The 57671-nt window shown below is 42.1% G+C and carries 58 protein-coding genes (2 of these 58 only partly in view); 45 read left to right on the top strand and 13 right to left on the bottom strand.

The genetic code is table 11. The annotated features are described in order from the left end of the window. The 6 genes from opp4C to BRLA_RS18495 all read left to right on the top strand — a co-directional run. Positions 1-593: the 3' portion of an oligopeptide ABC transporter permease gene (gene opp4C, locus BRLA_RS18520; protein WP_003338691.1), read on the top strand. The gene continues 319 nt to the left of window position 1, outside the view; 593 of the gene's 912 nt are visible here — the last part of the coding sequence; its start codon lies off the left edge, out of view; it ends in the stop codon at positions 591-593. Positions 594-714: 121 nt separating this feature from the next. After that, on the top strand, positions 715-1608 hold the full coding sequence (locus BRLA_RS18515; RefSeq protein WP_003338692.1) for an RluA family pseudouridine synthase: 894 nt from the start codon (positions 715-717) through the stop codon (positions 1606-1608). 54 nt (positions 1609-1662) lie between these two features. Then, positions 1663-2010, top strand: coding sequence for a DUF3870 domain-containing protein (locus BRLA_RS18510; protein ID WP_022586467.1), 348 nt, complete (start codon positions 1663-1665; stop codon positions 2008-2010). A gap of 210 nt (positions 2011-2220) precedes the next feature. Continuing rightward, the gene (locus BRLA_RS18505) at positions 2221-3171 is read left to right on the top strand and encodes a fumarylacetoacetate hydrolase family protein (protein ID WP_003338694.1); all 951 of its coding nucleotides are present in this window, start codon (positions 2221-2223) and stop codon (positions 3169-3171) included. Positions 3172-3185: 14 nt separating this feature from the next. Continuing rightward, positions 3186-4349 carry a homogentisate 1,2-dioxygenase gene (locus BRLA_RS18500; protein WP_003338695.1) on the top strand — a complete coding sequence of 388 codons (1164 nt, stop codon included), beginning with the start codon at positions 3186-3188 and terminating at the stop codon, positions 4347-4349. Between the two features lie 21 nt (positions 4350-4370). After that, positions 4371-4991, top strand: a complete 621-nt coding sequence (locus BRLA_RS18495) for a flavin reductase family protein (RefSeq protein ID WP_003338697.1) — start codon at positions 4371-4373, stop codon at positions 4989-4991. 45 nt (positions 4992-5036) lie between these two features. Here the strand turns inward: BRLA_RS18495 and BRLA_RS25055 are convergent, their stop codons facing one another. Both BRLA_RS25055 and BRLA_RS18485 read right to left on the bottom strand, forming a co-directional pair. After that, positions 5037-6770, bottom strand: a complete 1734-nt coding sequence (locus tag BRLA_RS25055; RefSeq protein WP_003338698.1) for an ABC transporter permease/substrate binding protein — start codon at positions 6768-6770, stop codon at positions 5037-5039. Then, the gene (locus BRLA_RS18485) at positions 6770-7966 is read right to left on the bottom strand and encodes a quaternary amine ABC transporter ATP-binding protein (RefSeq protein WP_003338699.1); all 1197 of its coding nucleotides are present in this window, start codon (positions 7964-7966) and stop codon (positions 6770-6772) included. Before BRLA_RS18485 ends, BRLA_RS25055 begins: the two co-directional genes overlap by 1 nt. A 289-nt stretch (positions 7967-8255) precedes the next feature. Here BRLA_RS18485 and BRLA_RS18480 point away from each other — a divergent pair, with 289 nt between their 5' ends. Further along, entirely contained in the window at positions 8256-8816 is a 561-nt protein-coding gene (locus BRLA_RS18480) for a GbsR/MarR family transcriptional regulator (protein WP_003338700.1), read from the top strand. A gap of 130 nt (positions 8817-8946) precedes the next feature. On the opposite strand, the gene BRLA_RS18475 is transcribed toward BRLA_RS18480, so the two are convergent. Next, positions 8947-9273 carry a hypothetical protein gene (locus BRLA_RS18475; protein WP_233882577.1) on the bottom strand — a complete coding sequence of 109 codons (327 nt, stop codon included), beginning with the start codon at positions 9271-9273 and terminating at the stop codon, positions 8947-8949. A 169-nt stretch (positions 9274-9442) separates the two neighbouring features. Here BRLA_RS18475 and BRLA_RS18470 point away from each other — a divergent pair, with 169 nt between their 5' ends. The 6 genes from BRLA_RS18470 to BRLA_RS18450 all read left to right on the top strand — a co-directional run bounded on the left by BRLA_RS18470 (position 9443) and on the right by BRLA_RS18450 (position 12711). Continuing rightward, positions 9443-9808, top strand: coding sequence for a PspC domain-containing protein (locus tag BRLA_RS18470; RefSeq protein ID WP_003338702.1), 366 nt, complete (start codon positions 9443-9445; stop codon positions 9806-9808). 84 nt (positions 9809-9892) lie between these two features. Continuing rightward, positions 9893-10063 carry a hypothetical protein gene (locus BRLA_RS24380; protein ID WP_003338703.1) on the top strand — a complete coding sequence of 57 codons (171 nt, stop codon included), beginning with the start codon at positions 9893-9895 and terminating at the stop codon, positions 10061-10063. Positions 10064-10228: 165 nt separating this feature from the next. Beyond that, positions 10229-10468 carry a hypothetical protein gene (locus BRLA_RS18465; protein WP_003338704.1) on the top strand — a complete coding sequence of 80 codons (240 nt, stop codon included), beginning with the start codon at positions 10229-10231 and terminating at the stop codon, positions 10466-10468. Positions 10469-10662: 194 nt separating this feature from the next. Continuing rightward, a complete protein-coding gene (locus BRLA_RS18460; protein ID WP_003338705.1) occupies positions 10663-11289 on the top strand; it encodes a DedA family protein in 627 nt (208 codons plus the stop codon). Then, complete coding sequence (locus tag BRLA_RS18455; protein ID WP_003338706.1) at positions 11282-11761, top strand: YkvA family protein; 480 nt, start codon at positions 11282-11284, stop codon at positions 11759-11761. Before BRLA_RS18460 ends, BRLA_RS18455 begins: the two co-directional genes overlap by 8 nt. Positions 11762-11763: 2 nt before the next feature. After that, positions 11764-12711 carry a 3'-5' exoribonuclease YhaM family protein gene (locus tag BRLA_RS18450; RefSeq protein WP_003338707.1) on the top strand — a complete coding sequence of 316 codons (948 nt, stop codon included), beginning with the start codon at positions 11764-11766 and terminating at the stop codon, positions 12709-12711. A gap of 60 nt (positions 12712-12771) precedes the next feature. Here BRLA_RS18450 and BRLA_RS18445 read toward each other — a convergent pair whose 3' ends face one another. Genes BRLA_RS18445 through modA form a run of 3 tightly spaced genes read right to left on the bottom strand, consistent with a single transcriptional unit; the run spans position 12772 to position 15055 of the window. After that, positions 12772-13449: an ATP-binding cassette domain-containing protein gene (locus tag BRLA_RS18445; RefSeq protein WP_003338708.1), complete on the bottom strand. Its 678-nt coding sequence runs from the start codon at positions 13447-13449 to the stop codon at positions 12772-12774. Between the two features lie 31 nt (positions 13450-13480). Next, positions 13481-14170, bottom strand: coding sequence for a molybdate ABC transporter permease subunit (gene modB / locus BRLA_RS18440; protein WP_003338709.1), 690 nt, complete (start codon positions 14168-14170; stop codon positions 13481-13483). Positions 14171-14224: 54 nt separating this feature from the next. After that, positions 14225-15055, bottom strand: coding sequence for a molybdate ABC transporter substrate-binding protein (gene modA / locus BRLA_RS18435; protein WP_003338711.1), 831 nt, complete (start codon positions 15053-15055; stop codon positions 14225-14227). 139 nt (positions 15056-15194) lie between these two features. Here modA and BRLA_RS18430 point away from each other — a divergent pair, with 139 nt between their 5' ends. From BRLA_RS18430 to BRLA_RS18410, 5 genes are all read left to right on the top strand, one after another. Further along, on the top strand, positions 15195-16163 hold the full coding sequence (locus BRLA_RS18430; RefSeq protein ID WP_003338712.1) for a substrate-binding domain-containing protein: 969 nt from the start codon (positions 15195-15197) through the stop codon (positions 16161-16163). Positions 16164-16333: 170 nt separating this feature from the next. Continuing rightward, positions 16334-17620, top strand: a complete 1287-nt coding sequence (locus tag BRLA_RS18425) for an ArsB/NhaD family transporter (protein WP_003338713.1) — start codon at positions 16334-16336, stop codon at positions 17618-17620. Positions 17621-17751: 131 nt separating this feature from the next. Further along, a complete protein-coding gene (locus BRLA_RS18420; RefSeq protein WP_003338714.1) occupies positions 17752-18909 on the top strand; it encodes a sugar diacid recognition domain-containing protein in 1158 nt (385 codons plus the stop codon). A gap of 186 nt (positions 18910-19095) precedes the next feature. After that, complete coding sequence (locus BRLA_RS18415) at positions 19096-20364, top strand: GntP family permease (RefSeq protein ID WP_003338715.1); 1269 nt, start codon at positions 19096-19098, stop codon at positions 20362-20364. Between the two features lie 36 nt (positions 20365-20400). Continuing rightward, positions 20401-21552: a glycerate kinase gene (locus tag BRLA_RS18410; protein WP_003338716.1), complete on the top strand. Its 1152-nt coding sequence runs from the start codon at positions 20401-20403 to the stop codon at positions 21550-21552. 73 nt (positions 21553-21625) lie between these two features. Here BRLA_RS18410 and BRLA_RS18405 read toward each other — a convergent pair whose 3' ends face one another. Further along, entirely contained in the window at positions 21626-22240 is a 615-nt protein-coding gene (locus tag BRLA_RS18405) for an undecaprenyl-diphosphatase (protein WP_003338717.1), read from the bottom strand. A gap of 377 nt (positions 22241-22617) precedes the next feature. Here BRLA_RS18405 and BRLA_RS18400 point away from each other — a divergent pair, with 377 nt between their 5' ends. From BRLA_RS18400 to BRLA_RS18375, 7 genes are all read left to right on the top strand, one after another. Beyond that, on the top strand, positions 22618-23589 hold the full coding sequence (locus tag BRLA_RS18400) for a hypothetical protein (RefSeq protein WP_003338718.1): 972 nt from the start codon (positions 22618-22620) through the stop codon (positions 23587-23589). A 23-nt stretch (positions 23590-23612) separates the two neighbouring features. Next, a complete protein-coding gene (locus BRLA_RS18395) occupies positions 23613-23831 on the top strand; it encodes a hypothetical protein (RefSeq protein WP_003340098.1) in 219 nt (72 codons plus the stop codon). Between the two features lie 110 nt (positions 23832-23941). After that, a complete protein-coding gene (locus BRLA_RS18390) occupies positions 23942-25978 on the top strand; it encodes an SEC-C metal-binding domain-containing protein (protein ID WP_003338720.1) in 2037 nt (678 codons plus the stop codon). A 121-nt stretch (positions 25979-26099) separates the two neighbouring features. Then, on the top strand, positions 26100-26243 hold the full coding sequence (locus BRLA_RS24375; RefSeq protein WP_003340095.1) for a hypothetical protein: 144 nt from the start codon (positions 26100-26102) through the stop codon (positions 26241-26243). A 331-nt stretch (positions 26244-26574) separates the two neighbouring features. After that, positions 26575-28074 (top strand): LCP family protein, encoded by a 1500-nt coding sequence (locus BRLA_RS18385; RefSeq protein ID WP_003338722.1) that lies wholly within the window; start codon positions 26575-26577, stop codon positions 28072-28074. Positions 28075-28461: 387 nt separating this feature from the next. Beyond that, positions 28462-28764, top strand: coding sequence for a hypothetical protein (locus tag BRLA_RS18380; protein WP_003338723.1), 303 nt, complete (start codon positions 28462-28464; stop codon positions 28762-28764). A 106-nt stretch (positions 28765-28870) separates the two neighbouring features. Then, positions 28871-29335 carry a hypothetical protein gene (locus BRLA_RS18375; protein WP_003338724.1) on the top strand — a complete coding sequence of 155 codons (465 nt, stop codon included), beginning with the start codon at positions 28871-28873 and terminating at the stop codon, positions 29333-29335. A gap of 19 nt (positions 29336-29354) precedes the next feature. Here BRLA_RS18375 and BRLA_RS18370 read toward each other — a convergent pair whose 3' ends face one another. Beyond that, the gene (locus BRLA_RS18370) at positions 29355-30281 is read right to left on the bottom strand and encodes an NAD(P)-dependent oxidoreductase (protein WP_003338725.1); all 927 of its coding nucleotides are present in this window, start codon (positions 30279-30281) and stop codon (positions 29355-29357) included. A gap of 114 nt (positions 30282-30395) precedes the next feature. Between BRLA_RS18370 and BRLA_RS18365 the strand changes: the two genes are divergently transcribed. Continuing rightward, a complete protein-coding gene (locus BRLA_RS18365) occupies positions 30396-32396 on the top strand; it encodes an oxidoreductase (RefSeq protein WP_022586448.1) in 2001 nt (666 codons plus the stop codon). 152 nt (positions 32397-32548) lie between these two features. Here the strand turns inward: BRLA_RS18365 and BRLA_RS18360 are convergent, their stop codons facing one another. Together BRLA_RS18360 and BRLA_RS18355 are read right to left on the bottom strand one after the other, a co-directional pair. Continuing rightward, positions 32549-34366 carry a sensor histidine kinase gene (locus tag BRLA_RS18360; RefSeq protein WP_003338728.1) on the bottom strand — a complete coding sequence of 606 codons (1818 nt, stop codon included), beginning with the start codon at positions 34364-34366 and terminating at the stop codon, positions 32549-32551. Continuing rightward, positions 34363-35088, bottom strand: coding sequence for a response regulator transcription factor (locus tag BRLA_RS18355; RefSeq protein WP_003338730.1), 726 nt, complete (start codon positions 35086-35088; stop codon positions 34363-34365). The genes BRLA_RS18360 and BRLA_RS18355 overlap by 4 nt, the downstream gene beginning before the upstream one ends. 227 nt (positions 35089-35315) lie before the next feature. Here BRLA_RS18355 and BRLA_RS18350 point away from each other — a divergent pair, with 227 nt between their 5' ends. After that, positions 35316-36317: a M23 family metallopeptidase gene (locus BRLA_RS18350; RefSeq protein WP_003338731.1), complete on the top strand. Its 1002-nt coding sequence runs from the start codon at positions 35316-35318 to the stop codon at positions 36315-36317. A gap of 105 nt (positions 36318-36422) precedes the next feature. Here BRLA_RS18350 and BRLA_RS18345 read toward each other — a convergent pair whose 3' ends face one another. Further along, complete coding sequence (locus BRLA_RS18345) at positions 36423-37805, bottom strand: hypothetical protein (protein ID WP_003338732.1); 1383 nt, start codon at positions 37803-37805, stop codon at positions 36423-36425. Between the two features lie 237 nt (positions 37806-38042). Between BRLA_RS18345 and BRLA_RS18340 the strand changes: the two genes are divergently transcribed. The 15 genes from BRLA_RS18340 to BRLA_RS18270 all read left to right on the top strand — a co-directional run bounded on the left by BRLA_RS18340 (position 38043) and on the right by BRLA_RS18270 (position 53058). Then, entirely contained in the window at positions 38043-38894 is an 852-nt protein-coding gene (locus tag BRLA_RS18340; RefSeq protein WP_003338733.1) for a MurR/RpiR family transcriptional regulator, read from the top strand. A 174-nt stretch (positions 38895-39068) separates the two neighbouring features. Continuing rightward, entirely contained in the window at positions 39069-39968 is a 900-nt protein-coding gene (murQ, locus tag BRLA_RS18335; RefSeq protein WP_003338736.1) for an N-acetylmuramic acid 6-phosphate etherase, read from the top strand. A gap of 229 nt (positions 39969-40197) precedes the next feature. Next, positions 40198-40503 (top strand): PTS sugar transporter subunit IIB, encoded by a 306-nt coding sequence (locus tag BRLA_RS18330; RefSeq protein WP_003338738.1) that lies wholly within the window; start codon positions 40198-40200, stop codon positions 40501-40503. Between the two features lie 64 nt (positions 40504-40567). Next, a complete protein-coding gene (locus BRLA_RS18325) occupies positions 40568-41845 on the top strand; it encodes a PTS sugar transporter subunit IIC (protein WP_003338739.1) in 1278 nt (425 codons plus the stop codon). A 170-nt stretch (positions 41846-42015) separates the two neighbouring features. Then, complete coding sequence (locus BRLA_RS18320) at positions 42016-42303, top strand: hypothetical protein (protein WP_051876128.1); 288 nt, start codon at positions 42016-42018, stop codon at positions 42301-42303. A 77-nt stretch (positions 42304-42380) separates the two neighbouring features. Beyond that, entirely contained in the window at positions 42381-43712 is a 1332-nt protein-coding gene (locus BRLA_RS18315; protein ID WP_003338741.1) for a 6-phospho-beta-glucosidase, read from the top strand. Positions 43713-43714: 2 nt separating this feature from the next. Next, the gene (gene anmK / locus BRLA_RS18310; RefSeq protein WP_003338742.1) at positions 43715-44869 is read left to right on the top strand and encodes an anhydro-N-acetylmuramic acid kinase AnmK; all 1155 of its coding nucleotides are present in this window, start codon (positions 43715-43717) and stop codon (positions 44867-44869) included. 37 nt (positions 44870-44906) lie between these two features. Then, on the top strand, positions 44907-45254 hold the full coding sequence (locus tag BRLA_RS18305; protein ID WP_003338743.1) for a PTS lactose/cellobiose transporter subunit IIA: 348 nt from the start codon (positions 44907-44909) through the stop codon (positions 45252-45254). A gap of 17 nt (positions 45255-45271) precedes the next feature. Further along, the gene (locus BRLA_RS18300) at positions 45272-46360 is read left to right on the top strand and encodes a DUF871 domain-containing protein (RefSeq protein ID WP_003338744.1); all 1089 of its coding nucleotides are present in this window, start codon (positions 45272-45274) and stop codon (positions 46358-46360) included. Positions 46361-46379: 19 nt separating this feature from the next. Further along, complete coding sequence (locus tag BRLA_RS18295) at positions 46380-47291, top strand: BadF/BadG/BcrA/BcrD ATPase family protein (RefSeq protein WP_003338745.1); 912 nt, start codon at positions 46380-46382, stop codon at positions 47289-47291. 679 nt (positions 47292-47970) lie between these two features. After that, positions 47971-49482, top strand: a complete 1512-nt coding sequence (locus tag BRLA_RS18290) for a hypothetical protein (protein WP_003338746.1) — start codon at positions 47971-47973, stop codon at positions 49480-49482. 121 nt (positions 49483-49603) lie between these two features. Then, the gene (locus tag BRLA_RS18285; RefSeq protein WP_003338747.1) at positions 49604-50272 is read left to right on the top strand and encodes an MgtC/SapB family protein; all 669 of its coding nucleotides are present in this window, start codon (positions 49604-49606) and stop codon (positions 50270-50272) included. 627 nt (positions 50273-50899) lie between these two features. After that, a complete protein-coding gene (locus BRLA_RS18280) occupies positions 50900-51196 on the top strand; it encodes a hypothetical protein (RefSeq protein WP_003340054.1) in 297 nt (98 codons plus the stop codon). A 252-nt stretch (positions 51197-51448) separates the two neighbouring features. Then, positions 51449-52300 (top strand): YtnP family quorum-quenching lactonase, encoded by an 852-nt coding sequence (locus BRLA_RS18275; RefSeq protein ID WP_003338750.1) that lies wholly within the window; start codon positions 51449-51451, stop codon positions 52298-52300. Between the two features lie 62 nt (positions 52301-52362). Then, complete coding sequence (locus tag BRLA_RS18270) at positions 52363-53058, top strand: SdpI family protein (protein ID WP_003338751.1); 696 nt, start codon at positions 52363-52365, stop codon at positions 53056-53058. Between the two features lie 43 nt (positions 53059-53101). On the opposite strand, the gene BRLA_RS18265 is transcribed toward BRLA_RS18270, so the two are convergent. Next, the gene (locus BRLA_RS18265) at positions 53102-54157 is read right to left on the bottom strand and encodes a ketoacyl-ACP synthase III (RefSeq protein ID WP_051876127.1); all 1056 of its coding nucleotides are present in this window, start codon (positions 54155-54157) and stop codon (positions 53102-53104) included. A gap of 218 nt (positions 54158-54375) precedes the next feature. Between BRLA_RS18265 and BRLA_RS18260 the strand changes: the two genes are divergently transcribed. Continuing rightward, positions 54376-55599 carry an MDR family MFS transporter gene (locus BRLA_RS18260; RefSeq protein WP_003338753.1) on the top strand — a complete coding sequence of 408 codons (1224 nt, stop codon included), beginning with the start codon at positions 54376-54378 and terminating at the stop codon, positions 55597-55599. An 84-nt stretch (positions 55600-55683) separates the two neighbouring features. On the opposite strand, the gene BRLA_RS18255 is transcribed toward BRLA_RS18260, so the two are convergent. Then, the gene (locus BRLA_RS18255; RefSeq protein ID WP_003338754.1) at positions 55684-56496 is read right to left on the bottom strand and encodes a GDSL-type esterase/lipase family protein; all 813 of its coding nucleotides are present in this window, start codon (positions 56494-56496) and stop codon (positions 55684-55686) included. A gap of 175 nt (positions 56497-56671) precedes the next feature. On the opposite strand from BRLA_RS18255, the gene BRLA_RS18250 reads away from it, so the two are divergent. Both BRLA_RS18250 and BRLA_RS18245 read left to right on the top strand, forming a co-directional pair. Beyond that, the gene (locus tag BRLA_RS18250) at positions 56672-57619 is read left to right on the top strand and encodes an ABC transporter ATP-binding protein (protein WP_003338755.1); all 948 of its coding nucleotides are present in this window, start codon (positions 56672-56674) and stop codon (positions 57617-57619) included. Then, positions 57612-57671: the start of an ABC transporter permease gene (locus BRLA_RS18245; protein ID WP_003338756.1), read on the top strand. The gene runs 921 nt beyond the window's last position; 60 of the gene's 981 nt are visible here — the first part of the coding sequence; the start codon lies at positions 57612-57614; the stop codon falls past the right edge of the window. The genes BRLA_RS18250 and BRLA_RS18245 overlap by 8 nt, the downstream gene beginning before the upstream one ends.

The raw sequence follows: 57671 nt of genomic DNA, 5'->3' as shown, positions 1-57671 counted from the left end.
CCATTACGTTATTTGTCGTTATCTTCGGTACTCTGATAGGGTCTGTGGCTGGTTATTTTGGCGGATTGGTAGATAATTTATTGATGCGTTTTACGGATTTTATTATTACATTTCCGTTTCTCATTTTTGTTATTGTATTGAACTCAGTCTTTACGGCCTCGGGTGTACTAACACTTATTACAGTAGTTAGTGTACTTAGCTGGGGCTCTACTGCGAGGATGGTACGGGGTAAGATTTTGGCGGAAAAAGAGAATGAATATGTGCATAGCGCTATCTCAATTGGGTGTACGCCTGCACAGGTTATTATCAAGCATATTTTACCTAATGTGATCTCCACTATCATTGTACAGGGGGTTTATTTGTTGGCTTCCATGATCGTAGTAGAGACAGGACTTAGCTTTTTAGGCTTTGGTGTTCCTTCTAACGTACCGTCTTGGGGGAATATCATGTCAGATGCAGTCTCTCCGGAAGTCATTGAACAACAATGGTGGATTTGGCTGCCAGCAGGTGCTTGTATTACATTGACGATTTTAGCGATTAACTTCGTAGGAGAAGGCTTGAAGGACGCTTTTAATCCAAAATCTCTGCGTTAGCCTAAAATAAAAAATTCTTCGGTGAAGCCTTTCTCACTTTGTTTCTCTTTAGAGGACGCAGAGTGAGAAGGGCTTTTGTGCTATACTAACGGTAATCATTTCTCAGAGCGAGGATACAAATATGAAAGAGCTGTTATTACGTTTTCATGCAAGCGAGCAACAAGCAGGGCGCAGTTTACGAGAGGTCCTACAAAAAGACTATGAGATATCTCGCAAGCTGTTGATCCGGGCTAAATTCAGCGGTGAGATACAGATAAATGGAGAACTTGCTTTTGTAACACGAATTGTAGAAGCAGGAGATATTATTACAATCTGGATGGATGAGGAAGAATCTGAAAACCTTGAGCCTGAGGCAATGGATTTACAGATCCGATATGAGGACGAGGATGTTTTGGTACTAGCAAAGCCTCCTGGAATAGTAGTCCATCCAACTGGCATGCATGTGACAGGAACCTTGGCAAATGGTGTCATCCATTACTGGCAACAAAAGGGAGAACGTCGTAAATTTCGTCCAGTGAGCCGATTGGATAAGGATACGACTGGGCTAATTATTATTGCTAAAAATCAGTGGGCCCATGATCGGTTCTCACGTATGCAAAAAAATCGAAGCCTAAAAAGACGTTACCAAGCCCTCGTTCATGGACGTGTAACCCCGCAAAGTGGAGTAATCGACGCACCTATTGGCCGCAAAGAGGAATCCATAATAGAGCGTGAGGTTCGCCCTGATGGACAGCAGGCGGTGACACATTATCAGGTGTTGAAAAGCACAGATGATCTAAGTCATATTCAGCTACAATTAGAAACTGGACGAACCCATCAGATACGTGTCCATATGAGTTATTTAGGTTATCCATTGCTTGGAGATGATCTATACGGGGGAAGGCGTGAGCTTATTGGCAGACAAGCATTACATGCCTTTGAGCTACGCTTTCAACATCCGCGTACTGGTGAGGAAATATGTCTAACAGAGCCACTTCCAGAAGATATGCAGAAAATCGTAGAATGTTCAGAATAGTTCTGGTCAAAATGATTCGTTTGCTTTATTATGGAAGAAGGAGGGGAAGGGATCATGACAAATGTGCCCCTGCCTCGTTATACAGACGATGCTTACATTTTAGCCACAGGATTTGCCCAACTGCCTAAGGGAACACCTTTGACAGATAGCCAAAAGATGTTTGCCTGTTCTTTAGTGATGGATAGTCGAACAGACCTTGTGGTTGATGCATCATTTACTTTTTTAATGGGGTTAAATGAAGAATTTATTCGGGGCTTGGTGATCGGTGCATACCTGCCAGCAGAATGGGAGAAGCTGCAGGCAACCATTCGTAAGCGTGCTTTGGTACCGACACAAGGAACAGTGCTTCAAGCTCTCCGCTCTGCATTGGATCGATATTTGGAAGGTAAACAGCAGGTCTAAGTTATCTTAGTAGTTAAAAAGATAGCAGAGTGACACTGGGTGTTTATGGGGGATAATCTTAAAAAGATTTTTCTCGGTCAAGTAAACATAAGCCAGTTGTTCATACTGCCATACAATAAGTGACTTGAAAGGAGTATTCCTTTTGGTTTTTTTGTGTGGCTTTATGTGCAACTGGTTTTTTTGTTTATGAAAAAAATGGGAGGTGAAGTCGTGAAGCTAGTTAGCTATCAACGAAAAAAAGAGATCACAACGGTAGAAAATCAGGTCGAATGGCGGGCTGGCTTGTATGTGGGGAAGAAAGTTATGGACATAGCTGATACAGTGGAAGGGGCTCCATCAACCATGCAGGGCTTATTAAATGAATGGGACAAATGGTACCCATGTTTACTTGAACAACAGCTAACCGAGCATAAAGATATGATTCCTTTGGAAGAGATACAGTTAGGTGCTCCTATTCCACGCCCCCCCAGCTTTCGAGACTTTTATGCATTTGAGCAGCATGTAAAGATGTGTCGAAAGCGTAGAGGTCTTGAAATGGTTCCAGAGTGGTATCAGTTACCTGTCTTTTATTTTTCAAATCCGGCCGCATTTATCGGAACAGAAGCCAATATCACTAAGCCTAAGCAAACAAAGTCTCTTGACTACGAATTAGAGATTGCCTGTGTCATTAGTAAAAAAGGGATAGATATCCCCATAGAAAGGGCAGATGAGTATATTGCCGGCTTTATGATTCTAAATGACTGGAGTGCGCGTGACATTCAACGTGAGGAAGTGAAAGTGGGACTTGGACCTGCTAAGGCTAAGGATTTTGCAACCTCTACAGGCCCCTGGTTGGTTACTGCTGATGAGCTAGGCGGTCGTATGATTCCCTCCTCAAATGGAAATCGTTATGATTTGCAAATGACAGCAAGGATAAATGGCAAGCAATACTCGCGCGGAAATTTTGTAGATATCTATTATACATTTGCTCAAATGATTGCGCGTGCTTCCGAAGCTTGTTTTTTGTACCCTGGAGATGTTATTGGCTCCGGTACAGTAGGCAGCGGATGCTTATTAGAATTAGGTGGTGGAGAACAATACAATTGGCTACAGCCAGGAGATGTTGTTGAATTGGAGATCGATCATCTAGGTACTCTGCGAAATACTATTATAGGAGCATAAGGGAGGAATGTTTCATGCCATTTTACGTAAAAATGGGCGAGGTTCCGCAAAAACGCCATACCACATTTTTTAAGCCAAATGGTGAGCTGTACCGTGAGCAACTGATGGGCACAAAAGGTTTTTCTGGGATTCAATCCATTTTGTATCATCACAACCCTCCAACACAAGTGACGGAAGTAAAGAAAATAGCTACAATTGATATGCAATATGTGGAACGCGAGGAGTTACGTCACCAGCACTTTCTGAGCTTCGATGCTCCACAAGGGGGAGACCCTATAGTAGGCCGTCGTTACTTATTGGGAAATGATGATGTGGTAATGGGTGTCTGTTCGCCAACTGAGGGAATGGATTATTATTATCGTAACTCGGAAGGAGACGAGGTCGTTTTCGTTCATAAGGGCGAGGGAGAGCTTCAAACCATCTTTGGAACCATTACGTATCGACCGGGCGATTATTTAGTTATCCCGATTGGTACGACTTATCGAATTGTACCCTCAACGGAGGATACGCGTTTTCTTGTGATTGAATCTCAAAATGAAATTGTTCCGCCTAAGCGTTATCGAAACGAGCATGGACAATTGTTGGAACATTCTCCATTTTGCGAGCGGGATATACGATTACCGGAACGATTGGAAACACATGTGGAGGAAGGGAGCTTTGAAGTTCGAGTCAAACAAAATCACACATTATATAGCTATACATTTGATTTTCATCCGTTTGATGTGGTTGGATGGGATGGCTATTTATTCCCCTATGCGCTGAGTATTCATGATTTTGAACCGATAACGGGTCGCGTGCATCAGCCACCTCCAGTTCATCAGACATTCGCTGGTCAGAATTTTGTGATTTGTTCCTTTGTCCCCCGTTTATATGACTATCATCCAGAGGCTATTCCAGCACCATATTACCACAGTAATGTTGAGAGCGATGAAGTCCTGTATTATGTGGATGGCAACTTTATGAGTCGCAAAGGTGTGGTAGAAGGCTCCATAACTCTGCATCCCATGGGTATTCCACATGGACCGCATCCAGGTAAGATTGAGGCAAGCATTGGTAAAAAAGAGACGAAGGAATTAGCGGTCATGCTAGATACTTTCCGTCCGTTAAAAGCAACAAGGCAGGCGCTCGCACTAGAAGATACAGCTTATATGTATAGCTGGCTACCTGTAAAGAAATAGGGGAAAAAGGAGGCATGGCGTGTGGAGCTACGAATAAGCGAGTTAGAGAGACAGGAAAAATATAAATTACTGATAGGTGGCATCATTCCGCGTCCGATTGCCTGGGTTACATCGCATAATCCAGCAGGTGTGGTAAATGCAGCCCCATTTAGTTATTTTAATGTTGCTTGCATTGACCCGATGATGATTTCCATAGCGGTTTCTCGAAAACCAGGGCAGGTAATGAAGGATACAGCTCGGAATATCTCGGAAACAAAGGAATTTGTCGTGAACACAGTAGATGTGCATAATGTTGCGTTGGTAAATGAAACCTCAGCCGACTTTCCAGCGGATCAAAGCGAGGTAGAGGCGCTAGGACTTGATCTGACTCCTTCTCAGGCAATCAAAGTACCGAGGTTAGCGTTATCTCGCATTCATTTTGAATGCAAGCTACATCAGATTGTTACATTAGGTGAGCCTGCCGCTTCCGATTTAATCATTGGCGAGGTTGTACATGTGCATATAGATGATTCTATGTACTTTAACGGAAAAATTGATGCTGAAAAATTTGCTCCTGTTAGCCGTTTAGCTGGGCATACGTACGCCACGTTAGGCGAATTGTTTGATCATCCTCGACCTGTATACGATCCTAAAAAATATTGATAAATAGGAAAAAGGCACCCTCTGATTGTGAGGATGCCTTTTGTATTATTTGAGTTCAATGCCTGCTAGCCATTTTTCTACTATTTCTGGGTGAGCGTCAACCCATTCCTTGGCAGCATCATCGGGCTCGACGCCTTCCTGAATACGAACCATTACTTGCGCCATATCTTCTGGAGTCCATTTAAACTGGCGCAGGAATTGATAAGCATCTGGTAAGTCCTCTTGCAATCCTAAGCGGACGATCGTGTGGATTTGTTCGTCTTCTCCAAATGATTTTTGAGGATCGTCAAGATACTTTAATTTCATTTTGGCGAACATCCAATGTGGTGTCCAGCCTGTAACAACAATTGGCTTTTGCTGGCTGTAGGCTTTTTGTAGCTCAGTAGCCATTGCCGCGGATGAAGCCTCCATCAAAGTCCAGTCTGTTAGGTGATAATCCTGTAGCATTTTAGTAGCTGCTGACATCAGACCAGCTCCAGGCTCAATCCCAATAATTGTTGCTTTCGTAGCATCTTTTATATCAGAACGTCTTAAGTCATCAATAGACGTGATATTCATATATTCTGGAACAACCAAACCAAGTCGTGTACCTTCTAAATTTGCCCCTAGGTCTTCTACTTGATCTTTGTTTTTAGCGTAGAAGCTAGCATGCGTTTTCGGTAGCCAAGCAGCAACAAGGGCATCAGCGCTCTTGGTCGCAACGCCTGTCCACATTGGACCTGCTTCGACCTGTAACATATTAACCTGATAACCTAACCTTTGTTCTAACACTTGTTTTACTACATGCGTACTAGCAATTTCAGAATCCCATGCTACATAGGAAAGGGTAATGTTTTTGGCAGTGCCACCATTACCAGCAACACCATTTACGATACTAGAAATAATTAAAATGGCGATTGAGGCTAAAATGAAAGGTCTACGATATTTTATCGCAGGCTTTGCAGATTTCTTCTCTTGTCCTTTAATGAGCGTTTGGGTAAATCGATCCAAAATAATCGCTAGAATAACAACAGCAATCCCGGCTTCAAAGCCTACGCCGGTTTTTGTTTGCGTAACGGCACGGTAAACATCTGAACCTAAGCCTTGTGCCCCGATCATGGATGAAATAACAACCATCGACAGCGATAGCATAATCGTCTGGTTAATCCCAGCCATTATGGAAGGGATGGCTAATGGCAATTGGAGCTTGATTAATTTTTGCATCGGTGTAGAACCAAATGCATCTGCTGCCTCTACTAAATCCTCAGGTACTTGTCGAATCCCTAAATTTGTTAGTCGAATAGTTGGAGGAATCGCAAAGATAACAGAAGCAATAACACCTGGTACCACGCCGAGTGAGAAGAACGTAACCGCTGGCAGCAGATATACGAATGCTGGCATGGTCTGCATGAAATCTAAAATGGGTGTGACAATGCTTTGAGCCGTATTTTTTTTTGCGCACCAAATCCCAATCGGCACCCCAAGAAGAATGGAAATCATGGCCGCCGTTAGGACCTGGGCTAACGTCATCATTGTTTGTGGCCAATAGCCAAGGTTGTATATGAGGAGTAAGCCCAATAAAGAAAAGAGAGCCATTCTCCAGCGTGCTACAAAATAAATGATCAGGGAGAACAACACGATAAAGAGCAGAGCAGGAATATTCATAAATAGCCACTCAAAACCGCTAACCAACCCGCCGATAATAGCACTAATTACTGCAAATAAAGGACCAAAGGAAGCATCAAACCACGCTTCTAATGATTCAATCCATGAACCTAAAGGAATTTTAAACATATTCATTATACTGTTTCACCGCCTTCTGTGTTGCCGGAGAGTGCGGCTAGTACGGCTCCGCGGATGATAATTCCCTGCAAGCGATTTCCCCCATCTACTACTGCTACAGGAACTCGGGTAGAGCTTACGATATCAAATAGTTCATTGAGCACTGTATCGGGGGAGACAGTAGGAACCTCTTCCTTTATTAGAATATCTGCCAGCTTTTTCCCCTCTTTAACTGCCTGAACGGCATCATCAGCAGTAATGGCCCCAAGTAAACGTTTGTGGGTGTCGACTACATATAAAGTCGATACCCCGCGTTCTTGCATAAATTGCAAAGCAACACGTGGTCCGCGTTCCAAGGTAATCGTTTCGGGGCGTTTCATAACTTGAGTAGCTGTAAGTACCTTGGACAGGTCTACGTCCTCTACAAAGCGTTCTACATATTTATTAGCCGGGTTGGTCAAAATTTCTTCCGGTGTTCCAACCTGGACGACATTTCCATCCTTCATTAAGGCAATACGGTCACCAATTCGTAATGCTTCATCCAAATCATGCGTGATAAAAATAATGGTTTTTTTCATTTTTGTTTGTAATTCTAAGAGCTCATCTTGCATCTCTTTGCGTATCAAAGGATCAAGAGCACTAAACGCTTCGTCCATCAACAAAACATCAGGATCATTGGCTAAACCGCGAGCAAGACCGACACGTTGCTGCATACCGCCGCTAAGCTGATCAGGTAAGGAGTTTTCCCAGCCTTTTAAACCAACCAATTCAAGCGATTTCATTGCTTTTTCTTGTCTTTTTGCTTTAGGTATTCCCGATACTTCTAAACCATACTCTACATTTTCTAAAACTGTACGATGTGGAAAGAGAGCAAATTTTTGGAAAACCATTGTAATATTTTTACGTCGAACTTCGCGAAGATCTTCTTGATTTAAGGATACGATGTCCTTTCCATTAATAAACACATGGCCATCTGTTGGCTCAATTAGACGATTCAATAGTCGCACTAATGTGGATTTACCGCTACCCGACAGCCCCATTATAACGAATATTTCTCCGGCCTCTATCGAAAAAGAAGCTTGATTTACCCCAACCGTCATTTTTGTCTCTTTGAAGATTTTTTCTTTTGTCCAGCCCTCTTTGAGCAGGGGGATGGCTTTTTTTGGATCACGGCCAAATACTTTTGTTAAATTTTTGACTTCAATAATTGGCATGAAGACACTCCCTTCTTCTGGTAAATTCTTTCTTTTGCTCCCAGAGAAAACGTTCAATTTTGTAACGAAACGCTCCGGTAAGTGTATGAAAAATGTATGAACAAGAGCAAACAGGAAATAACTTGATCAAGTACGTACAGAAAAAACTTTACGCACTTTATGTACAGTATACTCCATTTTTCGTAAAATTTCACCTATACCCAGTCCTTTACTAGGGTATGGTTGCCTCCTACAATAAAATCGATATAATGAAAGATGAAGTTTGACCTGTCCTAGGAGGTAAGCAACAATGGATGAATTTGAAGGACTTCCTGAAGAGCTTCAGGTTGCCGTTCAAAAAACGCGCCATCGTATGATTGAAACGGTTGGTAAAAACATGGATTTATTTGGAGTGACCCAATCTGTTGGTCATTTGTATGGCATGATGTACTTTTCGCAAGGGCCAGTTACTCTTGACGAAATGGGCAAGCAAATGGGGATGAGCAAAACCAGTATGAGCACTGGAATGCGCACCCTGATTGATCTGAAAATGGTCAACAAAGTTTGGAGCAAAGGTTCTCGTAAAGATCTTTATGAAACGGAACCAGATTGGCATCAAAATCTGGGTGATTACTTTTCGATACGTTGGCGCAAATCAATGGAAAGCAATGTGCATCATTTGCACAAGTCCCTCAGAGAACTACAAGTTCTGTTAGATAAGTACGGAGATAATCCTCAAGCCTACAATTTAATTAAGGGTGACATGCTTAAAATGCAGCATGCGCTGTCTTATTATAAGTGGTTAGAAAAATTGATCCGTTCCTTTGAAACAGGTGAGATATTTACTTTCATACCTAAAGAGGAAGAATAATACGCCAAAACAAGTGTAGCGCTGAGGGAGTCCTTAGCGTTTTTTGTTTGAACAAAAAATACTAATTTATTTGTACCCATATATGGCTTTTTAAAACACCCTTACGCACCGTTTTTTCTAAAGCCTGCTGTTATTTTTGATAGGGTGAATTTGAATTATTCGTCAAAATGATTTGTTTTGTCCCAAACAGACCTCCGTAATCGGACACGGATTCAGGTCTGACAATCAGATCATAATCTGTGCCACTCCCTGAATTAACCGGCATTCCATACGGTGTAAAGTTATTTTGATTTGTTGCTGTTTGGGGATGGCTTTGTAAAAAATAGACATGCGGATTAGATTTAATGCTAGTCGGTACACCTTGAATTTGACTTGTATGGCTCCTATTACAACCGGCTATAGACAACAATCCTAACGTACTGATAAGCAATACGGTTATCGCTTTTCTCTTACTCACATGGATCACCTCTTCAATAGCGTGAGCAACCTGATTCTTTTTATGCAAGCCTGTCTCCGCCTGTAGACGGAGGAAAAATCCCACTCCAGCCAGTTTTGAACAAAAGCTGATTTCGATATCCTAGTATTATCAAGAACAGGTATATATATTGAGAGGGGATGCGCCTATTATGAATCGTATCTATCGGTCCCAATCTGATAAAAAAATCTTTGGGGTTTGTGGCGGTTTCGCTGCTTATCTAGGAATTGATGCGACATTGCTTCGTTTGGTAACCGCTGTTGTCACCTTTTTTACAGGGGTACCACTATTGCTGTACTTCTTGCTCGCTTTCATCATGCCCAAGGAGCCCATGTGGGAGCAGGCACGCTATCAGCGTCCACAGCCTGAATTTGCATCAGGATTTCACCAAGAACCTTTCTATGAAAAAGCAAACTATGATAAAGGTTTAGATCAGGAAATGGAACGATTGGAAAAAGCCGCAATGCGTCAAGAAATAAAACGGCTGCGTGCAGAATTAGAAAAATATCAGTCCTGATGGCAAAGAAAATGGAAACAATATGCTGTCGTTGCATATGATGTAAGGTGGTTCGTTGGATCTTACATAGGGAGGGAAACGATAGTGTATATCGGTGTTTTTGATATGCAAGAGCGCCTAGATCAAACACGAAAAATGCTTCGGGATAAAAAGCATTTGCTTAAAATGCTAGAGGAAGATATTCGTGGTTTAGAAAATGATGTTCAGGTGTTAGAAGAGATGCTGACAACATGTCCATCGGATACAACCAAATAATGACATGCAAAAGAGGCACAAGAAATTATGTGGCCTCTTTTGGGTTTAAAGAGAAGTATATATATCCTTTAAAGCTGGCAATACATAAGGTTATGGACAGAAGGTTGATTCCTTGGGCAGTTTGGGAGATAATAGTTTCTATACTGTAGGATGAGGTGGAAGGTAATGTCAACGACTGAACTATTGTTAAAGACGCATTTTGAAGGGCGTGTATTGCGAACGTTGCAATCCTATTTCCGTCGCAATAACGACGTACTTTTAAAAGAAAGTCTAATCGCGACCGGTTTAGAAAAAGAAGACGTTGAACATGTCATGGCGATGATTTATGACAAACATACGGTTAGCGAAATTATGGTAGTTCTCCGTGAACGCAATGCATTTGCTCGCAACCAACAAGCGGAATAAACTCAGAAAAGGAACCAGCGCATCATGGAGCGTGGTTCCTTTCTTTTTTATGAGAGCCCAATAAGAACAAGGCAGGTTGAGCATTAATATGCAACCAATAGTGGTCAAGGACGTCATATTGGGTAGAAAAGATAACTTGAACTTACTTGCTAAGATTTGGCACGATATATAGAGAAAGGAAAGGGAAGACCTGAATGAATGAATTTATTAATCATTTTGGTGGATATATCTCACAATATGGATACTTTGCTCTCTATGGACTATTCTTTTTTGGCTTGATTGGCTTGCCTGTTCCTGAGGAGACGCTTTTGGTGTTTTCGGGGTTTTTGGTATCTAGGGGAGATCTGCATTTCCTACCAACCTTTTTAGTCTGCTATCTAGGCTCCATAAGTGCGATGACAGCAGCTTATTGGATTGGATTTAAATTGGGGCATCCTTTTATAGATAAATACTTGAAGCGTTTCGAAAAAGGGTATCGAATGTATAAAAAAACGGAAGAATGGTTTCAACGTTTTGGGAAGTGGGCCATTCCCATTGGCTATTTTTTGCCAGGGATTCGTCAATATACCGCTTATTTTGCGGGTATCACAGAGCTGCGTTTTCGTACTTTTGCTATTTTAGCCTATGCAGGAGGGGCTTTTTGGACTGCTTTGTTTGTTAGCTTGGGCTTCATCTTAGGTGAGAGCTGGGAGAGAGTCTTTCAATTGGCTATTAAAAAAGTGACCATTTGGATTCTTCTTATCTTTATCGCAGTGGTTCTTGGGGCATATGTGTATCAACGCGTTCGGAAAAAAAGAGCAGGAGGAAAACCAAATGAATGAGGAGCAAATTATACTGATACCAAAAAATCATCAACGATTTTATGATAAGCTAAGAGAAAAAGTGGAGAAGTTCATTCGTAGCAAAGGTATGCCGGAGGGTTCTACTCCATATCTTTTACTTGCTCCTGATCTATTTGTGCTTTTGGCCAGATTGCTGGTGGACAAGCGAGTGGCTACGGGAGCGAAGGCTATAGCAGCGCTTGCCGTTGCTTACTTTATTTCGCCTGTAGACTTAATTCCTGAGGCTTTGATAGGCCCTATTGGTTATTTAGATGATATAGTGCTAGCGGTATATGCCTTACACAAGATTCTTAGCAGCACGGAGCAGGTCATCGTCCAGGAGCATTGGAACGGGAAAGAAAACCTGCTACAGGTGATTACGGATGTTATTTCGAAAGCGGATGAATTAGTAGGGACTCATATCTTGAAGAGGATTGATGCCCTCCTATTCCACAAAACAAAGGGGAATTAGGTATGAAATTTTTGGCTGATTATGTGGAGGGAGAACGCGTAATCGCCTTTTGTCTCGTTAAAAGTAGAGAGATTGGCGTTGCTAGTAACCAGAGCGAATATATGAATCTAGAGATTGGTGACAGATCTGGCAGCTTGCCTGCAAAGATTTGGGATGTTACCGATGAGCTTAAAGAAAATCTTCAAGTAAAATCGATTATTAAAATTGATGCACAGGTACAAATGTATCGCGGTAAAAAGCAATTAGTCATTCAACGTGTACGTCACGCTACTCCTGCGGACGAGGTTGTAATGGAATCGCTAGTCCCTACCTCCAAATATGCTGTAGATGAATTATGGGGACGGCTGGAGAGTCATATATCAGATATTCAAAGCCCTACATTGAGAGCGATTATCTCACATCTGATCGGGAAGGAAGACGTGTATGAACGGATGCGCTCTTTTCCTGCGGGTGTTCGAATGCATCATCATTATTATTCAGGCTTATTAGAACATGTAGTCTCTTTATTAGATTTGGGCAAACGCTTGCTGCCGCTATATCCACAGGTAGACCGTGATGTGCTGCTGACCACCTGCATCTTGCACGATATTGGCAAGCTGTATGAGTTATCTGATCCGGTAGCCCCAGAATATACCACTCCAGGACAGTTGATTGGTCATTTGGTCATGGGAGTAGAAATGGTGACGAAAGCATGTACAGACTTAGCTATTCCATTAGATGATAGTGAAGTATTGCATCTGAAGCATTGCATTTTAAGTCATCATGGCGATTTGGAAATGGGATGGGGAAGCGCTGTGTCAGGTAAGACACCTACTGCTGTTATTTTCCACTATCTTGACCAAATTGACAGTAAAATGAACGCGCTAGGCAATACCCTACAGGAGATGTCAGAAGAGGAAGAATGGCATTATGCACCTGTGTTAAAACGGAAGGTGTGGAGAGGCTTTTAAGCAATTCTCCAATTAAATGTGTCTGTTTATTAAAAAAGCTGATGTAGGCGGGCTCCTACCTCAGCTTTTTTGACGAGTAGCGGATACGGGAGGTTGAAGCAATACCTCCTCTTCTATCCTTCCTGAACGTAAGCGTAAGATTCTATTTCCCAGCTTGTACGCTTCTGCCTCATCATGTGTGACTAATAAGACGGGAATATTCCAGAGCTGATGCAGGCGAAGCAATTCGTCCTGACACTCTGCTCTTGTTGCAGGATCTAGGGCTGAGAGAGGCTCATCTAAAAGCAATAAAGCTGGTTTGACTGCTAGAGCGCGGGCCAATGCTACCCGTTGCTTTTCTCCGCCTGAGATATGAGTAGGAAAGCTTTTCCACAGATGACGAATCCCGAGCGTTTCGCAGATTTGCTCTAGGAAGGCTTTGTCTACAGCCTGTTTTTTTGAATCAATCCCGTATAAAATATTTTTTTCAACAGTCATGTGAGGAAACAAGGCATAGTCCTGAAAGACATAGCCGATATTTCGTTTCTGGGGAGGAACGCTACTTACCGGAGTGCATAGTTCTTGTCCATGTAATGAAATTAGAGCCGCATCCGGTGTGAGCAATCCAGCGATACATTCCAGAATGCTGGTTTTACCTGAACCAGATGGGCCAAACAGGACAACAATTTCGTTATGAACAGTAAATGATACTTCTAATGCGAAATGCGTACGTTGTTTCATGATCTGAACCTGTAGCATGGAAATACCTCATCTACGTAAAGTGACTTTTTTAATCTTTAAACTGCGTATGACGATTTAATGTATGTTTACTCCACCAGTTAAGCCAGAGTATGGTACTAAAGCCTATGGCAACGATAATAGCGACCCAAAAGGCCGCGATCTCCATACGTCCACCCTCCACGGCAAAATAGATGGCGATCGGAAGTGTTTCTGTTTTCCCAGGAATATTACCAGCTAGCATGAGTGTTGCTCCGAATTCACCAAGCGCTCTGGCAAAGGAAAGAACAAGTCCAGCCAAAAGCCCGGGCCAGCATAACGGAAACGTGACAGTCCAAAAGACCCTCCAAGTAGAAGCACCAAGCATAATAGCGGCTTGCTCATAGCGCCGATTCATATTTTGAAAGGCGGCATGGGCGGCCTGATACATCAGGGGAAACGAGACAACAGCAGAAGCGATCACCGCTCCTACCCAAGTAAATACAATTTGAAATTGAAAAGCCTCCAATAAAAATTTTCCGATTAACCCGTTTTTACCAAACAGTAGAAGCAGACCAAAGCCTACGACAGTGGGAGGAAGCACGAGAGGCAATAGAAACAATGCTTCGAGAATGCTTTTGCCAAAAAATTGACGACGCGAGAACCAATAGGCGATAAATAATCCGCTGATAAATACAACAATAGTCGAAATCCCCGCTACCTTCAATGACAGGTAGAGCGGGGAATAAGAGATGTCAGGCATAAAAAAGTACCCTCACTTTAATTTGCTTTGCCCATATGTAAGCTTGAAAATCGCTTATTTTACAGGATGAAAACCGTATTTCTCAAAGGCAGCCTTCGAAAAATCAGTGGTTAGGAATGTTAAAAATTCTTGAGCTTCCTTTTGATGCTGTGTAGCTTTTACCAAGGAGGCCGGGTAGACAATAGGACTATGCCAATCTTGCTTGGCAGTTGCTAGGATTTTGATCTTATCAGATGTAAGTGCATCGCTTTTATATACGACACCCAACTCCGCATTACCTGACTCAACGTAGGTTAGAACTTGACGAACATCTTTTGCATACACCATGTTCGGCTTCATTTTTTCCCACAGACCTAATTTTGTCAAGGCTTCCTCTGTGTAACGACCGACTGGGACAGAGCTTGGTTCACCAATCGCAAACTGCTTACCTGTTTCGGGTGTTATTTTCTCAAATGAATCAATGGAGATGGTACTTTCTTTAGGAGCAATTAATACCATTTCATTCGTAACTAATTCAGTTTGGGAATCCTCGATGATCAGGCTTTTATCCTTTAACGTCTTCATATCCTTGGAACTAGCGGAGATGAAGAGATCGCTTGGGGCTCCCTGTTCAATTTGCTTGGCAAGTTTACCTGAACCACCGAAGTTATAAGTCAATGTAATTTCAGGATGCTTAGTTTCATACTCTTTTTTTACATCTTGTAGCACATCGGTCATGCTTGCTGCAGCAGACACAAAGATTTCTGTTTTGGTTTGCGGGGATTTCGAATCACCAGTAGGTTGAGTGGCTGATGGAGCCGGAGTAGAACAGCCTACAGTAGCAAGTAATAAGGAGAAGCTGACCAAACTGCTCAGGAAGCGTTTTTTCTTGCGTGATGTTAACATGAAAGACTCTCCTTCGATATAAGTAGTTATAATTAGTTATATTTAGATATAACTAATTAAGAACATTATAGCTTGGATTCCTAGTTATGATAAGATATTTTTACTAGTAAAGATTTAATACTTGAAAAGGAGGCTATCAATGACGCAAAACATCTCCTATACGACTGAAGAGGTTGCTAATATTTTGCGAGTATCCAAGCTGACAGTATATGACCTCATAAAAAAGGGAGAGCTGTCTGCTTATCGTGTTGGTAGACAGATGCGAGTAGATGCAAGCGATCTGGAATCCTACAAGCTAAAAACAAAATCGAAAAAAGCTGCTAACACCCCCTCCTTTTCACAAGTAGGAAAACCTATCGCAGCAGATAAACCATCGTCTGGTGGGATTCAATCCATTATTATTAGTGGACAGGACATGGCACTAGATTTGTTAGCCTCTCAGCTAGAAAAGGAGACAGGCAGTATAAGAGCGCTTCGTTCCTACCAAGGAAGCTTAAATAGCTTGGTCTCTCTTTATCGAGGAGAAGCGCAGATTGTGAGTACACATCTTTTTGACGGTGACAGCGGGACCTACAATTTGCCTTATGTACAGCGCGTATTAACAGGTCGACCATATCTGATTGTTCATATGATGGCTCGCCAAGCAGGTCTATATGTAGCAAAGGGGAATCCCTTACAGCTACGGGCGTGGTCTGATTTACAAAAGTCAGGAGTCAGAATAGTCAATCGAGAGGTTGGTTCTGGAACAAGGGTTTTATTAGATGAGCAACTGCGTCTTCATCAGATTGATCCAGCCAGACTATCTGGGTATTTTAATCATGTAGAGCATAGTCATTTAGCAGTCGCAACGGCAGTCGCGAGAGGAGCCGCTGATGTAGGGATTGGCATTGAAAAAGCTGCAAGAATTGTAGACGTGGAGTTTATTCCTTTAATTCAAGAGCACTATGATCTAGTTATGCTGGTCACGGAACAAAGTCATTATTGGATAAACAGTCTCCTGAAATTGCTACAAAGTGAAGCTTTTAAACAAGAACTACAGGCTATCGGGGGCTATGATGTAACGCTCACGGGTCAGATCAAGCTGAAGGGGCCTATTCATTCTTGGTGATAAATTACTTTACAAATGATCAAAATGCCGTTATTCTATAGGATATAACTTGATACGAATGTGTTATGGAGGAGCCTGTCATTTGATGGGCTCTTTTTGTCGTTTTTTACATCCAGCTTTTGGATAATATAACAAAATAAACTTCAGGGGAAAGAAAGAGAGGTTATCAAGTGGATAATCAAGCATTATTAGCAATTGCGATTTTTCTCATTACCTACGCTTTTATTATCAGCGAAAAACTGCACCGTACAATTGTTGCGATGGCAGGGGGATTGCTCATGATCCTCACGGGTATCGTTACCCAGGAGGAAGGAATTCATCATATTGATTTTAATACATTAGGCTTATTAATCGGAATGATGATCATCGTGAGCATAACAGCACAAACTGGTGTGTTCACCTTCGTAGCCATTAAAGCCGCTAAAGCGGTAAAGGGCGATCCGGTTAAAATCCTGATTGCATTAAGTTTAATTACGGCTCTGGCATCAGCTTTGCTGGATAACGTAACAACCGTTCTACTCATGGTGCCTATCACATTTAGTATTGCACGTCAGTTGAATGTAAACCCGATTCCTTATCTGATTAGTGAGATCATTTGCTCAAATGTAGGGGGAGCCGCAACACTGATTGGTGATCCGCCAAATATCATGATTGGGAGCGCTGTACCGGAATTGACCTTTATGGCTTTCCTCATACACATGGCTCCAGTCATCGCTATTATTTTAGTCGTTGTCATTATTTATTTGTTACTTGTTTATCGAAAAGGATTACAAACAACTCCAGAATTACAGCAAAAACTGATGCAACTAGATGAAAAGCAGGAGCTAACGAATCCTACTTTATTAAAAAAATCATTAACAGTGCTTGCCTTAACGATTATTGGCTTTGGTTTGCATGGTGTATTTCATCTAGAATCAGCTACGATTGCATTAGTGGGCGCGTTCTTATTACTCCTTTTAACAGGAGAGCATTATCTAGAGGAAGCTTTGCTGAAAGTAGAATGGAACACAATCTTCTTCTTTGCCGGATTGTTCATATTGGTATCTGGTCTGGTAAACACAGGTGTTATAGCTTCCCTAGCTGAAAAAGCAATCGAATTTACACAGGGCGATACATTGAAAACATCTATTATCATACTGTGGATGAGTGGAATTGCATCTGCCTTTGTTGATAACATTCCATTCGTAGCGACAATGATCCCTATGATTAAAGAGATGGGAAGCCTTGGAATTACAAATTTGGAGCCGCTATGGTGGAGTCTGGCCCTTGGCGCTTGCTTAGGGGGGAACGGTACGATCATCGGAGCTAGTGCAAACGTCATTGTTGTAGGAATGGCTTCGAAAGAGAAATACCCAATTAGCTTTGGGATGTTTTTCAAGGTTGCTTTCCCGATCACGATTATTACGTTGATCATATCTCACATATATGTGTATCTACGTTATTTCTTCTTTGCTTAATATTATGTAGATATGTTTAAAAAACCATCGAAAGAGGCGAGAGCCTTAGCCGGTGGTTTTTTGCTACTAGTCTTCTTTTATAAGATAATAATGGAGCAAAAAAACATCGATCAGGTAAGGAAGTGGCCAGAGTGTTGCAAGTCACACAAGAACTCGCGCAGGATATTGTTACTCGGATGATGAAGGTCATTGGTTATAACGTAAATGTAATGGATGAGCGAGGTTACATTATTGCCTCTGGAGATAAAAATAGATTACATCAAAAACATGAAGGCGCGGTTATTGCTATAGAGCGCCGAGGCCGCTTTGAGGTGTATCCGGAAGATGTAAGGCGTCTGGTTGGTGTTCAGGCTGGAACCAATTTAGTTATCCAATTCCAAAATGAAATAGTGGGCGTAATTGGTATTACCGGTGATCCACGTGAGGTGACGAAGTATGGAGAGCTTGTCAAAATGACAGCAGAGATGTTTCTGGAGCAATCCTACTTACTAGAGCAGGCCAAGCTGGATAAACGATTACGGGAAGATTTTTTGTTGTCCATCATACATTCAGACCATCAGGATTGTTTTTTATGGAAGGAACAGGCAAGGCGGCTGCAAATCGATTTATCCATTAAGAGAGTGGCGGTTGTCATTGAATTAGTGGATATCGGGATTTCTGACGATAGTGCCTACACGACCTTACGTCAAATGGTTGGCTTATTGGAGCTGCGTGATACCATTGAAATGATGGCCATTAAGAATTCAAAACAAATTGTTTTAGTAAAGGAATCACGCCATTATCGGGATAAGGAAGCGATTTGTGAAGGTGTTGAGCAAATATTACAATTGCTAAAAAATCAGCTCATTACGCCTATTAAAATATCAGTTGGAAAAGCTTTTTCAGGTGTAGAGGGGCTACGCTATTGCTATGAGTCTGCTCGGGATACATTAGTAGCTGGTAAAGCGATGGCTCCAGAATTAACCGTTTATTACTATGATGATTTTTTAAATGAAACGCTGATGGTCTCCGTACAGGAATCTTGGAAATCAGAAGAGTTGATCAAGGTGTATAAAAATCTCATAACACAGGATAAAAGTGGAGAGCTTCAGCAAACTCTTCACGTTTATATGGAGGAAGAGGGAGAACTGCATCGGATTGCAAAGCGGCTTGTCATTCACCGTAATACGCTTAGATACCGACTGCAACGCATTTATGACATCACAGGGAAGGATCCCAAAAGAATCAGTGACTTCCTATCATTACAATTTGCTATGTGGCTCTATAAGCTTAAAAATAAACAAACATAAAAAAGGAACAAATTCCAATTCTACCAATCGAAAGGAGCCTATTGTGCAAATGAACAAAAACTCCCTGTCCGTCAGGCGGGAGTTTTGTTTTTGTGGCTGATGAATCCGCTTACATGAAAGCGCTATGATATAGACGAGAGATAGAAAGCATACAAATAGAGCTGAAGTCAGAAGGAGGAGTCACTCATGGATGTAACCGTAAGCGTTTTTGGGGCATTAGCGGCGTTGATTGTAGCCATCGTTCTTATTTTGCGTAAAGTGCCGCCTGCTTATGGAATGATTGCTGGTGCCTTGATTGGTGGTGTCATCGGCGGAGTTAATTTACCGGATACCGTTACCCTTATGATTGAGGGAACCAAGGGTGTTATACCGGCTGTCTTACGTATCCTCGCAGCAGGTGTTTTGGCTGGGGTACTAATTGAATCGGGAGCAGCATCCACAATCGCTGAGACTATTGTAAAAAAAGTAGGCGAAACAAGAGCGTTGCTAGCCCTTGCCATTGCAACGATGATTCTGACTGCGGTGGGTGTCTTTATTGACGTAGCAGTAATTACCGTAGCTCCGATTGCTTTGGCGATCGCGCAGCGAGCTGATATATCGAAGATGGGTATTTTGCTTGCGATGATTGGAGGAGGAAAAGCTGGTAATATCATGTCACCTAACCCCAATACTATCGCGGCGGCCGACACATTCCACGTACCATTGACTTCTGTGATGGCAGCAGGAATTATTCCTGCTCTCATTGGAGTGGCTGTGACCTACATGATTGCAAAAAGACTGTCGCAAAAAGGAAGCAAAGTAGCGGCAAACGAAAGTAGTGAAGTTGATAGAAGTAAGCTTCCAAGCTTTGGAACGGCAATGTTGGCACCGCTTACAGCCATTGTTTTACTGGCTTTGCGACCTCTATTTGATATCAATATTGATCCGTTAATTGCTTTACCTTTGGGGGGACTTGTAGGAGCAATTGCTATGGGACGCGTAAAAAAAGTGAATCAGTACGCCATATATGGGTTAGGTAAGATGTCAGGTGTAGCTATTATGCTGATTGGAACGGGAACACTTGCCGGAATTATCGCCAATTCAGAACTAAAAGGTGTCATTATTTCTGCCTTGACTGCTTCTGGTCTTCCAGCGTACCTGTTGGCGCCGATTAGCGGTGCGTTAATGTCATTGGCAACAGCCTCTACAACAGCTGGTACGGTGGTAGCAAGCTCTGTATTTGGTAGTACAATCGTTGAACTTGGTGTAAGCTCACTAGCGGCGGCGGCAATGATACATGCGGGTGCGACTGTGTTTGATCATATGCCGCACGGAAGCTTTTTCCACGCTACGGGTGGTAGCATTAACATGGCAATGAAAGAACGGCTACGCTTAATTCCTTATGAGACAGTGATTGGCTTTGTACTTGCTATCATTTCTACTCTGTTATTCGGTATTTTTCAAATTATGGTATGAAAATAGCTAGTACAGCACGCGAGAGGAGAGACAACGATGAAATTCGTTATTGCACCGGATTCTTTTAAAGAAAGTGTGACGGCTATGCAGGCAGCAGAGGCAATTGAAAAAGGAATAAAACAAGTCTTCCCTAGCGCTGAATGTGTTTTGATACCGATGGCAGATGGTGGTGAAGGAACGGTTCAATCGCTGGTGGATGCTACGGGTGGAGAGATCGTTACTTGCCAAGTTACGGGCCCAATTGGACAGCCTGTAGAAGCATTCTATGGATTATTAGGCGATAAAAAAACGGCGGTTATTGAAATGGCAGCAGCTTCAGGCTTGCATCTGGTACCGCGCGAAGAGAGAAATCCGCTTATTACAACTACGCGAGGTACTGGGGAATTAATTCTCCATGCCTTGGACTCAGGTGTCACACATATCATATTAGGTCTAGGGGGAAGCGCAACGAATGATGGTGGTGCTGGTGTAGCGCAGGCGCTAGGTGTAAGGCTGCTAGATCAGAATGGCGAGGAGCTTGGCGATGGCGGGGGAGAGCTTCATAAGCTTGTTGAAATCGACATAAGCTCACTGGACCCGCGCATCCAGCAGGTAACCTTTGAGGTGGCTTGTGACGTCGATAATCCTTTGACAGGACCAAAAGGAGCTTCTGCTGTATTTGGACCGCAAAAAGGAGCGACGCCTGAACAAGTAGCACTCCTCGATCAAAATTTAGCCCATTATGCGAAAAAATTAAAAGAATACCTCGATAAGGATGTTGATAAAATCGAGGGAGCTGGGGCTGCAGGTGGTCTAGGAGCAGGTGTACTAGCTTTCTTTCAATGTGAATTAAAACGCGGGATTCAAATTGTAATAGAGGCAACTGAGTTAAGTAAACATGTACAGGATGCTGACTTTGTGATCACAGGGGAAGGGCGCGTAGATTTCCAGACCATTCATGGAAAAACTCCGATTGGTGTAGCCAAGACGGCTAAGCTCTACAATGTTCCAGTAATCGGTATTGCGGGGTGTGTGACTGAGGAGAGTAAGATTGTACACGAGCATGGAATTGATCTTTTATTCCCGATCATTCCTCACTTAGCTCCCTTGGAAGAGATTTTACAAGAAGGGGCTCAAAATATGGAGCGGACAGCGCGCAATGTGGCAATGTCCTTGAAACTAGGAGCATTGTGGCAGAAGAGTAAATAGGAAAACAAAAAGCCCTTCTTATCAGGAAACTTGCTGAAGTTTCAAGTGATGAAAAGGGCTTTTTAATCGGTCATTATTCAATCGTGTGATGTCTTTTGCGTGAAGCTGATTTTTTAGGCGGTATGATGGCACTCTCGATTTTTTCATACAAAAGAATACCCTCATCAATTAAGCCTACAACACGAGGGAATCTTGGAAGTAAGCTATGAATAGCATAAGCACAACTCATCCCAAGCACCATACCGGACAAAACGTCTGTTAGATAATGCACACCAATGAACACGCGGGAAAGGGATACACCAACCGCAAGAACCATCCAGAAGCGTTTCCCCTTTGGTTTGATATAATACCAGTAGGTAGCTGCGATAGCTAGTGCCGCTGTCGCATGGTCGCTTGGAAAAGAAGCATTTGCATCATGCGGTACCAATGGTGTCAGTGGCAGCGTAACGAACGGTCGCTCACGATAGATGAGATGTCCCAGCACCCAGCTTATTCCCATGGAAATACAACAGACAATGGTTGTTTGGATAATCATTCGTTTGTTTTTACGATTTCCAAAAAACCAATAAACGGGGATGCTCAGGTAAAAGAGGTATTCTGCATATTTAGCTAGAAAAATGCTAATCCAGCCGACAACTGAATAGGAAGCAGCAAAGGAGCTGAGGGCTTGTACAACAGTAGAATCCAAGGTTATTTCCTCCAGTTCATAAACTCTGACAAAAATCCTTCCCCCATTATATACCGTAAAGGTAGTAAATCCACCACCAATCCTTACTAAATTAATCTCTATCTAAGGTCACAAACAGAAGAATCCTTTCGGGTAGGCTATTTACCATTACGTTTAAGGGAAGAAAAAGGTTACGAGGCAAGCAAGTTGCTATAAAAAATGTTTGAAACCTAGATAGAATAAGCATGTATGCGATTACAATGATGGCTGGGCTGTTACAAAATCACATTCAGTCATAAAAAAACAATAGTAAATGTAGGATTTTCTGCTTTGATGTAGAATATAGGTTACTATTCCGTCTTGTGGAAAGTCTTTGCAATGCAGAAGGAGAATGTTTCATGAATAGGCCAACATATACCATCACTAGTTACATCAAGAAGGTTTTTCGGCCAGGGGAGCGTTCACTTCCAAGAACTGATATCATTGCGCGCTTAGAAGAGCAATTACACTTTATGCCAAATGGAAAAAGCGCGGAAGAAATCCTCTCCGAAGCCATGCAGCTTACTGATTCGCCCATAAAGGTTGGCAGAACCGAAGCGATCTTAGAGCTTACATACCAACCACATCAATTATTTGATCAGGCATATCGTTTTGTGAGAAAATCTCATTCTCCCAAAAATTTAGACCAAATGATGCGTGAATTGCGTCAACATACCCATTTTTCCTGGAATCAGATCACCAAATTGCTGATACTGGATAAAGACCCGCGTTTTGTTCAATACGTTGGAGATGAGCGCTGGTATCTTGCTGAATGGAAACTGGCTAATGACTCCATTTATGAATTTTTGGTTAGCAAGGAAATCGACAGACTATCTATCCGCCTTTTGTTCCACATGGTGGAAAATGAGCTGAAGCTGTCTATCAAAGAAAGCATGTTTGTACCGGAATTGGACGGCCGCTTTACAGTTAGTGGCGAAAACATTTACGTAAATGGCCAAGACGATAAAGCAAAAGCTGTACATGAAATGCAAACTGCACAGGCACAAGTAGCTACGGCAGAGACTGTGATCGAAAACGATCAGCTAGCACTTGACCATACCGAGCCACAAGCAAAAAATTTAGAGGCCGTACAGGAGGAAAAAATCATGATTACAACCCAAACAAAAAACGTTTTAGCAGAGGTAGAACAGCTATTAAATAAGGCAGTTTCCCTTTTGGACCAACGTAATGTCGAAATGTCCCAAGAGGTAATTTCTCATTTCCAAGAGAGTAACATGGATGCCATTGAAATTTTGATGAAGGAAAAACATAAAAACGAACAGGTAGTTACCGACATTAAAAATATTGTGACTACACTTGATCAAGAATAATGAAGGCAGAAGAGTCCATTTGCATGGAAAAGAGATTTTATGTGATCCGTGAGATCATTTTGCAGTATGAGGCTCGCTTAAAGCATATGGAAAAGATGGTGGTTCAATTTTTTTCCACCAATCAATTAGAGGCCATATCTGAATGTGTTGCTGAACGTGAGAGAATTGAGAAGCTTATTAAAAAGCTACAACATTTTGTTGAAAAATGGGAAGCATACACAGATATGAGTATTGATTACTAGGCATTCGGGTAGAATAACTTGCAATCAATTCGGGAAATGCGATATAACTAGAAGGATTGTGGCAATTCCTAGCTGAAGGTTAGCTGGGTCGAAAGGAGAAACAACCCCCCATGTCAGTCGGTAGAAATGAACTGTGTCCATGTGGCAGCGGTAAGAAATATAAAAAGTGCTGTGGTGTTGTGACGGACATTGCTCAGGTACGCATGGCTCGCGAGCAAAAGCTCCGCAAAGAGTTTGCTACTTGGACAGAACGTCTAACGAAATATGTGGTGCAGCATGTCAATGATATAGAAATAAGCAGGGCTAGAGATCGTTTTGCACAAGAAACGGGCCTTACCCTAAAAGAGCTGTTCCAACCACGCTGGATGGACCATTTTATGAATTGGTATGTGTTCGATGTGAAAAACGAGGGTGTTTCTGTCCTTGAACATTTCATCGGTCAATACGGTAAACGAATGGATCAAGATATAAAAGAAGGTTTATTACATCTTCAATTGGGTCTATATGAGATTACATCTGTTACAGAAGATATGACTGTTGTTACTGATTTGTACACCAATCAGGAGCACAATCTAATCTCTTCCCAATCTGTTGCGCTAAAGCCAGGCCAACTCCTGCTTGCTAGATTAATTCCGCTAGGCTATCGTGATTCTATCTTCTCAGGCAGTCTCATGGTAAGCGCTACGCTAAAAAATGAATTGCTAACGATAGTGAAAAATATGGAAAGTTCCGGTAGAGAAGCTGTGTCACTAGCTCTTTACAAGCGTTTAAATGAGCAGGGTGTAAGCTATGAGCAGGAGCCTGAGGAAGAGAGTATGGTTCGCTTTGTTTATGAAGGCGTGCATGCTCCTGAAATCAGACGCTTATTAAAAACACACGGGTCCTTTGAATCCAAAAAGCAAGAGCCTTCTCAGGAGACTTGGGTATATGCTTCGCAAAAGGATGAATTCCTGATTCGCTCTTTAGACAGTGCCTTGTTGGAACTTCATGAAATTGCAGCAGAATTGATTTTAGAACAAAATCGACTAACAATTGAAGGCTATAAACCAGGCGTTGAACAGGCAAGTGATGCGCTTAAACTAGGTACCCCAACTGAAGAGATAGCGATTAATGGATTAACCTCGACAGGAACAAAGCTAGCGAAGGGTACATTATTCATCACAAGTGCGCCTACATTACCGCCTAAAGTATTACAATGGGCAGTTCAGAGTTACTTTACAGAGAAGTGGTTGCAGACGTCTCAGATGGAGCTTCAGGATGTACCGCCATTGCTGGTAGCCGCTTCTGATAAACAAGAGTTAAAAAGTGCCCTTACTCAAATCTTAGACAAGCTAGAGCATGAGGAAGCGATGGGACAAGGCATTGCGCGCTTTATGAATATTGAAGTGCTAAAGACCAAACTGTCCATGCCGAATCATTTGCATCATATTGCTAATCTGTTGGATCGTCCGTTAATCGAAGGTTTACCGGAAAGCATTTTTACGGTTCGCCCAGAAGTGCTGGCTGACATAGCTTCTTTCGTAGAGGAAATGACAGCAGGAAAATCTGAGCTAACAATGAAAAAATACGATGAGACGATGAACCTGTTCCGCACATTTATTCGTAATGCTTTTGGTCCTACTTTTGATTGGAACGCATTACGTATTCAGCATGTTGCTTATTTCTTAGCGCATGATGTGCTGGAACGTGTTGATACGCCGTCCAAAACGTTAGCGAACAATCTGCTTTCCGTTCTAACAGCGTTCTTCAAATGGTTAGATAAAAAGCACCAGACCTTATTAACTGCTGATATGCTGAACGTAATTAGTCAGCTTAAAGAGGATCTGCCTGAGGCATATCGTATGCGCACGTTGTTAACCAAGGAAGCGAATCATTCTCTACACCAATCCTCTCTGCAACCGCAGGTGGTGCTAGAAGAAATGTTAGCTTATGCTGGGAAAAAACAACCTGAGCATGCCTTGATGCGTCAAAATGGTGAACAACTATCATTTGTAACAGAACAAGAAATAGTGATGAGCGAGGGCTGGAGCATATTTGCAATCGCTGGGCTTGTAGAGGATGGTACACTCCGTCTCTATGGTGCCCCAGAGATTTATCCACCCGCTATTACTGAATTAGTGATAGCTGCTACTAAACAAAAAGCGTAATTCATATTCATCCCGTCTTGCTAGCTGAGTGAGGCGGGATGTTTTGCTTATTGGGCGGCTATGAATGGAGAAGCAAGGATACTCACACAATAAAGAGAGCAAGATAAAAGGAGGAGAACAGATGGCAAAGCAAATCAAAGGCAAAAGCGATAAGTACCATATTCGTCATGGCGGAGATGCGCACCATACGGGGCAAAATGCAAAGCATGAGAATGAAAGCAAGCCGGTAAAAGGCTTTAGCCAAGCACCTCACGGGATGCAATAGTTCATCTGTTAACTCTAAATCATATCTCGCTATCTTCACTTTTCCGAACCCCTTTCGTTTCTTATTAGCGAAAGGGGTTTCTGATTTCATAGACATTTTTCTACAAAATACCACTTGCTTGTGATATGATAGAGGATGTAGTTTTTAGCAAAAATAGGTGAAAAGCTCTATTTCACTTCCTGAAATCTCAATTTATAATGATGGGAATTGTGAGACAAGAGGCTTGGGTTGTAATGGTAAGTGTAACCTTTCTAAGGTGTTGGCTGTCTTAACAAAGGAACATAGATTGCGAGTGGCAAGATTATTTGTCACATAAGGAGACTGATTACATATGCAAGAAACGGTTGCGAACACGAGTAAGCGCACCGCTTCCAAACCGAAGAAACCTAAGAAAAAGAAGACAAAGCTACGCATAATTCTTCTCACCCTGTTAGCCTTATTCATTTTGGGTGGTGGGGCCTATGCCTATTATGTGTACCAGACATTCGATAAAGCTATAGAGAAGGCAACGGAAGACCCTTATCAAGATGTAAACAATGTGCTGCCTGTTGATACGAGCTATAGCTCAAACAAACCTATCTCTGTTGTACTGTTAGGACGAGATTCGAGGCCAGAGACAGGCTCGGCTAATACCGATGTAATGATTGTTGGGGTTATTGATCCTGATACGAAAAAAGTGACAATGATCTCCATTCCCCGAGATACCCGAGTCAAAATTCCAGGCTACCGCGGATATCATAAGGTGAATGCAGTATTTGCCAACGGAGAGGCTGAACGCCGTCAGGCGAAAGCAAAAGGGGAAACACCTACCGAAAATGGGATCACCCTAACGAAAAAAACGCTTGAGCAGGTGCTAGGCATTCCGGTTAACCACTATGTTGAGGTTGATTTTAATGGATTCAAAGCGGTCGTGGATGCGGTAGGTGGAGTGGAAGTCAACATAGATCGTCGACTTGTATATGACGATCCTACTGATAACACCCATATTAACCTTAATCCGGGGCGCCAGGTGCTGAATGGTAAGAATACACTTGATTATGTGCGACACCGTCACGATAATCGTGGCACCAAGTATTATTCCAATGACTTTGATCGAAACCAACGTCAGCAGGAAGTAATTAAGGCGATTATGAATAAGATGCTGTCGATCGAAGGCTTTGCTAAATTGCCTAAAGTAATTGAAACCACTGGTGATCATATCCACACTGATTTTAGCAAGGAACAAATACTAGGCATTGCCAATGACTTTAAAAGCTTTAACATGGATAATTTCGTCGTAGTAGACAGTGGAGCCTTCTGGAGCTCAAGTACAAGCTACACATTGCTACCAACGAGCAAAAAAGATGAGATTCGTCAAACCTTACAAGCTGCTATGAGGCTAGACAGCAATGAGATGGCTAAAATTGATTACAACGACTCTCCGTTTGATAATCAAGTAGTGGAATATGTAAATAATTCCAAATCGAAAAAGAAGCAGCAATCGACGAAATCTAAGCAATCAAGCAACAAGGTTCAATCGGAAGCGAAAGACTCCGATACAACCAAAAATGGGAATGAGCAGCAAGGTAACGAACAAGACCTATTAAATGGTAATGGACAAAATGGTGCAAATGATTCCGGAAATAATGGATTAGATAACAATAATGGAAGCTCAGGACAGTCGGAGAGTAATTCGCCGCCAGCCGATATTATTGACGCCCCTAATTTCCAGCAAAATACCCCAGCTTCTAATCACGAAATGGCGCCTCCACCGGTAAATATTACGCCACCATCAGGTGCGAGCTCACCTTCTGTTGGAAGGGCAACACTTCCCGAGAGCCAAGTGTCCTAAAAGACGGGTAGCCAGTGGGAAATAGAGGTTTTAGAATACTCGTAGCAACAAATAATATAGTAGCATGCCAGCTGGAGAACTTCAGCTGGTTTTTTTTGCTGATAAGGATATATAACGGTGTACAAATCTATGCCAGAATCATTTTTTTAGCTGAGGTGCCTGTGAAAACGTTCCTGTCCCGGAAAAGCTTATAAAAGGTTGATTTACTGATGGCAGGCCCTGATGCTTTGAATGAATCAATCATTTCCAAAATAAATTATTTCAAAGGGATATGAGGTAGTTACCAAAGAGCAAAATCATGATAAAATAAAAGAAACAATCAGAATATTTTTAGGGCTGTATGTTTTGGACGAATGACATTGGCTGTAAGGGAAAGGGGAGATAGGTATGACACTTTTTTTGGTGAATACGGGCCTTGTTCTTTTATTCTTGTATTTTATTAGTCGTCAGAACGATGATGAAATCCTGTATGATGAAGATTATTTCCTCGAACACCCTTCTGCGTTGGAAGAATATCAACAAATGCCAATTGAATTTCAGAATGCCTTCTTCCGTAAGCATAAGGAGTGGCTAAAAGAAAAGTATATGCTAGGAGATAGCTATTTGCTGGGATACTGTCCAAATAAAGATGTCAGGCGGATATGGCTGTCGGAATTTCTAAATAATAAGGACTGCCATCCAACACCATGAATGAGAAAGTAAAAGGCTATTGCTTTATGAAAGCGGTTTCTTTACTTTACGGCTTCCTCTGATTTCAGTATGATGGATGAAGTGCATCATGAGGAGGAAGAAAACGATGTTAGATATATTGGTAGCAAAAGTAGACGAAGAGCTTTCAGCCTACGGTGTAACCACAGAGGTATTACTAAAAACAGAACGCTCGATCTTAGAAGGAGAAGAATACCACGAGGTTGAGATGCGGTTCACGGAGGATGAAGCAAGGGAAGGTGCACCAGTAGCCGTTATTCACTTATTTCCGCTAGAAGAAGCAAAAATGTGCGAAATTGAAGTAGAGGTTACTTATCTTGTAGATGGACGAGATACCAACGCTTTATGGCAAGCTGCTAAAGCCATTGTGCCAGAGATCGCTTTTACAAGCAAAAAGCGTATGCTATCGCCAGAGCAGGACTCGCAGATGGAATGGGTTGCTGATTTTCATTTTATGCTTCCGCTCAATCCAATGGATGAGCAGGATGAATGGAAGCCAGTGCTTACAAATATGGCAGCACATGTAGGAAAATTGGTGCGTATTGTTTATTAACCTGTAAAGGAAAAGGCTCTCAATCGAGAGCCTTTTCTTTTACCATAATTCGGGTCTTTTCTTCATAAATTTTAAATAAAGCGGCCATATCCTCCATTGGATATTTTTCGCTAGCTTGCTGATACATTTGTTCAGCCAGCTTATTGATCGGCATGTCCAGCTCGTAGGCTTTTGCTAATTCCCCAGCAATCCGCATGTCTTTGTATAACAATTGATTGCTAAAGCGTGCATCAAAGTCACGTTGGTGTACCAATGGAACGATTCGATGCAGCATTTTGCTATCTCCCGTACTTGCTGACAGCACCTCATACAACTGAGTTGTATCAACCCCTGCTTTGGTAGCTAATATGAAGGTTTCTGCTAAAGCAGCCGTATGTACACCAATCAAATAGTTATTCATCAGCTTAGCAATACTACCATTACCGATTTTTCCTAGGTAAAACAAATTTGTTCCGAGTGCTTCAAATACTGGTTTAGCTCGCTCGTAATCGTTTTCTAATCCGCCACACATGATAGCTAGGGTACCGGTAGTAGCTCCCATCGGACCGCCGCTGATCGGAGCATCCATATAAGATCCTCCCTTTGCTGTGATAGCGTCATACACGCGTTGATTTAATAACGGGCTTATCGTGGAGTGATCAATCACCAATGTCCCTGTCAGATCAGCGCTTAGAATGCCATTTTCGCCAAAATAAACTTCTTCAATTGTAGAAGGAAGAGGTAGGCAGGTAAGTAAAATATCTACCTTTTCCACCAGATCGGCAGGGTTTTTAGCTTCAACGGCACCTAGAGAAACAGCTTTGTCTATAGGGCCGCGACTTCTCGAAACAACATGCACAGGAAATCCAGCTTTAAGTAAATTTTGTACCATAGGCAGTCCCATCGTACCTAGTCCAATAAATCCAATTGTATCCAGTAGAATCTCCTCCAATTTTTTATAGGTCATGCTTACTCTTTATTATAACAGGGCAAAACAATCATCGTCAGAAAAAAAGGAATTTTTGAAGTGCGTAGAGAAATGAGTGAACATTCATTCAAAAATAGAAAGTGGGGATATCGGATGCTATCACATATTTTTCAGCCAATTCAAATTGCAACACTACAGTTGCCTAACCGTGTGATTATGGGGTCCATGCATGTGGGCTTGGAAGCATTAGATCATGGATATGAGCGCCTTACTGCTTTTTATGTAGAACGAGCAAAGGGAGAAGCAGGCTTAATTGTTACGGGAGGAGCCGCAGTGTTGCCAGAGGGAGGTGGCGGAGCGGGCTTTACGAACATTTATGCAGATGAGCATATTCCACCACTGTATAATATGACTCGTGCTGTCCATGAAGCTGGTGGAAGGATTGCGCTACAGCTTTTTCATGCCGGGCGTTATGCTTACAAGGAAATGACAGGTCTCGACCCTGTAGCTCCTTCTCCATTACAAGCACCTATTAATCGAACTGCCCCTATTGAAATGGATGAGGAATTAATTTTACATACCATTCAAGCTTTTGCAGATGCAGCCCGCCGAGCGAAGGAAGCAGGCTTTGATGCAGTTGAAATCATGGGCTCAGAGGGGTACTTAGTTAATCAATTTTTGTCACCTGTGACCAATCAGCGTTCAGATGGATGGGGAGGAGATTTAAAACGACGTGCGCGATTTGGATTGGAGATAGCTAGGCAGGTTAAGAAAGCGGTTGGTCCAGAGTATCCTGTCCTTTTTCGAATGTCTGGACTTGATGTTATGCCAAACAGTACGACAGTAGAAGAAACGGTTCAATTTGCAGTATGGCTGGAGGAACTAGGTATTGATGCCTTAAATATTGGCATTGGCTGGCACGAGTCGCAAGTGCCCACCATTTCCATGATGGTTCCTCGTGCTTCGTATGTTTGGGTAGCAAAGGAAATCAAAGCGGCAGTGGGTATTCCGGTTATTGCTAGTAATCGCATAAACGATGTTCGTTTGGCAAATCAAATCGTCGCAGAGGGACATAGTGATCTTGTTTCCATGGCTCGGCCTTTTTTGGCAGACCCGTATATTGTAGCCAAGAGCAGAGCCGGGCGTTTTGCTGAGGTTAATACATGCATTGCCTGTAATCAGGCTTGTCTCGACCACATTTTTGAAGGAAAAACAGCTTCTTGTTTAGTTAATCCATTAGCAGGTCGTGAATGGGACATTAGCATTACACCAGCGGAAAAGACCAAGAAGGTGGCAGTTATCGGAGCAGGTCCGGCTGGGCTGGAGGCAGCGCGTGTGCTAGCATTGCGTGGGCATGACGTGTCATTGTGGGAGAGGAATAATCGGTTAGGGGGACAGCTTAATTTTGCCAGTCAGGTTCCTGGGAAGAGCGAATTTAAGGAAACACTCCGCTACTACGAGAATGAGCTACGTAGACTAGGGGTAAAGGTACATCTGGGAGAGGAGGCCACCAGCGATAAGCTTGTCGCTGAAGGGGTAAGTGAAGTCGTCCTTGCTACCGGGGTAATACCACGATCACCTGAGCTTCCGGGGAAGGAGCTGCCGCATGTCGTAAGCTATGCCGATGTCTTTACAGGAAAGGTACCCGTGGGTCAGCAGGTAGTGATCATTGGGGCAGGGGGAATTGCCTGCGATTTATCACATCTACTGGTAACGAACACCACGCTTTCAGCAGAAGCAGGTCAATATTTAGCGGAGTATGGGATCGTATCAGCGAAATCATATGGTAGCATGCAATATAACAAGCGTTCTATCACGCTTTTGCGTCGAGGCAAACATGTTGGTACGGGATTAGGCAAAACCACTCGCTGGGCCGTTCTAGCGTTGTTAAAGAGACACGGAGTAGTGATGAAAACGGAAATTGAGTATAAAGAAATTTTACCGGATGGCGTTCGTATTATAGAGAAAGGACAAGAAGCAATCATTCCGGCAGATACGGTGATAATAGCAGCTGGAAGTACACCGAATCGCATACTGGCAGATTCTTTGCCAGCAGAAATGAAGGTTCATCTGATTGGTGGAGCGAGGGAAGCTGGGGAATTGGATGCGAAACGAGCCATTTGGGAGGGCATGAGCGTAGGGAGAGAAGTATAGCGTACTCTACCGTACCGTGCAAAAGGATACTTTGAACAGATGTATTTTTGCTGTACAAAAAGTCAAGTAAGCCCTACGTTATTTGTTTTTGTCCCATACACATAATGCAATGCCTTACGTACAACATAAATAAAACCTCTCACCCACTCGTATTAATTACTGTGGGTGAAGAGGTTTTTTAGATGATAAGAAGGCAATAAATCCTTCTCTTTTTGAAATGTAAACGCAATAGATGTTCCCTTCCCAAGCTCACTTGCCACTTGAATTTCTCCTCCATGTGCCAATGCTAATTCTTTGGCAATAGCCATACCCAATCCAGTTCCCTGAGTCAGACGGTCTGTATTGGTCCCCCGATAGTAGCGTTCGAATAATTGGTGGGCAACCTCGGGATTCATTCCTGTACCACCATCGCGAATTGTTAACGTGAAGCCCTCTACATTTGGATCATCCGTTTCACAAGCTAGTAAGCAAATCTCTATAGGTGTACCGACAGGATTATGTAGGATGGCATTTGCAATCACATTATCAACCATACGCTGAAAGGCGTACGAGTCTACAGGATAATGAATCGTTGGTAAAGCCGGACGAAAGGTAAGGGAGGCCTCCTGAAATTGAGGATGATTCAAAAAGGAAATAATAGAACGCCGAACAAGCTCATTAATATCCTGAGAGGTAAAAGTAAGCGAATAAGCTCCGTTTTTTAAACGGTAGGTCATGCTCAAATCATTTATCAGGGCATCCATGTAAGTAGATTTTTCGCTCATAGTTGAGCCGAAGTCACGAATTTCCTCCGGTGTCCATTCATAGTTTTTATTCTCCAGCATTTTGGAATAACCCAGTATGGAGGAAAGAGGAGTCTTTAAATCATGCGAGACTCCGGCTATCCATTCCTCGCGAGTTTTTTCTAATTGATTTCGGATTTCGTTGTTACGTTGTAAGCATGCCACGAGATGATGCATGGAGAACATAACTTCCTGATAAATGCGATAGTTGCGTTTATAGTGACCGGACTTGGTGAGACTTTTAGGTAGACCATTTCTGTCTTGGGGCTCCTTATAGGTTCCTTTTGCTATCTGATTCAGCCATTCTAATAAGTGTAGCATTGGCGTGCCAAACCGATGTCCGTACCAAAGAGATAATAATAAAAATACCGTAATAATAGCAATCAGTAGGACAACGATGGTGACCCCAGCAATCTGACCTTCGGAGGAAAGAGAAAACAAGCTTGTAGTAGTACCCGAAGCAGTGGCAGGTGCATGGAGAATCCAGGTTTGTTTTGTTTGATCATCATAGGTGGTAAAAATACGCTCTTGATAGCGTGCTGGATACTGTATCCTCAGCGTTAATTCTTGTACAGAATAGTGGTTCAGGGCATTAGGTGGTTTCAATAAGGAAGCTATTTCTGTTCCGTTTGCATCAAGGAGTTGAAGCCACATATTGCTTTGAAGCAGTTCCTGCTCCAAGGAGGCGGGAATAGCTACACTCCCTGATTGCAGGGTTGCAGCTTTGCTAATTTGTTTCAGCAGCTCTGCCTCCTTATATGTAACCCCATATAACAGTGTGTAGGTTACGCCATCTTTCGGCTCGATCCAGATGTACAGAGAGTATGGAAACTGCTTTTCCCCGTTCCAAATGGCATGAATTTCTCCAGGCCTATAGTGATTCGGCACATCAGGAGGGGTCAGATAGCTAGAGGTCACCATTCCATTTTCGTCAATGGTTTGCAGCCAGCCTCCCGACTTTTTCACCTGAGCCAGCATATCGGGATCAAAAGTAATATTTCCGTTCTCTAAGCGTAGGGTGGTTACTAAATTGGATAAACCTGCACGAGTAAAATCCCGGCTCATCTCTAGCTCATTGATTTTAGCGTGCATAAATGAAAAAGCCACCGTGACGAAGCCAATCGAGATGAAGGAGGCGACCAATAATAAGGAAATGAATTGAAGAATGAGACGATTTTTCATATTCATACTGGTTTAGCCCCACGCTGGAGTAGCTTGTAACCAAGTCCTCTAATTGTAACTAGATAGATTGGATTGCTTGGTATTGGTTCAATTCGCTCACGAATCCGATGAATATGCACCATTACTGTATTGTCATCAGAAAAGGAATTGTGCCCCCAGACATGCTCGTAAAGCTGTTGCTTACTAAAAATCCGATTCGGATTCTGGCATAAAAATAGCAGGAGCTGATAAACCTGAGCGGGGAAATCGACAACCTTATTAGCGACCCTCACTTCCCCAGCTTGTTCATCTAGTAGAAAGTGGCCGAAATCATAGACCGTGGTCGGATTTACTGCTATGGGTTCTCGTTCCGTTGATTGTAGGTAACGACGTAGATGGGCTTTTATACGGGCTACCACCTCTAAGGGATGAAAGGGTTTGGTAATGTAATCGTCTGCACCCACCGCAAAGCCGGATAATTTGTCTAAATCGGTATTTTTCGCTGTTACAAACAGAATGGGAGCATTGGTATACACTCGCAGTAATGGACATATCTCTACGCCGCTTTTTCCAGGTAGCATGACGTCCAATAAGATAAGATCATAGGTTTTATTCTGACAGGCATTCAAGGCATCTTCGGCTGAGATTGCCACATCCACATGCTCAAATCCTTCTTTAGAAAGAACGGTTCTTAGCATTTTACCGATGGCTAGCTCATCGTCCACCACCAAAAGTTGTGCATGAAGCATGCACCATTCCTCCTTTATGTATAAATCCTCTTCGGACTGCTTCTAGGGTTTATCATACCATGGTTTTCTCGGGATTTTAGACACGCGATCTTAACTCAGTCTTAACGAATAAAGAAGAACAGGAAGAGGACAAGCGTACAAAGTAAGCTACTCGTAAGGAAGAGTTTCGAGAGGGGTAATGTTCTTCTGATAAGGTTAAAAAAGAAAATTTCGAGAGGGGTCTATTTATGAAACGATCTATTTACCCGCCTATCCTTTTAGTAGCTGCGCTGGGAGTCAGTCTCACTGCTTGCGGGAAGCCGGTGGTTCATCAGTCTGAGAAAACAGAAGTAGTGCAAAAAAAGGAGACGGGAAGCATCATGCAGCCGATCAAGCCGAAGCAATTCGGTGAAGTATTTTTAGACGAGGAGTATGAACGAATCCATGCACAAATGACCAAGGAATTTCAGCAGCAAGTAAGCTCAGAGGAATTGAAGCAACTCGCCCATCCATTTCAGGAGGGAATAACAGGCTATACGTTACAGGCTGATGTACCAATAGGAAATGGTTATCAGCAATATCTATGGCTGGATCAAAGTGGTACAAAGGGATTAAGTGCTATATTTAACCAGCAACAAAAAATTAATGGACTAAAAATTATGCCACTAAAGGCTTTTCCACAAACGGATCAGGCCTTTACAAAAAATGTCTTCACTCCTCCTGTCAAACAGGATTGGTTTGTCTTTTGGGGAGGGACAAACGAATTATTTAACTACCATTATGAGCAAGAAAATCAGCGTTATGCTTACGATTTGGTTATCATGAAGGATGGCAAGACCTATCAGGGTGACCCGTCTAAGAATGAAAGCTACTATGCTTACGGGCAGGAGGTGAGTGCTGCGGCGGATGGCAAGGTAGTGAAGGTGGAAAATAAAATCCCTGATAACGTACCCGTTGGCACAACGAATAAAACAGAACTGCTTGGTAACCATGTGATTATAGACCATGGAAATGGCGAGTATAGTGTCACTGCACATTTAAAAACAGGCTCTCTTAAAGTAAAAGTAGGAGATAAGGTGAAACGAGGTGAGATCATTGGATTGTGCGGAAATTCAGGTAATTCTAGTGAAGCACATATTCATTTTCAAGTTTCTAACTCACCTGAGGTTATGAATAATAAGTCCATTCGCATTAAGTGGGAAGGGAATGCGAATCCGATTCGCGGCGAATACATGAAAAAAGGCTCGTAGATGTTAACGAAGTAGTAACGTTGATTGTAAGACAGAAGGAAAACGTAGCAAGAAGCATAAGTATATAGCTTCTTGCTACGTTTTTTATCTACACAGCTAGGAGAATTAGCTTCTATTATAAATCGAGTAAGCGAAGTGATAGACACTGTCTACATTAGAAGTTAGCTTGGTTGATCCACTAGCCACTACAAGCGGAATCACATCATAATAGTGTATAAACGAGTAGAGGTAGTGGGTGTTCTGACCGATAGCCGGGCCAATTCCGTTCACGGCGATACTAAAGTTTCCATTGGCATCGGCTGTTCCTGTGCCTGAATAGACCGTATTATTAAGACGTGTCACGACATATACCGTAATGGGAACATTATAAGCCGGGTAGCCATTGGCATCGTATGCTTTTCCATGAACGGTAATATTATTTTTAATTCTCCATTTTTTCCCCTGAGAATAATCGACTAAGCCTTCCACACCTCCATCTGAGTTAATGTTGTTGATTACTACAGAGCTCGCTACTGATTGGTCTTTAACACTTAACGTATAGGTCTGAGAATCACTATAGCCTGATGAAGAGAGAACGCGAATAAAGTAGTCACCTTTAGGGAAATTGACGAGATACTGCTTGTTTTGATCGAGGCTCAGGAGTACATTTGCTGCTGCATCTAATATATCTGCGCGATAAACGGTACCTGAGATCTGGTTGTCTAGGGTGACAGAGATTGATTTTGGTTCTAGTACGTGGAAATAACTCCAATCTTCATCGAATGGATTATCAATCGTTTGGGTATTGGTAAAGGTGGTGGAATCCTTTTCCTGAGCGAGCCATGCATTGTCATCGGGTTCAGATTTGTCGTAGGTAGTGGAGTGCTTGACTACGAGAGCAAAGGTATTAGCCGTATCAAAGCCTTTAACGGAATTTACGGCTATGTAGTAATAACCTTCAGGGGCGATGCGGGCAACCTGTTCGTTTTTTCCCGCTTGATAGGAGGAGATTAATTCTTCTTCAAGCTTCATCGTTTCCTCATTTAATTTAAAGAGATGCAGATCATAATTCACGTCAGTGGAGCGAACTGTTTGAAGGAAGACGGTTAATTTTCCAGGCTTAGTATTATAGAAGGCATACCATCTGATCTCGCCTTCCTTATTGATGGTGCCAGAGTGAATAGAGTCGATGGTGATTGGCTTAGCATTATTTGCGTCCGTATTTTCTGCCTCAGCTTCGGCAGTAGCGGATTTTTTCTTTTTGGGGGCAGAGAGAGAATCATCAATGTCCACTGTTTTTTCTTCAGGATCAAGTAGCTTTTCTGCCCCCTCCTCAACAACTAGCTTTTCTCCTAAAGGTTTTCCTAGCTTTTCTGAGCCTAACTCTACTTCTTTAATCTGGGGCTTGTCCGGCTTTTTCTCTTCAATGACTTCCTTGGCAAAGCCTACACTACTACTAAAAGCGGTTGTAAAGAGGAGAGCAACAGATAATAACACTTTTTTCACCATTTGAATAATAAGCCTCCCTTTGTGATGAAATGAATAGCTTGAATACTATATTATCAATAAATGTAATATTATTCCATATATTATTTCTTACAATTTTTTGAATGTAAGATAAAAATTTAATGGTGATTTCTTCGAAGAAATTTTATGTGATGTGCGAAAAACGAAAATCTTACGGGTTTCTACTATTACAAACTAGGTAAGATGTGGTAAAACTAGAGAAGAACGGAGGCGAATGAGATGCATTCCATGATTATAAGCAAGATTGAAAGCCAATTAAATAGCTTTACGCAGGCAGAGAGAAAAGTAGCAAGCTATATTGTGAATCATGCTGAATTAATTCCAACCATGACAACAAAACAAATTTCCAAGCAATCAGGCGCAAGCGAAGCTAGTGTCGTTCGGTTTTGTAAATCAATTGGGATGAGTAGCTTTCAGGCGTTTAAGCTGGCGCTAGTTCGAGATTTAACTCGCTCAGATATGAATATGAGCGACTTCTCCATCATTAAAAAGCAGGACGAGCCCTATGAATTATTTCAAAAAGTCCAGTATCACAATAAGACTGCTATTGAGGAAATATCCACTTCTCTTGACAGACGGGAATTAGAAAAAGCGGTAGAGGCTATTTTACAGACGAAGAGTGTCATCTTTTACGGTGTAGGTGGCTCCTCGGTAGTGTCCTTGGATGGTTGTCATAAATTTAGAAAAATTGGTTACTACTCGGAGATGACCACCGATTTTCATATGATGCTTCCTGTGGTGTCCAATATGAAAAAAGGAGGGGTACTGATCGCTATTTCTGTAAGCGGGAATACCAAAGAGGTGCTGGAAATCGTACGTTTCGCTAAAAAGAAGCAGGTGACGGTTATCGCTATTACCAATGTAACGAAATCTCCTTTGTATAAAGAAGCTGACATTAAGCTTTGTACGCCAAATATTGAACAGGATTTTCGTGTAGGTAGTTTTGCTTCCAGAATTATGCACTTAACGATTGTGGATGCCTTATATGTCAGTGTGTTTAATCGAATAGGGGAAACGGTTATTGAGAACTTTAATGAAATTCGTGAAGAGGTATTAAGGTCTAGCAGGTAGGAGGGGAGATTAGGTGCGCGGATGCTTGCCTTTATGCTGCATCCTTGCTCTCTTACTACCTATTTTTTTATTGTGCATTGAAATTTTGATTCATAAAATAAATAAAATAATTGACGTTTTATTTCAAAGTGGTAAAATGAAAGCGGAAACAAAATAGGAGCAGAAGGTGAGCGCATGCTGGAGAAATTGGTAACAGAGACACGTAATGATAGAACGATGAATTTGGACCAGATGACGATCCTAAACGTGTTGCAAATCATGAATGAGGAAGATCAAAAGGTACCACGTGCCATTGCTGCTGAGCTGGAGCAGATTGAAAGAGCCATTCAGCTAGTGATTCGCTCTTTTAAACAAGACGGAAGACTTATTTATATAGGAGCCGGTACCAGTGGACGATTAGGAATCCTGGATGCAGTGGAATGCCCTCCTACTTTTGGTACTGATTTTGAGATGGTACAAGGATTGATTGCTGGGGGAAAAGAGGCTTTTGTCGTTGCGGTGGAAGGTGCCGAGGATAATGCTGAGTTTGCTAAAAGTGACCTGCAAGCCATTGGATTAACAGACAAAGACACCGTTATCGGGATTGCAGCCAGCGGACGTACACCTTATGTTATCGGCGCTCTCCAGTATGCGAGCAGTGTAGGAGCCAGCACAGCCAGCCTTGCTTGTAATAAGGGTGCGGAGATTAGTCGATTTGCTCATGTGGCTATCGAGGTAGTTCCAGGTCCTGAAATTTTGACGGGCTCCACTCGATTAAAGGCGGGAACAGCACAGAAGCTAGTATTAAATATGATCTCCACCTGCTCGATGATTGGCGTTGGCAAAGTGTATAAAAACCTGATGGTAGATGTTCAGCCAACTAATCTAAAGCTAGTGGAGCGTTCCAAGCGAATTATTATGCAAGCAACAGAGGTTAGCTACGAGCAAGCTACTGAATTCTATGAAAAGGCTAACAAGAATGTAAAAGCAGCAATCGTGATGATATTAGCTGCATGTGAATATGAAGAGGCGCTGGAGCGTTTGCAAAAGTATGAAGGATTTGTTCAGCACGCCCTCCAACAATCATCAGAATAGTGTCGCAAGTAAAAATACAACCATTATAAACAAATAGATTCGACAACATGCATAGTGGGGTGTAACACTAAAGGCAGGTATAAAGCAGGTATCGAAAAGCATTTCGTTCATCATGCTTGTATAAAACCTACCTGCTGATGTCCAAGGGCTTCCCCCGCTCTTGAAAGCTAGTGCTTTATTTTAGTAAAGGTTACAAAAAACTTTCATACATGCAAAAGGAGGAATCGTAATGAAGGTATTATTCGTATGTTCCGCAGGGATGTCCAGTGCTATTGTGGTAAACGCTCTTAAAAAAGAAGCAGATAAGCATGGGGTCGAAATGGAAGTGAAGGCTGTTAGTACACAAGAATTTGCTGAGGAAGTGAAAAATGGCTGGAATGTAGCCATGGTAGCTCCTCAGGTACGTCATCGTTTTGAACAGTTAAAACAAGAAGCGGATGCAGCAGGAGTGCCGTGCGAACTGATTCCACCTCAGGGCTACACACCACTTGGTGGAGCAACCTTATTTAAAAAAGTACAGGAAGTAGCAAAGTAATCAGACACCTAGAACATTTCTTGTAAAGAGGATGTCCGCAGGGCGTAAAGGGGGAAGTAAGACAATGGACGCTTTTGTACAATTTTTAGATAAACACTTGTCAGGTCCTATTGCTCGTATCGCTGAACAACGACATTTACGTGCAATCCGTGACGGGGTTATCTCCGCTTTACCGTTTATTATCGTAGGAAGTTTCTTCTTAATTATTGCTTTCCCACCGTTGCCACAAGATTGGGCAATCACAATGTGGGCAAAGGAAAATGCGGGTCAAATTCTTATTCCATACCGTATGACGATGTTTATCATGTCACTCTACATTTCCTTTGGGATAGGGCATAATCTGGCGAAGAGCTATAATCTTGATCCTTTGGCAGGTTCACAATTAGCAATCATGGCATTTCTCATGACGATTGCACCTAAAGTGATGGATGGAGCAGGCTTTGTTCTTCCAATGACCAATCTAGGTGGACACGGCTTGTTCGTAGCGATGCTTGCTTCTATTTTTGCTGTAGAGGTATTGCGCTTCTGTAAACAGCGCAATTTGATGATCAAGCTTCCAGATCAGGTGCCGCCTTCCCTGCTACGTTCTTTTGAAGCATTGATCCCGGTAGCAATCGTGCTTCTGATCATGACAATCATTACGGTTGTCTTTAAAATTGATTTACATGGACTTGTTGATAAAATTATTGCACCGTTAGTAAAAGCAGGAGATAGCTTGCCTGGTATACTAATTCCGGTTATTTTAATTACGTTCTTCTGGGCATTTGGTATCCATGGGGTTTCCATTGTAGGTACGATTGCTCGTCCACTATGGGAAGTGTATTTGGCTAAAAATGCGGAGGCAGTAGCCGCTGGTCAAGCGATTCCGCATGTGGCACCTGAAACATTCTTTCAATGGTATGTTTGGGTTGGAGGATCAGGTGCGACACTTGGTCTTGTCCTATGTATGCTGTTATTTGCCAAATCAAACTATCACAAGACATTAGGAAAAACTGTCATTGTACCGGGGATCTTCAATATTAATGAACCCGTGATTTTCGGGATGCCGATTGTGTTAAATCCAGTGCTGATTATACCTTTCGTTATCGTTCCTGTTATTACGGCTTCCTTGTCGTATTATGCCACTGTGCTTGGCTTGGTGAATCCGACTTACATTATGGTACCGTGGACACTGCCAGCACCGATTGGAGCGTATCTGGCTACGGGCGGGGATTGGAGAGCCATTATTCTGGTCGTAATCAATATCCTGATTTCCTTCCTGATCTACATTCCATTCTTTAAAATGTATGACAAAAAAGTAGTGGACCAAGAAAGAGAAGCTGAGGAAACAGCGACAATGTAAACATGATGTAAGATAAAGAAAGGGGGGACGTGGAGCAAAGGGAGCTTATGGCATTCTTTGTCCACGTCTCTTTTGTTGGAGAAGCATACATGGTAGATGAGTAGCATTCTACTCACATTACGTTCTTGTTATCTGATAGTGTTGTTTTGCATAGAGGGGAGGAATGGACAATGGAGGAGAGCAACAAGCTTATTAAATTTCGTTGGAAAAGCGCTTTTTTCTTTTTTACGTTTTTGGTGGGCTTAAATTTGCTGCTTACCCCGTTTCTGATGTGGTTGGGACTATCCCAGCAAGCGAGTCTATTTCTAGTAAATAGCTTGGCTGGAGGCGCAGGCGTCAGTATCGTTATGCTTTACTTTGAAGGCAAATATAAAAATCATATGCAGGCTATCACATTTATTATCGGTTCATTAGTGGTTTGTACGGCGGCTAGTTATTATCTCGTGTACTTGTACTAAGCTTGCCATTATTTCCTCAAAAGACTAGAAATCTGCGGACAAGTATAGGAGAAATGGGACAGAGAGGAGAAAGCAAGATGAGTAAAAAAGGGATTAAGATTGTAACGATCGGAGGAGGCTCTAGCTATACTCCGGAGCTGGTGGAAGGATTTCTTAAGAGATACAATGAGATGCCAATCCGTGAATTATGGCTGGTAGATATCGAGGAAGGGCGAGAGAAGCTACACATTGTTGGTGAATTAGCTAAACGTATGGTCAAAAAAGCGGGTGTACCGATGGAGATTCATCTAACATTGGATCGCAGGGAGGCTTTACGGGACGCCGATTTTGTTACGACACAAATGCGGGTTGGATTATTGGAAGCGCGGATTAAGGATGAACGGATTCCATTAATGCATGGAATGATTGGTCAGGAAACCAATGGAGCAGGTGGATTATTTAAGGGACTGCGTACGATACCTGTCCTGCTGCAAATTGCCGAGGATATGCAAGAGCTATGCCCGAATGCATGGCTGATTAACTTTACCAATCCGGCTGGCATGGTAACCGAAGCGCTATTGCGTTATGGTAAGCATTCTAAGGTCATTGGTATTTGTAACGTACCGATTACCACAAAGATGACGATAGCAAAGATGCTTGATATTGATGTAGGACGACTTCACATTGATTTTGCCGGACTTAACCATCTTGTATATGGACTTCGCGCTACAGTTGATGGGGAGGATGTAACCAAGCAGGTCCTGCACATGCTGGCTGACCCAGAGAAACAATTATCTATGCGCAATATCGCTCCAATGCCTTGGGAGCCAACTTTCCTGCAAGCATTAGGCGTAATCCCATGCCCATATCATCGGTACTACTATAAGACACAGGATATTTTAGCTGAGGAATTAAAAGCATTCGAATCAGGAACCACGCGAGCAGAGGTGGTAAAACGATTGGAAGACGATCTCTTTGAACTATACCGAGATGAACAGCTACAAATCAAACCTCCACAGTTAGAAAAACGCGGCGGTGCGTATTATAGTGATGCCGCATGTAGTCTTATCTCCTCTCTGTATAATGGAACAAATGATATTCAGACTTTAAATGTTAGAAACAATGGAACCATTCAGGGGATTCCTCATGATTCAGCAATCGAAGTAAATTGCATGGTTACGAAGGAAGGGCCAAAACCAATCACAGTAGGCGAGTTACCTACAGCTATTAATGGACTTGTTCAACAGATCAAATCGTTTGAGCGGGTAGGTGCAGAGGCGGCGGTGACTGGTTCTTATGAGAAAGCCTTGCTGGCATTGACGATTAATCCTTTAGTGCCAAGTGATGAAAAAGCTAAGGCTGTGTTGGATGATTTGTTAGAGGCACATCGTGATTATCTGCCTCAATTTTTTAAAGAGGAGCAAGCTTAATTATGGCTTATGTAATCGGACTTATGTCAGGTACCTCTTTGGATGGCATTGATGTAGCACTGGTCGATATTCAGGGAACGGGCTATGATTCACAGGTTAAGTTACTTGATTTTATGACGCTTCCATTTCCTCAGTCTGTGCGCGACGAAATTATGGACAGCTTGTCACTTGAACGCTCGAACGTACAGGTCATTTGTAGCCTGAACTTTAAACTCGGAGAATTATTTGCTGACGCTGTAGAAGCCATTTGTAAACAAAATCAGCTTGATTTTGCCAATATTTCTGTCATTGGTTCTCATGGTCAAACGATTTATCATCAGCCTCAGTCAGAGGGAGCGTATGTCGCATCCACTTTGCAGATCGGGGAGCCTGCAGTAATTGCCTATCGTACCAACACAACTGTCATTTCCAATTTTCGCACCATGGACATGGCTGCAGGAGGACAGGGAGCTCCTCTGGTCCCCTACACCGAGCTGATCATGTACCGAGAACAGGAAAAGTCACGGCTGTTGCAAAACATTGGTGGGATCGGCAATGTAACCGTCATTCCTAAGGCAGCTCAGTTACAGGATGTGTATGCCTTTGATACAGGTCCTGGTAACATGATAATCGACGAGCTGTGTAGAGTTCTATTCGATACAGCTTATGATCAGGATGGAAAATGGGCGGCTCAAGGAGTAGTAGATGAGGCTTTGCTTACACAATGCATGAGTATCGAATATATGCAGCTACAACCGCCTAAATCCACGGGTAGGGAGCTATTTGGTAAGCAGTTTGTTGAGAAAATCATACGTGAAAATACTCATCTATCCCCATACGATTTACTTGCTACCATGACGATGTTTACAGCTAGCTCGATTGCTTATCATTGCAAAAATTATATTTTTCCCACATTGCAGGTGGATGAGGTGATCATTGGGGGTGGCGGTAGCTATAACAAGACGCTACTCTCTATGCTACAGCAACAGTTGGGGAATACATGCAGGGTTATCACACAGGAAGATGTCGGATTGTCGTCCGAAGCTAAGGAAGCAGTTGCATTTGCTTTATTGGCCCATGAAACGTTGCACCGTCTGCCAAGTAATGTGCCAACTGCTACAGGAGCTCGGGAGCCTGTTATTTTGGGGAATGTAACGTATCCTCCTAGAGGTGTGTAAAGAAGAGGAATCATGATATGAATGGGAGTGGATCAGCATGCAAAACGAAACGAACAACGAAGTCAATAACAATGAAACGGTCATTTTTGAAATTATTGTCCATAGTGGAAATGCTCGTGGTCTTGCTTTTGAAGCCTTGTCAGCAGCCGAAGAGTATAACTTTGAAAAAGCTGCTGAGCTTATGAAGCAGGCGCAGGAAGAATTAACACTTGCTCACCACACACAAACGGATTTAATTCAAGCTGAACTAAACGGCACACCTGCGGAGAAAACACTGCTAATGATTCATGCACAAGACCATCTTATGACCTCAATGAGTGAGCAAAAGCTGATTGAGCATATGATTCGTATTTTACAAAAAGTAAAAGCAGAAACCTCAAAATAGACAAAGGAGGGTTTGATATGCATCAGCTAGGTATCTCTATTTACCCGGAGCATAGTACAGTCGAGAAGGACAAAGCGTATATTGCATTAGCGCATCAATATGGCTTTACACGGATTTTTACTTGCCTATTGTCTGTTGAAGGGGATGCTGAGACAATTGTGCAGGAATTTAGAGAAACCATTGATTTCGCCAATAGCCTAGGTATGCAAGTCATCGTGGATATAGCACCGCGTGTTTTTGGTAAATTGGGCATTTCCTATGATGATCTATCTTTTTTTCATCGTCTAGGGGCTTATGGCATTCGTCTTGATATGGGATTTACCGGTCATGAGGAAGCGATGATGACCTATAATCCGTATGGGTTAAAAATTGAATTAAATATGAGCAGCGGAACAAAGTATATTGACAATATTATGACGTACCAGCCTCAAGTAGATCATATACTTGGTTCACATAATTTTTATCCGCATCGCTATTCAGGCTTGTCATTGGAGCATTTTGAAGCTTGTAGCCGCCAATTTAAAGAAAAAGGAATTCGAACAGCAGCGTTTGTTACTTCGATGGCAGCTACATTTGGTCCATGGCCAGTCACTGAGGGGCTTTGCTCACTGGAAATGCACCGTACGCTTCCTATCGCTACACAGGTAAAGCACCTGTATTCAATGGGACTGATTGACGATATCATTATCGCAAATGCTTATGCATCAGAATCAGAGCTACGGGAAGTAAGCGAAGTGAATCCTCATAAATTAACATTTAGGGTCCAGTTGCATGACAGCATTACGCCTCTTGAGAAAAAGATTGTAGTAGAAGAGCCACATTTCTATCGCGGGGACGTGTCCGATTACCTAATTCGTTCCACACAATCTCGCGTGAAATACAAGCAGGAGGATTTTCCACCATCCAATACACCGCATATCCGCCGTGGAGATATTTTAATTGAAAACAATCTATATGGGCAGTACAAAGGAGAATTGCAACTAGCTTTGCAGGATATGGAGAATTCAGGGAAGACCAATGTGGTTGGTCGTATTGCGGAAGAAGAAATTTTCTTATTGGATCAATTACAGCCATGGGGAAAATTTGCGTTTGTTGAAAAAGCGTAAGTAAGGTGAGTGAAGAAAAGTGGCCTATATCATTGGAGTTGATGGCGGGGGAACGAAAACAATAGCGGTAGCCTACAATTTTCAAGGAGCAGAGCTTGCTAGGGCAGAAAGCGGATATGGTAATGTTCTAGTGCATAGAGAGACAGCTATCGCACATATCATAAAAGCCATTGAACAATGTCAGAGTGCAATCGTAGACGATTGTGAATGTGCCTATTTATTTTTGGGGCTAGCCGGTATTCAGAGCGGAACACATCGAGAAGCAGTGGAAACGAGTCTACAAGAGCGTTTTGGAATACCTCTCATGATCACAAATGACGCTCGAATTGCTCATGCGGCATGCTTGCAAGGGCAAGATGGCATTTTGACCATCGCAGGTACGGGAGCGGTAGCGCTTGGAGTACATCAAGGTCAAAGCTTAATGACGGGAGGATGGGGGCATCTACTAGGTGACGAAGGTAGTGGATATTGGATTGGAATCGAAGCTCTGCGTCAATTAATCCTAGAGGAAGAGTGTGGATTTGAATCCAGCTCATTAGGCCAGAGGCTAGTCGAATATTTGAAAATCCAAAAGACAGCACAGATCAAAGACTTTGTCTATTCTTCTTCAAAGGATAAAATAGCAGCCCTAACCCCCTTAGTTGTGAAAGAAGCGGAAGCTGGTGAACCAAATGCTCAACGAATTCTACAAAGGGCGGGAGAGCATCTGGCTCAAATAACGATCCGTTTGTACCATAAATTCAGGTTTGAATCACCTGTTTCCATTGCTTTAAAGGGCAGTGTCTTGACCAAAATTGCGCTTGTGCAAGAGGCGTTTTACGAAGAGGTAAAAAATGCGATACCAGACCCCGTATTTGTTATAGACGAGACTTGTTCTTCAAAAGGGGCTTATTATTTGGCCCTGCAAGCGATGAATGAACAAAAACGGTAGAGCATGAGGAGCAAAACTGCCGGGTAAGGCAACATACAGACAAAAACGCAAGTAAAAAGCATGATAAGCCGGAGTAGTAGACAGGAATTTGTCCTTCTATCGCTCCGTTTTTATTTTCATTGGCCTATTTCCATGCTTATTTGTATGTAATAGCTGTTCTCGAAACATTTCCATACCTTCGTCTCTATATATGTTACTGGATGTAATTCGTCTGCCAAAGCTAGTATAATATAAAAAAAATGTAATATTATTGAAATGTTCAGAATTATCTATCATAATATATGTATTGATAGTTATCACTCCTATCATATAAATCTGGTTATAAGGAGGATGAAATAATGAAAAAAGTAGTAAAAGTAGAACTCTCGGATAACAAGAATGTAAAGCAAATGAAAGAGTTAATGTGGCGTGTAGTTGTTGATGTTTGCTTGTAAAGTAGTACTTTTTTTAAAGTAAAATGAACTTTCAACGTAAAGGAGGGTTTTGCTGTGAAAAAAGTTGTTAAAATTACGGTCAACAATGAAAAAGTAGATGAACTTAAAGGGATGGCACATCCAATTATTACCGGAGTTTGTAAGCTTTAATGTGTAAGGCAAGAGCACGTATGGTTTTGACGCGTGCTCTTGTTTTGTTATCGGACGAAAGCATTTCTATCAAATTGAAGAAGGGATAGGATAAAATGAATTCCCCTCACATGCTACAGCGTTATGAGGAATTACGTAAGCTAGCACATCAGACGGATGAATGGTTGGAGTCGAAAATAGGATCGGACTTCTGGGTAGATGGAATTAATGTATTTTTGACGATTGAACACGAGGATTTTGTAGAGGGCCTTGAACAGTTTCAACAACAATATACATATGAAGCAGAAGGTGTCACGAATTGCCTTAGACAGTTACAGCTTTATGCGAGACATTCGGTTGCACAGGGTGAATTTGCGTTGTATCAGGCTTTGGCAGTAGGGATGACGTGGTTATCCTTGCAGGAAGAGACGAATGGTCTTCACTTTAATCTACCTGTACAAATTACCAACCATTCTATAGCCCTCCTGCTAAGTCCAACTTACCTTGCTATATGGGCTAACAGCTATAATGCGGGCATTGAACTCTTTTTAGATGTGGATTCCACCTTACCTACACTGTTTCGTCCTGAGCACGGGAAAATCTATCAGAATGCAGGCTCCTATCTCCGGGGGGAAAATCTCAAGTTTCCGTTTCAAAATTATTTTCATGAAATTGCTCATATCCTCTTATTTCATGATGTCTATCAAAGGGTATTGGGTTCAGAGGCGGAATGCAGAAGCTATTGGACTCACATCGAGGGATGTATCTACGCATTAGAAGAGCAGGTACTAAGTGAGCTAATGGAAGTACAGGCAGATTTGCATGTTATTGATGATGGATACGGGAATCTACAGGGCTTTGAAGAATTTGCCGCCTTCCGTATCCAGCTTTATCAAGGAAATGAGGATTCCTCTTTGACAGGTGATACATTGCGGACTTATGTGAAGAGGGGAATGCAATTGGGGGAAGGACATTCTCAGATACCAGATAACACGGTCAAACAAACAATTTTGTCTACTCATGAGGTAAGCGAGCGAGAACTGGAATTAGTAGATCCACATTGTTTTTCTTTTGTGAAAGCCCTGCAAGCTCATAGCGATTGGGGAGTGAAAAGCTATGCGCGAAATACCTTACCTGCCTTCAGAGAAACGGTAGAACTGCTTCCTGCTGATGCGTATTGCATGAAAAAGCTGGAGGAATCACTTCAGAAAAAGCCGTGGCCAGACTTACAAGCCCTACTATCCAGCGATCCGTTCCCACTTCTAGATTCAAAGCAACGAGAGCAGCATAAGCAACTATGGAAAGTAAGAGAATTACTGTCTCGCTTGGCGGAGATTCGTGGATATTTGGAACAGCGCTCTGAACAGCTTTTCGAACAAAATCAGCACCAATTATCAATGAGCTATACGAAAATTCAGAAGGCCCTTTTCCCCTTAGCAAAGCAAGTAGCAGGTTGGATAATGGAGTATGAAACGAATGCGGAATCAGAGCAGCAACACGAACTTCGGTATGAGTCTGTCCAAAAGGAGATCAGCGAAATTCTTCAAATGGTTCAGGAGGAAGAGGGGCAAAATCGTTTACTTTCCTTTTTACATGTGCCATATTCTTATGTTTTAGAACCGAATTAGAGGAAGGATAGCTGCATATCGTCTGATTCTCTACACGAGAGTCAGATTTTTTGCTGTTTTTCGATGACACTGATCTGGTTTTAACGGACTACATATAAGGGTATAGAGAAGAGAGGAGGGGATGGCGATGGAATGGGAGTTACTCTTGCGTTTATTTGTTGGGGGCTTATGTGGGGCACTTATCGGATTTGAGCGTAAAAGCAGACAGAAAGCAGCGGGATTGCGTACGCATTTCCTTGTAGCAGTGGGCAGTTCATTGATCATGATTGTTTCTAAATATGCTTTTTTTGATGTTTTGGGGGACTCTGTCAAGTTAGACCCAAGTCGGATTGCAGCCAATGTGGTGAGTGGAATTGGCTTTTTGGGAGCGGGGACTATTTTAGTGCAAAAACAATCGATTCGTGGTTTAACAACAGCAGCAGGCTTGTGGGCAACAGCAGGTATTGGACTTGCTATTGGTTCAGGTATGTATGGCATCGGATTTTGTGCTACTATCCTCGTATTGATTGGATTGGAAATTCTAGATCGTAGCTTGCAATTGCTATTTCCAAAAACAATGCGTCTCGTGGTTCATTTGCAAGGACAAAATCACGTACGGGATGTGATTGATAAATTAGCAAATAATGGTGTGAAAATAACGACCTATCAGGTGGAAATGCCTGATGAAGAAGAGAACTCAAAAACAATGCTTGATTTGCAGATTCAAGCACAACTCTCTACAGAAAGCAATCACATGCTACTAGAAATTCAAGATATGAACGGGGTTACATTTGTACGTATGGATAAATAAACCTAGGAATAAAAAAATGCCCGCCGATCTGCATATTTTGGGCGGGCAAATACTTGCGGATATCAGACTATCCATGATTTAGTTTACTTGGTTATTCGTATTTTCTCAAACGTAATAATTGGATTTTTTGAGAAAGTTATCAATAATCCTATGGTAGATATGTCACGGGAGGAAGTAAGTAGAAGTGACGCTGGAAAAATATAATAGCAAAAAATTGATAATGAAAAAATGCTCGAAATGAGAGGAAAATGTCGAACGATAAAGAAAAAAATTGGTTAGAAAAAAGAAAAACAAAAATGAATTTTCAGTAAATAAAAACAAGCTTTCCTACAATTCCCCCTTCCAGATGATTATGTATAGGAGATCATAAAAAAAACTCTTGCATAAATTTTGGAAGTAGATACATAAGATAGGTTTTACACTCCTACAAGTAACAGATTCGAGGAGCCTAGTAAGGAGTGATTGTTCATTTATTTCATAAATTTAGCTGTAAATGTAAAGTATTTACAGTGTTTTACTTATGCTGTCGCTTTATTGGAGTTTTTGTCGAAGCACTTCCTTTTCTAACGATTTCATTGCACAATAAAAATAACTTTAATAGCCCTTTAGGGTGAAGGTGGCGTGGAAATGGGCGAGCACATGATATTATTAGGGAAGCGTCATTTTCTTCATGCACAACAGCAGAATATTCAAGTAAAAGGTTGGAGATTCTGTTTGCCTGCAGGTTGTCGATTCATAGCAACGAGGGATGGCTATCCAGAAAATGACCATGCTATCAGTTTGTTTAAGAAGTCAGAAAAAATAGCACAAATGATCTTGCGCAGATCAAATGGAGAATTTCAATTTATTATGGAAGCAGTATCTAGTGATTATGCAGTAGAAATAATTGGGTTATCAAAAACAGTTGTTTTTCAAGAAAAGTAGGTACAATAGTCTATATGTAACATAGGCACCCCGCATCGGGTGCCTTTCTTTTCGTGGATGTATAACAGCTAGGAATAATTTGTTGGTTGTGTCATAGATTTTAATTTATCAGGCTTTCCTTACTACAAAATTTTTCAGGTTTATCCACAAATCCATCAATCTAATCAAGGAAGTTTTCTTTACCAGAAAGCTGTCTTGGTGTAACGTAGAGATAAGAGTTTCGCGTGAGAAATGGGTTAGAGGAGGAGTAGCATGAATACACTGCAAATTGGTGATTGTAAGCTAACGTGGATGAGAGGTGGAATGACCCAGTTAGACGGTGGAGCGATGTTTGGAGTTGTCCCAAAGGCTTTGTGGAGTAAACGCTACCCTTCTAATGAACAGAATCAAATTCCACTCCGTTCTGATCCAATTCTTGTACAAGTTCACGGAAAAAATATACTGATCGAATCGGGAATGGGGACAAATCGCTTAAATGAGAAACAAAAACGTAACTTTGGACTGGTTGAAGAATCGGAATTGTCGGAATCTCTTCAAGAAGTCGGGTTACAATGTAAAGACATTGATTTGGTCCTAATGACCCACATGCACTATGATCATGCGAACGGATTAGTAAGTGTGGCAGAGGATGGCAGTCTCTATTCCACATTTTTGAATGCTACTATTTATATCAACGAAATTGAATGGAATGAAATGCGATCTCCTAATATCAGGTCTAAAAACACGTATTGGGAGGACAATTGGCGCCCCATCGAGAAGCAGGTTTGCACGTATGCCGACCAGAAAGAGGTTGTTCCAGGCATCAAAATGGTGCATACGGGTGGTCACAGTGATGGACATGCTATTATTTTGTTCGAAAGTAAAGGTGAGAAGGCTTGCCATATGGCAGATATTATGCCTACGCACGCACATCAGAACCCGCTATGGGTCATGGCCTATGATGATTATCCAATGACCTCTATCTATGCGAAGGAAAAGTGGTTGAAGGAAATGATAGCTCAACAAGCGTGGTTTACCTTTTACCATGATGCCAAGTATCGAGCAGTGAAATGGAATGACCAAGGTGAGATGCTTCAATCCATACCCATCCATAATAATCACTAGTTTTTCCCCCCTCTAAAAGAATAGAGGCAGGTTTTTAATAGGAAGAATGGCGGTGAAACAACATGCAATTGCATCGTACGCAAAGAGTGTGGTATTGGCTTGACTTTATGCTAGTGCTGATCACTTTGTCTCCAATTATTGCGGCGATCGGTTTTTACACCCAAATGCCCGATAAGCTGTTAGTAGCGATGAGGATAGGGGATGAGACCGGATACTATCAGGATAAGCTGCTGTTTCTCCTTGTTTTTAGTCTTGTCAATATCGTTGCCCCCATTTTGTTACGAGCATTTATTACGATTTCTCGCCAACGTGAGCGACAGACGAGACAGATGGAGATTTGCTTTGATTTATTACGAATAGCTCAAGCAGTACTATTTAGTACAATGTATTGCTTATTAATATTGCAAAATTTATTTATTCCGATAGGCCTCGAAATGTATAGCATGATTATTGTAGGTATTATTTTGTTAGTTTATGGCTATTTGTTGCCGTGGATATCGTATTTGCATCCGTTGGGTATGCGTACGTCATGGACTAAAACGGAGCAGGAGGTTTGGGTTCATACTCATCGTAAACTGTCCGTATTCTGGATGCTGACAGGTGTAGTCTATCTGTTATGTCCGTATTTGCCAGGATGGTTGGGCTTATTGTTAATCGTTTCTTCCGTATGCCTAACAATTCTATCTACCTATATATACTCCTACTTATATTTCCGACGTGGAAAAGGAAAACAGAATAAGCCATCCCTAGAAGCTTAGGCTTCGATGGGGATGGCTTTTTTACATCTCGTTACAAGTAGGCCTAGGCCTGACGTTTATCTAAAGACAGACGCACAAGCGAAGCCGCTTGAACTAAACCGCCGCCAAAACCATAAAGAATAGCTGTGTCGTTTTGTTTTATTTGCTCGTTTGATAAAGCCATATCTAAAGCAAGCGGGATAGTAGCGCAGGAGGTATTTCCAAAATATTCCAAACTGTACAGCGTTCGCTCTAACGGAAATCCGCTTTTTTCGCATATCGACTCAATCATGCGTAAATTAGCGCTGTGTGGCACGAACCAATCTACATCCAATAATGAGAAATTACTTGCCGCAACCAGTTGGTGCATTCCCTGAGGTAATTGAGAGACTACCCACTTATATAATTCCCGACCATTTTGATAGATATTTCCCTTTCCAATTAGCTCTACATCTCCCATTTGATTAGAAAGACCTGAACGATATAAATGAATCCCGCCATTACCATGACTGCTCATAAAGGAATGCAGGAAGCTAGGATTCTGTTCATCACGTTCAACAAGTACTGCACCAGCGCCATCCCCAAACAAAACACAGGTATTACGGTCGGAGTAATCAGTCACTTTTGATAATGTCTCTCCGGCTACCACAAGAATTTTTTTATGCAGACCACTGCTTATCAGAGAATTAGCTAGATGTAGTCCATAGACAAAACCAGCACATGTGGCATTTACATCAAGCGCTCCAGCAAAACGAATTGATAGCTTAGCCTGTAGTTGGCTAGCTACACTGGGAAAAGGATAGTCTGGGGTGGTCGTACATACAAGAATGAAATCAACATCCTCTAGTTCTTTATCATATGCTTGCTGCAAATGCTGAACAGCTCGTAGGCAAAGATCGCTTGTAAATTGGTCGGGTTCAGCTATGCGTCGCTCTCGCATGCCAGTTCTTCTCACAATCCATTCATCGCTAGTCTCTACTAATTTTTCTAAATCAAAATTAGTGAGCCGCTTGTCTGGAACGTAAGACCCTATAGCTGTGATACGGGCTTTAGACGACAAAGCAGACGACCCAAAATCAGGTGAAGGAGAATTGGAAAAAGGATTCGAGTAAGCCGACATCAATATGACCCCATTTCTTACTTAAATTTTTTAGTATCTGATATTAGTATCAGGTACTAAAAAGAGGAAGTCAATAGTTTATCCCCCTTACATATTTAGATAATCCTAATCAAATTTTTCATATAGAAGAATAGGGAGCAGTCATTGACTTTTCAATTGAATATTCCTACAATTTGGTTTATCACAAAGAGATAAAGATAGATAAAGGGGAGTAAAAAATGAACAGACTACAAGCATACTGGCAAGAATTTCACCCTATAATACACTCCTTACTTATCGGTACGATTTTTGTGCGAGCTGCTAGTTCTATGAGTATGCCATTTTTGGCTATTCATTTATCCAAGACAACTGATCTGAGTCCGGTCATGATTGGAATTACTATTGGGGCTGGTCCTCTGGCATCTACAGTGGGAGGATTTATTGCAGGAACGTTATCTGATTTATTTGGGCGAAGGAGAATTATGCTGTGGGCATTGTATACCTGGGTGCTTGTTTTTTTAGGATTTGCGATTGGAAAAAGCGCAATCTTTTTTATTTTGCTTAACATTTTGGCGGGATTTTGCCGTTCCTTTTACGAGCCTGTATCGCAAGCACTCATGGCAGATTTAACAGAACCAGAGCGACGCTTTCGAGTTTTTTCCATGCGTTATCTGGCTATTAACATTGGTGTTTCCGTGGGTCCTTTGCTTGGGGCATATTTAGCATTACTAGGCGGGGCTCTCCCGTTTATTGTTACGGCCATGATCTATTTGCTCTATGTCATCAGCCTGCAATATTTGTTACATAAATTTGGCATAAAACAAATTGAGGGCCAAAAGAAAGAAAAAATTACATTTGCTTCGGCTTGGAATGTGGTACGTCAGGATGTCGCGTTACGCTACTTTATTGTCGGTGGCATTCTGGTATCAGTGGGCTATTCTCAAATGACTGTAACCCTATCCCAATTCGTTCAGGGAATGTTCGTTGACGGAGCCATCCTATTTTCATATCTGATGAGCTTAAATGCCATAGTGGTGGTTGCTTTGCAGCTTCCCTTATCCAGATGGGCCGAAAAAAGGACCCCGTTGTTTAGTCTTGTAACGGGAACCATCATGTATGCGATGGGGTTGTTAGGCTTCGGGCTTTCATCGAGTTGGCTAACTTTTATGATTTCCATGTGTATCTTTACCATTGGGGAGATTTTAACCTTCCCTGCTTCCACCGTTTTTATTGACTATTTAGCACCTGAGGGGATGCGAGGAACTTATTTTGGCACCCAAAGCTTTCATAACTTAGGACAATTTTTAGGACCGGTGCTAGGAGGATATATACTGGGAGTATACAATGGAACAATTATGTTTACGGTTATCTCCTGTATCACGCTTTTCAGTATTTTGTTCTACACTCTGGGACGCAACTGCTATACTGCTCGTACAGGTCAAGCTATGACGATGACTCGGTAGGAAAATGAATACAAATAAAAAAACTGTCGGGGGAGCAAGAGGCCTCGACAGTTTTGTATATAAGTAGAATCGTCATCAATCTATTTATTTAATTGCCTGCATAATTCGATCGGCTATCCGTTCATATCCAGCATGATTCGGATGGAAATGGTCCGTGTATAGATAGGCCTTCTCCTTGTTCCAAAATAAGTCGTAGGAGGGGATCACCAGCACGTTAGGATAACGGGCTGAGATAGTGGTTGCTTCATTATTCCACTCCTGAACATGCGTACTTGATTCTTGTTTGAACTCTGTATCGCCAAAGGGATTATAGAGAGAAGTATAAAAAATGGGTGCTTCTGGATTTATAGATCGAATTTGTTTTACAATGGCTTCATAGTTGATAGTAAGCTGGGTTGAAGCGTCCAATAGTTTTTCAAGATCAAATTCAAATATACCGCCGCTTTGGCGAAACAAATCATTCCCCCCAATCGTAAACAATATGAGGTTGGCTTCAGAAATCAGGCGCTTAACATTCGTTTGTTTCAGTTGGTTCACTACATCTCCTGATTCACTGCCACTGATAGCTAGATTGCTTAGTTGAATGCTTTGATTGCGCGCCTTTTCAGCCTTTTGCTTCAAAATTCCAATATAGCCTAATCCGCTTGAATCTCCTAACCCACGTGTCAAGGAGTCACCCAGCGCTACCACTTTTAATGTGCCTGTAGTGGGCAAGATAGCAGGGGAAGGAGCTTCTGGTGTTTGGTCTTCATTGGGGGTCTGAAGCTCAGATGTGCTTTTATCAGCTAAATGCACTGGCGTAAACGCAAAGCAGAAGCCGACTAATAGAGCAAAAAAAGATAAGCAAGCCAGTAGCAGAAGCCATTTCGTTAACGGATGTTTTTTAGAGCTAAGCACAGAGAACCTCCTTATTGAGCAGGTATTTCTTGTTACACTTTACTACTATTGTACCATTCTAATTGGTGATCAAACCAGAGAGGCTCATGTGGGAGAAAAAGCATGAGGAAGCTTTCCTTGTGAAAGAATAAGAAATCCTCTGCTTATAAATATAAGAGAGAAAGGTGGGAGATATGTGGCAGACGCAGTTCTTTCTGTTGCTCGTTTACAAAAATCAATAAAGAAAAAACGACTGATCCATGATATTACCTTTGATGTGCGAGCGGGGGAGGTATTTGGTTTTCTTGGACCTAATGGAGCTGGAAAAACAACCACGATTCGTATGTTGGTCGGGCTTACCAAACCTGATGGAGGAGAGATAAAAATCGGTGGGTATTCTTTACAAAACCATTTTTTGAAGGCAATTGATCAGGTCGGATGTATTGTGGAGAACCCTGAATTATACCCCTTTCTAACAGGACAAGAGAACTTAGAAATGCTTGCCCGAATGAGTAAAAAGGTAAGCTCTGATAGAATTCGTGAAGTTGTAGAGCAAGTGGAGCTGACGGAAGCGATTCACGAACAGGTAAAAACATATTCGTTAGGTATGCGTCAGCGTTTAGGAATTGCACAAGCATTGCTACATCGTCCCCGCTTACTTATCTTAGATGAACCTACCAACGGATTAGACCCGGCAGGTATTCGTGAATTGAGGCAGTTCATACGCCGCTTAGCGCTAGAAGAGAGGATCGGCGTCTTTATATCCAGTCATATGCTTAGTGAGATTGAGCTTATGTGTGATCGGGTAGCCATTATTAATAAGGGACGAGTTATATCAGTTGGCCACGTTAAAGAATTAATGGAGCAATTTGCGGATCAGGTGAATTGGAAATTTAGAGACAATAGTTTGCCGAAAGCTGTTGAGTTAATGCAGGCAAGCCCCTATGTATATGAACTTATAGCTTTGTCAGACGGCAGAGTGAAGTGTCGAATGGAAACGGACAAAATTGCTGAGGTTAACCGTTCCCTTATCCATGCAGGAGTAGATGTTATTGGCATTGAAGAAAAGGCTGTTACATTGGAAGACCTTTTCCTTACACTAACCCAAGATGAATCAGTAGATGAGGAGGGGAAGCATGCTTGATCTGGTATATAACGAGAGCTTAAAGCTAGTCAGACGCAAACGCTTCTATGTA

The sequence above is a fragment of the Brevibacillus laterosporus LMG 15441 genome, assembly GCF_000219535.2.
Classification (GTDB): domain Bacteria; phylum Bacillota; class Bacilli; order Brevibacillales; family Brevibacillaceae; genus Brevibacillus_B; species Brevibacillus_B halotolerans.
This window is presented reverse-complemented; position numbering and strand designations above follow the sequence as displayed.

Coding starts and splice junctions, on each gene's coding strand:
- BRLA_RS18320 (WP_051876128.1), top strand. CDS start 42,016: ATGGAGGAGAGCAACAAGCTTATTAAATTTCGTTGGAAAAGCGCTTTT.
- BRLA_RS18325 (WP_003338739.1), top strand. CDS start 40,568: ATGGACGCTTTTGTACAATTTTTAGATAAACACTTGTCAGGTCCTATT.
- BRLA_RS18450 (WP_003338707.1), top strand. CDS start 11,764: ATGAAATTTTTGGCTGATTATGTGGAGGGAGAACGCGTAATCGCCTTT.
- BRLA_RS18380 (WP_003338723.1), top strand. CDS start 28,462: ATGACACTTTTTTTGGTGAATACGGGCCTTGTTCTTTTATTCTTGTAT.
- BRLA_RS18470 (WP_003338702.1), top strand. CDS start 9,443: ATGAATCGTATCTATCGGTCCCAATCTGATAAAAAAATCTTTGGGGTT.
- BRLA_RS18455 (WP_003338706.1), top strand. CDS start 11,282: ATGAATGAGGAGCAAATTATACTGATACCAAAAAATCATCAACGATTT.
- BRLA_RS18465 (WP_003338704.1), top strand. CDS start 10,229: ATGTCAACGACTGAACTATTGTTAAAGACGCATTTTGAAGGGCGTGTA.
- BRLA_RS18355 (WP_003338730.1), bottom strand. CDS start 35,088: ATGCTTCATGCACAACTTTTGGTGGTGGACGATGAGCTAGCCATCGGT.
- BRLA_RS18270 (WP_003338751.1), top strand. CDS start 52,363: ATGCAATTGCATCGTACGCAAAGAGTGTGGTATTGGCTTGACTTTATG.
- modB (WP_003338709.1), bottom strand. CDS start 14,170: ATGCCTGACATCTCTTATTCCCCGCTCTACCTGTCATTGAAGGTAGCG.
- BRLA_RS18415 (WP_003338715.1), top strand. CDS start 19,096: ATGGATGTAACCGTAAGCGTTTTTGGGGCATTAGCGGCGTTGATTGTA.
- modA (WP_003338711.1), bottom strand. CDS start 15,055: ATGTTAACATCACGCAAGAAAAAACGCTTCCTGAGCAGTTTGGTCAGC.
- BRLA_RS18515 (WP_003338692.1), top strand. CDS start 715: ATGAAAGAGCTGTTATTACGTTTTCATGCAAGCGAGCAACAAGCAGGG.
- BRLA_RS18305 (WP_003338743.1), top strand. CDS start 44,907: ATGCAAAACGAAACGAACAACGAAGTCAATAACAATGAAACGGTCATT.
- BRLA_RS18260 (WP_003338753.1), top strand. CDS start 54,376: ATGAACAGACTACAAGCATACTGGCAAGAATTTCACCCTATAATACAC.
- BRLA_RS18290 (WP_003338746.1), top strand. CDS start 47,971: ATGAATTCCCCTCACATGCTACAGCGTTATGAGGAATTACGTAAGCTA.
- anmK (WP_003338742.1), top strand. CDS start 43,715: ATGGCTTATGTAATCGGACTTATGTCAGGTACCTCTTTGGATGGCATT.
- murQ (WP_003338736.1), top strand. CDS start 39,069: ATGCTGGAGAAATTGGTAACAGAGACACGTAATGATAGAACGATGAAT.
- BRLA_RS18265 (WP_051876127.1), bottom strand. CDS start 54,157: ATGTCGGCTTACTCGAATCCTTTTTCCAATTCTCCTTCACCTGATTTT.
- BRLA_RS18370 (WP_003338725.1), bottom strand. CDS start 30,281: ATGACCTATAAAAAATTGGAGGAGATTCTACTGGATACAATTGGATTT.
- BRLA_RS18280 (WP_003340054.1), top strand. CDS start 50,900: ATGGGCGAGCACATGATATTATTAGGGAAGCGTCATTTTCTTCATGCA.
- BRLA_RS18350 (WP_003338731.1), top strand. CDS start 35,316: ATGAAACGATCTATTTACCCGCCTATCCTTTTAGTAGCTGCGCTGGGA.
- BRLA_RS18345 (WP_003338732.1), bottom strand. CDS start 37,805: ATGGTGAAAAAAGTGTTATTATCTGTTGCTCTCCTCTTTACAACCGCT.
- BRLA_RS18385 (WP_003338722.1), top strand. CDS start 26,575: ATGCAAGAAACGGTTGCGAACACGAGTAAGCGCACCGCTTCCAAACCG.
- BRLA_RS18315 (WP_003338741.1), top strand. CDS start 42,381: ATGAGTAAAAAAGGGATTAAGATTGTAACGATCGGAGGAGGCTCTAGC.
- BRLA_RS18485 (WP_003338699.1), bottom strand. CDS start 7,966: ATGCCAATTATTGAAGTCAAAAATTTAACAAAAGTATTTGGCCGTGAT.
- BRLA_RS18410 (WP_003338716.1), top strand. CDS start 20,401: ATGAAATTCGTTATTGCACCGGATTCTTTTAAAGAAAGTGTGACGGCT.
- BRLA_RS24375 (WP_003340095.1), top strand. CDS start 26,100: ATGGCAAAGCAAATCAAAGGCAAAAGCGATAAGTACCATATTCGTCAT.
- BRLA_RS18300 (WP_003338744.1), top strand. CDS start 45,272: ATGCATCAGCTAGGTATCTCTATTTACCCGGAGCATAGTACAGTCGAG.
- BRLA_RS18430 (WP_003338712.1), top strand. CDS start 15,195: ATGACGCAAAACATCTCCTATACGACTGAAGAGGTTGCTAATATTTTG.
- BRLA_RS18360 (WP_003338728.1), bottom strand. CDS start 34,366: ATGAATATGAAAAATCGTCTCATTCTTCAATTCATTTCCTTATTATTG.
- BRLA_RS18340 (WP_003338733.1), top strand. CDS start 38,043: ATGCATTCCATGATTATAAGCAAGATTGAAAGCCAATTAAATAGCTTT.
- BRLA_RS25055 (WP_003338698.1), bottom strand. CDS start 6,770: ATGAATATGTTTAAAATTCCTTTAGGTTCATGGATTGAATCATTAGAA.
- BRLA_RS18480 (WP_003338700.1), top strand. CDS start 8,256: ATGGATGAATTTGAAGGACTTCCTGAAGAGCTTCAGGTTGCCGTTCAA.
- BRLA_RS18460 (WP_003338705.1), top strand. CDS start 10,663: ATGAATGAATTTATTAATCATTTTGGTGGATATATCTCACAATATGGA.
- BRLA_RS18285 (WP_003338747.1), top strand. CDS start 49,604: ATGGCGATGGAATGGGAGTTACTCTTGCGTTTATTTGTTGGGGGCTTA.
- BRLA_RS18375 (WP_003338724.1), top strand. CDS start 28,871: ATGTTAGATATATTGGTAGCAAAAGTAGACGAAGAGCTTTCAGCCTAC.
- BRLA_RS18275 (WP_003338750.1), top strand. CDS start 51,449: ATGAATACACTGCAAATTGGTGATTGTAAGCTAACGTGGATGAGAGGT.
- BRLA_RS18390 (WP_003338720.1), top strand. CDS start 23,942: ATGTCAGTCGGTAGAAATGAACTGTGTCCATGTGGCAGCGGTAAGAAA.
- BRLA_RS18330 (WP_003338738.1), top strand. CDS start 40,198: ATGAAGGTATTATTCGTATGTTCCGCAGGGATGTCCAGTGCTATTGTG.
- BRLA_RS18445 (WP_003338708.1), bottom strand. CDS start 13,449: ATGCTACAGGTTCAGATCATGAAACAACGTACGCATTTCGCATTAGAA.
- BRLA_RS18510 (WP_022586467.1), top strand. CDS start 1,663: ATGACAAATGTGCCCCTGCCTCGTTATACAGACGATGCTTACATTTTA.
- BRLA_RS18365 (WP_022586448.1), top strand. CDS start 30,396: ATGCTATCACATATTTTTCAGCCAATTCAAATTGCAACACTACAGTTG.
- BRLA_RS18500 (WP_003338695.1), top strand. CDS start 3,186: ATGCCATTTTACGTAAAAATGGGCGAGGTTCCGCAAAAACGCCATACC.
- BRLA_RS18395 (WP_003340098.1), top strand. CDS start 23,613: ATGGAAAAGAGATTTTATGTGATCCGTGAGATCATTTTGCAGTATGAG.
- BRLA_RS18400 (WP_003338718.1), top strand. CDS start 22,618: ATGAATAGGCCAACATATACCATCACTAGTTACATCAAGAAGGTTTTT.